Origin of the sequence: Streptomyces virginiae, from assembly GCF_000720455.1 — a bacterium.
In the GTDB taxonomy this organism is placed as follows: domain Bacteria; phylum Actinomycetota; class Actinomycetes; order Streptomycetales; family Streptomycetaceae; genus Streptomyces; species Streptomyces virginiae.
The window spans coordinates 111,068-168,738 of the sequence record NZ_JOAK01000007.1; the positions used below are offsets into that span (position 1 = coordinate 111,068).

General features: G+C 73.4%; 41 protein-coding genes (2 of these 41 running past the window's edge). 19 read left to right on the forward strand and 22 right to left on the reverse strand.

Going from position 1 to position 57,671, the window contains the following annotated elements; genetic code table 11:
* A protein-coding gene (locus tag IG86_RS0114690; protein ID WP_244305863.1) for an ATP-binding protein crosses the window boundary here: on the reverse strand, nt 1-1,455 show its 5' portion. 600 nt of this gene lie to the left of the window's left edge; the window shows 1,455 of its 2,055 coding nt (coding positions 1-1,455); it begins with the start codon at nt 1,453-1,455; its stop codon lies off the left edge, out of view.
* A 106-nt stretch (nt 1,456-1,561) separates the two neighbouring features.
* Nucleotides 1,562-2,527: a fibronectin type III domain-containing protein gene (locus IG86_RS0114695; protein ID WP_244305866.1), complete on the reverse strand. Its 966-nt coding sequence runs from the start codon at nt 2,525-2,527 to the stop codon at nt 1,562-1,564.
* 180 nt (nt 2,528-2,707) lie between these two features.
* Here IG86_RS0114695 and IG86_RS0114700 point away from each other — a divergent pair, with 180 nt between their 5' ends.
* The 12 genes from IG86_RS0114700 (at nt 2,708) to IG86_RS0114755 (ending at nt 19,257) form a co-directional block, all read left to right on the forward strand.
* Nucleotides 2,708-4,312 (forward strand): ABC transporter substrate-binding protein, encoded by a 1,605-nt coding sequence (locus IG86_RS0114700; RefSeq protein ID WP_030897123.1) that lies wholly within the window; start codon nt 2,708-2,710, stop codon nt 4,310-4,312.
* A gap of 46 nt (nt 4,313-4,358) precedes the next feature.
* A complete protein-coding gene (locus IG86_RS0114705) occupies nt 4,359-5,324 on the forward strand; it encodes an ABC transporter permease (RefSeq protein WP_030897125.1) in 966 nt (321 codons plus the stop codon).
* Entirely contained in the window at nt 5,317-6,183 is an 867-nt protein-coding gene (locus IG86_RS0114710) for an ABC transporter permease (RefSeq protein WP_030897127.1), read from the forward strand. Before IG86_RS0114705 ends, IG86_RS0114710 begins: the two co-directional genes overlap by 8 nt.
* A 59-nt stretch (nt 6,184-6,242) precedes the next feature.
* Nucleotides 6,243-7,133: an oligopeptide/dipeptide ABC transporter ATP-binding protein gene (locus IG86_RS0114715; protein ID WP_045937005.1), complete on the forward strand. Its 891-nt coding sequence runs from the start codon at nt 6,243-6,245 to the stop codon at nt 7,131-7,133.
* Nucleotides 7,126-7,785: an ABC transporter ATP-binding protein gene (locus IG86_RS0114720; RefSeq protein WP_030820626.1), complete on the forward strand. Its 660-nt coding sequence runs from the start codon at nt 7,126-7,128 to the stop codon at nt 7,783-7,785. Before IG86_RS0114715 ends, IG86_RS0114720 begins: the two co-directional genes overlap by 8 nt.
* Nucleotides 7,786-7,882: 97 nt before the next feature.
* Entirely contained in the window at nt 7,883-8,077 is a 195-nt protein-coding gene (locus tag IG86_RS0114725) for a hypothetical protein (RefSeq protein WP_030660483.1), read from the forward strand.
* A 129-nt stretch (nt 8,078-8,206) separates the two neighbouring features.
* The gene (locus IG86_RS0114730) at nt 8,207-9,772 is read left to right on the forward strand and encodes a hypothetical protein (RefSeq protein ID WP_030897129.1); all 1,566 of its coding nucleotides are present in this window, start codon (nt 8,207-8,209) and stop codon (nt 9,770-9,772) included.
* A 209-nt stretch (nt 9,773-9,981) separates the two neighbouring features.
* Nucleotides 9,982-10,557 carry a streptavidin gene (locus tag IG86_RS0114735; RefSeq protein WP_157854824.1) on the forward strand — a complete coding sequence of 192 codons (576 nt, stop codon included), beginning with the start codon at nt 9,982-9,984 and terminating at the stop codon, nt 10,555-10,557.
* 227 nt (nt 10,558-10,784) lie between these two features.
* A complete protein-coding gene (locus IG86_RS0114740) occupies nt 10,785-11,933 on the forward strand; it encodes an MFS transporter (RefSeq protein ID WP_216725683.1) in 1,149 nt (382 codons plus the stop codon).
* Nucleotides 11,934-11,985: 52 nt separating this feature from the next.
* On the forward strand, nt 11,986-12,807 hold the full coding sequence (locus tag IG86_RS0114745) for an SDR family NAD(P)-dependent oxidoreductase (RefSeq protein ID WP_157854825.1): 822 nt from the start codon (nt 11,986-11,988) through the stop codon (nt 12,805-12,807).
* Between the two features lie 25 nt (nt 12,808-12,832).
* A complete protein-coding gene (locus tag IG86_RS0114750; protein ID WP_051785176.1) occupies nt 12,833-17,551 on the forward strand; it encodes a non-ribosomal peptide synthetase in 4,719 nt (1,572 codons plus the stop codon).
* On the forward strand, nt 17,548-19,257 hold the full coding sequence (locus tag IG86_RS0114755; RefSeq protein WP_051785177.1) for an AMP-binding protein: 1,710 nt from the start codon (nt 17,548-17,550) through the stop codon (nt 19,255-19,257). Before IG86_RS0114750 ends, IG86_RS0114755 begins: the two co-directional genes overlap by 4 nt.
* A gap of 76 nt (nt 19,258-19,333) precedes the next feature.
* Here the strand turns inward: IG86_RS0114755 and IG86_RS0114760 are convergent, their stop codons facing one another.
* Nucleotides 19,334-20,689: a cytochrome P450 gene (locus IG86_RS0114760; RefSeq protein ID WP_045937002.1), complete on the reverse strand. Its 1,356-nt coding sequence runs from the start codon at nt 20,687-20,689 to the stop codon at nt 19,334-19,336.
* 131 nt (nt 20,690-20,820) lie between these two features.
* Between IG86_RS0114760 and IG86_RS0114765 the strand changes: the two genes are divergently transcribed.
* Complete coding sequence (locus tag IG86_RS0114765; protein WP_051785178.1) at nt 20,821-21,528, forward strand: 4'-phosphopantetheinyl transferase family protein; 708 nt, start codon at nt 20,821-20,823, stop codon at nt 21,526-21,528.
* Here IG86_RS0114765 and IG86_RS0114770 read toward each other — a convergent pair.
* The 18 genes from IG86_RS0114770 to pabB form a co-directional block, all read right to left on the reverse strand.
* Nucleotides 21,488-22,756: an MFS transporter gene (locus IG86_RS0114770; RefSeq protein WP_030897140.1), complete on the reverse strand. Its 1,269-nt coding sequence runs from the start codon at nt 22,754-22,756 to the stop codon at nt 21,488-21,490. The two genes, IG86_RS0114765 and IG86_RS0114770, sit on opposite strands and share 41 nt — an antisense overlap.
* Complete coding sequence (locus IG86_RS0114775) at nt 22,753-23,505, reverse strand: thioesterase II family protein (RefSeq protein ID WP_051785179.1); 753 nt, start codon at nt 23,503-23,505, stop codon at nt 22,753-22,755. The genes IG86_RS0114770 and IG86_RS0114775 overlap by 4 nt, the downstream gene beginning before the upstream one ends.
* On the reverse strand, nt 23,502-28,886 hold the full coding sequence (locus IG86_RS0114780; RefSeq protein WP_063761529.1) for a type I polyketide synthase: 5,385 nt from the start codon (nt 28,884-28,886) through the stop codon (nt 23,502-23,504). Before IG86_RS0114780 ends, IG86_RS0114775 begins: the two co-directional genes overlap by 4 nt.
* A gap of 20 nt (nt 28,887-28,906) precedes the next feature.
* On the reverse strand, nt 28,907-33,997 hold the full coding sequence (locus IG86_RS0114785; protein WP_030897145.1) for a non-ribosomal peptide synthetase: 5,091 nt from the start codon (nt 33,995-33,997) through the stop codon (nt 28,907-28,909).
* A 61-nt stretch (nt 33,998-34,058) separates the two neighbouring features.
* A complete protein-coding gene (locus IG86_RS0114790) occupies nt 34,059-35,276 on the reverse strand; it encodes a 3-deoxy-7-phosphoheptulonate synthase (protein ID WP_078905902.1) in 1,218 nt (405 codons plus the stop codon).
* A 55-nt stretch (nt 35,277-35,331) separates the two neighbouring features.
* Complete coding sequence (locus IG86_RS0114795) at nt 35,332-36,603, reverse strand: MFS transporter (protein ID WP_030897148.1); 1,272 nt, start codon at nt 36,601-36,603, stop codon at nt 35,332-35,334.
* Nucleotides 36,600-37,967: a hypothetical protein gene (locus IG86_RS0114800; protein WP_157854826.1), complete on the reverse strand. Its 1,368-nt coding sequence runs from the start codon at nt 37,965-37,967 to the stop codon at nt 36,600-36,602. The genes IG86_RS0114795 and IG86_RS0114800 overlap by 4 nt, the downstream gene beginning before the upstream one ends.
* Complete coding sequence (locus IG86_RS0114805) at nt 37,964-38,872, reverse strand: aminotransferase class IV (protein WP_030820656.1); 909 nt, start codon at nt 38,870-38,872, stop codon at nt 37,964-37,966. The genes IG86_RS0114800 and IG86_RS0114805 overlap by 4 nt, the downstream gene beginning before the upstream one ends.
* Nucleotides 38,873-38,877: 5 nt before the next feature.
* A complete protein-coding gene (locus IG86_RS0114810; protein ID WP_030897152.1) occupies nt 38,878-39,945 on the reverse strand; it encodes an isocitrate/isopropylmalate dehydrogenase family protein in 1,068 nt (355 codons plus the stop codon).
* A complete protein-coding gene (locus IG86_RS0114815) occupies nt 39,942-41,969 on the reverse strand; it encodes a LeuD/DmdB family oxidoreductase small subunit (RefSeq protein WP_051785181.1) in 2,028 nt (675 codons plus the stop codon). The genes IG86_RS0114810 and IG86_RS0114815 overlap by 4 nt, the downstream gene beginning before the upstream one ends.
* Nucleotides 41,966-43,213 carry a GNAT family N-acetyltransferase gene (locus IG86_RS0114820; RefSeq protein ID WP_030897153.1) on the reverse strand — a complete coding sequence of 416 codons (1,248 nt, stop codon included), beginning with the start codon at nt 43,211-43,213 and terminating at the stop codon, nt 41,966-41,968. The genes IG86_RS0114815 and IG86_RS0114820 overlap by 4 nt, the downstream gene beginning before the upstream one ends.
* Nucleotides 43,203-43,979, reverse strand: a complete 777-nt coding sequence (locus tag IG86_RS0114825) for a class I SAM-dependent methyltransferase (RefSeq protein WP_030820665.1) — start codon at nt 43,977-43,979, stop codon at nt 43,203-43,205. The genes IG86_RS0114820 and IG86_RS0114825 overlap by 11 nt, the downstream gene beginning before the upstream one ends.
* Nucleotides 43,976-45,136 (reverse strand): LeuA family protein, encoded by a 1,161-nt coding sequence (locus tag IG86_RS0114830; RefSeq protein ID WP_051785182.1) that lies wholly within the window; start codon nt 45,134-45,136, stop codon nt 43,976-43,978. Before IG86_RS0114830 ends, IG86_RS0114825 begins: the two co-directional genes overlap by 4 nt.
* Nucleotides 45,133-45,720 (reverse strand): hypothetical protein, encoded by a 588-nt coding sequence (locus IG86_RS0114835; protein ID WP_030897156.1) that lies wholly within the window; start codon nt 45,718-45,720, stop codon nt 45,133-45,135. The genes IG86_RS0114830 and IG86_RS0114835 overlap by 4 nt, the downstream gene beginning before the upstream one ends.
* The gene (locus IG86_RS0114840; RefSeq protein ID WP_051785183.1) at nt 45,717-46,037 is read right to left on the reverse strand and encodes a chorismate mutase; all 321 of its coding nucleotides are present in this window, start codon (nt 46,035-46,037) and stop codon (nt 45,717-45,719) included. The genes IG86_RS0114835 and IG86_RS0114840 overlap by 4 nt, the downstream gene beginning before the upstream one ends.
* Nucleotides 46,034-46,972 (reverse strand): arginase family protein, encoded by a 939-nt coding sequence (locus tag IG86_RS0114845; RefSeq protein WP_051785184.1) that lies wholly within the window; start codon nt 46,970-46,972, stop codon nt 46,034-46,036. Before IG86_RS0114845 ends, IG86_RS0114840 begins: the two co-directional genes overlap by 4 nt.
* The gene (locus IG86_RS39940) at nt 46,969-47,457 is read right to left on the reverse strand and encodes a GNAT family N-acetyltransferase (RefSeq protein ID WP_051785185.1); all 489 of its coding nucleotides are present in this window, start codon (nt 47,455-47,457) and stop codon (nt 46,969-46,971) included. Before IG86_RS39940 ends, IG86_RS0114845 begins: the two co-directional genes overlap by 4 nt.
* Complete coding sequence (pabB, locus tag IG86_RS0114855) at nt 47,454-49,463, reverse strand: aminodeoxychorismate synthase component I (RefSeq protein WP_051785186.1); 2,010 nt, start codon at nt 49,461-49,463, stop codon at nt 47,454-47,456. Before pabB ends, IG86_RS39940 begins: the two co-directional genes overlap by 4 nt.
* Nucleotides 49,464-50,334: 871 nt before the next feature.
* On the opposite strand from pabB, the gene IG86_RS0114860 reads away from it, so the two are divergent.
* The 6 genes from IG86_RS0114860 (at nt 50,335) to IG86_RS0114885 (ending at nt 57,056) form a co-directional block, all read left to right on the forward strand.
* The gene (locus IG86_RS0114860; protein WP_051785187.1) at nt 50,335-51,561 is read left to right on the forward strand and encodes an MFS transporter; all 1,227 of its coding nucleotides are present in this window, start codon (nt 50,335-50,337) and stop codon (nt 51,559-51,561) included.
* A gap of 102 nt (nt 51,562-51,663) precedes the next feature.
* Nucleotides 51,664-51,906, forward strand: a complete 243-nt coding sequence (acpP, locus tag IG86_RS0114865; RefSeq protein WP_030820677.1) for an acyl carrier protein — start codon at nt 51,664-51,666, stop codon at nt 51,904-51,906.
* Nucleotides 51,906-53,087 (forward strand): beta-ketoacyl-[acyl-carrier-protein] synthase family protein, encoded by a 1,182-nt coding sequence (locus IG86_RS0114870; RefSeq protein ID WP_030820679.1) that lies wholly within the window; start codon nt 51,906-51,908, stop codon nt 53,085-53,087. Before acpP ends, IG86_RS0114870 begins: the two co-directional genes overlap by 1 nt.
* Before the next feature lie 16 nt (nt 53,088-53,103).
* Nucleotides 53,104-54,267, forward strand: a complete 1,164-nt coding sequence (locus tag IG86_RS0114875; protein ID WP_030660571.1) for an 8-amino-7-oxononanoate synthase — start codon at nt 53,104-53,106, stop codon at nt 54,265-54,267.
* 51 nt (nt 54,268-54,318) lie between these two features.
* Nucleotides 54,319-55,860 (forward strand): AMP-binding protein, encoded by a 1,542-nt coding sequence (locus tag IG86_RS39945; protein WP_051785188.1) that lies wholly within the window; start codon nt 54,319-54,321, stop codon nt 55,858-55,860.
* Complete coding sequence (locus tag IG86_RS0114885; protein WP_030820685.1) at nt 55,857-57,056, forward strand: thiolase family protein; 1,200 nt, start codon at nt 55,857-55,859, stop codon at nt 57,054-57,056. Before IG86_RS39945 ends, IG86_RS0114885 begins: the two co-directional genes overlap by 4 nt.
* 39 nt (nt 57,057-57,095) lie before the next feature.
* Here the strand turns inward: IG86_RS0114885 and IG86_RS0114890 are convergent, their stop codons facing one another.
* Nucleotides 57,096-57,671: the 3' portion of a cytochrome P450 gene (locus tag IG86_RS0114890; protein WP_244305867.1), read on the reverse strand. It continues 669 nt past the right edge of the window; the window shows 576 of its 1,245 coding nt (coding positions 670-1,245); its start codon lies off the right edge, out of view — the gene reads right to left on this strand; it ends in the stop codon at nt 57,096-57,098.

Here is a 57,671-nt window from a genome sequence, read left to right on the forward strand (position 1 = left end):
CCGTTCGGGATCCGCCAGGTGGGCCGCGTCCCGCGCGCACTGCTCGCCGATGCGCCGGGCCTCGTCCATGTCGCCCTGGAGCAGCATCGTGAGTCCCAGTGACCACAGGGCCTGGTTGTACGCGACCTCCGTGCGCGGTGCGAACCGCAGGGCCCGCTCCAGGAAGGCCCGGCCCTCGTGCACGTGCCCGCACGCGAACCAGTAGAACCACAGGTTCCCCGCCATCTCCAGCGCCGCCGTCGGGTCGGCGGTGAGCAGGTGCTCCAGGGCGGTGCGCAGCTGGGCCTGCTCGGCGGTGATCCTGCGGTACCAGTCGACCTGTCCCGGGCCCATCCAGCCCCGGTCGGCGGCCTGTGACAGGGCCGCGTACCAGTGCGCGTGCCGGTCGGTGACCAGTTGGGTCTCGCCGAGCTCGCCCAGCCAGTCGTGCCCGTACTCGCGGATCGTGTCCAGCAGCCGGTAGCGGGCGCCGGCACCCCGTTCCTCGGAGCGCAGCACCACGGACTTGGCGGTGAGGCCGGCCAGTACGCGTTCCACCCGGGCGGCGGGCAGCGGGCCGCCCGCGCACACGGCGCGCGCCGCGGCGATGTCGAAGTCGCCGGTGAACACGGAGAGCCGGGCCCACAGCAGCCGTTCCAGCGGCTCGCACAGCTCGTGGCTCCAGCCGATCGTGGTCCGCATCGTCTGGTGCCGGGGCGGCCGGGGCACGCGGACGTCCGACAGCATCTCGAAGCGCTCGCCGATCCGCTCGGCCATCTGCTCGACCGTCCACAACCGCAGCCGGGCGCCCGCGAGTTCCAGGGCGAGGGGGATGCCGTCCAGGCGCCGGCAGACCTCGGCGGCGACCGCGGCCCGCTCCGGGTCGGCGAAGACGGCGGCGGCGCGCGGGGCCGCGGCCAGGGCGCGGGCGCGGAAGAGGGCCAGGGCGTCGCTGTCGGGTCCGTCGCAGGGCAGCGGCCGGACCTCGACGACTTCCTCGATGGCGCAGCGCAGCGGTTCCCGTGAGGTGATCAGAATGGTCAACCCGGGTGACGACTGGAGGAGTTCGCCGGCCAGGTGGCGGCAGTCGGAGACGAGGTGCTCGCAGGTGTCCAGGACGAGCAGGAGCTCCCTGTCGGCCATCCACGCGCACAGTTCCTCGTCGAGCGGGCGCGGGGAGTGGTCGGCGAGGCCGACGGCGTGGGCGACGGTCGCGGTCAGCAGGGTGGGGTCGCGCAGCGGCGACAGCTCGACCCACCAGACGCCGTCGGCCCGGGTATGGCGGGCGTCGGCGACGGCGCGCAGGGCGAGCCGGGACTTGCCGACGCCCCCCACCCCGGTCAGGGTGATCAGCCTCCGCTCACGCAAGAGCTGTCCGAGCAGGCGCAGTTCGGGCTCCCTGCCGATGAAGCTCGCCGGTTCCGGCGGCAGGTTTCCCGATGGTGTCCGGGCGCCCGGCTGGGGCACGCCGTCCACGGAATCTGGCTGATTGTCATTGACCGAGTACTCACCGAACACGGAAGTATTGTGCGTGATCTTCTTATCCCACCGTGCCGTTAGGGCGGGATCGGTGCCTCCCGGTTCAGGCGACGAGGGTGATCCGCCGTTCCGCGGAGAAGGCCCCCCAGTTGCCGTCGGGGAGTCTGGCCCGCAGTTTCACGGCCCATTCGGTGCCGGGCGGTTCGGTGACGGTGAGGTGGTGTTCCACCCGGCCGGAGGGCACGGCGCCGGCGCCGAACTGGATGACGGTGGTGGGCCGTCCGTTGACGTACAGCTCGTATTCGGCCGTGGGGCGGCCGGTGTCCGGGGCGCTCCAGGTGAGGGTGACGGCGCCCGGTGAGGCGGTGGCGGTGAGGTCGGCGGGGGCGGTGGGCGGACCGTCGCCGGAGGCGGGCGGCGTGGTGACGTCCACGGCCGGGCCGTCAGGGGAGGAGTTGTCCGCGCCGTCGCGGGCCCGCACCGTGAAGGTGTAGACGGTGTCCGGCCGGAGACCGGTCAGCGCGGTCTCCTTCTCGCCGGGTCCTGCCGTGTGGATGCGTACGCCGCCCTGGTAGACGTCGTACGCCGTGACGCCGGTGTCGTCCGTCGAGGGCGCCCACGACAACCGGGCCGACCGGGGGCCGGTCGCGGCGCCGGTGGTGGTGGCGGGGGCGGTGGGTGCCTGACGGTCCTCGGCCTTGGCCGCCGGGGTGGTCACGAGCGCGGCGGGTCCGGCTCCGGAGAGGTTCCCGGCCGCGTCCTCGGCCCGCACCGTGAAGGAGTAGCCGGTCTGCGGGGCGAGGCCGGTGATGTCCACCATGGTCTTCTCGGCCGGGAGTTCCCGTACCGGCCGCCCACCCTCGAAGACCTGATAGCGCGTCACCCCGGCCCGGTCCGCCGCCGCGTCCCACATGACGTGGACGGACGTGGCGCTGCCGGCCTGGGCGGTGAGCCCGGTGGGGGCGGGCGGCGGCTCGGTGTCGGGCGCGGTGCACGCGGTGAGGCCCGGGAGGCCGGCGAGCCCGGCGAGGGTCAGGAAGAGGGCGAGCGTGGGGGCGCTGCGTCGCACGGGGTGCCTTCCTCGGCTTCCGTAAAGGTCTAGACATATATGGCACGGAAGGCGGGAGGGCGACAAGACCTGTGCGTCGGCGACCGGCGATGTGACCTGATTCGTCGACTTCTGATCACTTCTGGCATTATTGCCAGCTCTTTGCAATAACAGATGAACGCGAACAGGGATGTGCAGAGCATGACGGCCCGGACAGTACGGGGAGCGGCCAGGGCGACGGTGGCCGCCGCACTCATCACGGGCGTGGCGGCCTGCTCCACCCCCGGAGCCGGAGCCGGGGCCGGCGCCGCCGCCGGCGCGGACTCGGTCGTGGTCGGCATCGCGACCGAGCCGGAGAGCCTCAGCCCGCTGCTGGGCTACGGCAAGGACGGCAACTCCAAGATCTTCGACGGTCTGCTCACGCACGACGCGGACATGAAGCTGAAACCCGCCCTGGCCGAGGCCCTCCCGGAGGTCTCCGCGGACGGGCGCACCTACTCCTTCAAGCTGCGCCCCGGCGTGAAGTTCAGCGACGGGGCGCCCTTCTCCGCCAAGGACGTCGTCTTCACCTACCGCACGATCCTCGACGCCCGGACGAACAACGCCTCCAAGACGGAACTGGACGCGATCGAGACCGTCGAGGCGAAGGGCGAGGACACCGTCGTCTTCACCCTCAAGTACCCCTACGCGCCCTTCGCCGAGCGGACGGTGCTGCCCATCGCCCCCGAGCACATCGCGGGCATGCAGGACGTCAACAGCGGCGACTTCACCACCCGGCCCGTCGGCACCGGCCCCTACGTGCTCGTCGGCTGGTCCAAGGGCGAGAAGCTCAGCTTCAAGGCCAACCCCGGCTACTGGGGCGGCGAGCCCGCCGTCCGGAAGTTCACCATGGCCGTGATCAAGGACGACGACGTACGCGCCACCCGGCTGCGCTCCGGCGAACTCGACGGCGCCGTCCTCCCGCCGAACCTGGCCGAGGGCTTCGCGAAGGACACCACGCGCCGCACCTACGCCGCCAAGACCTTCGACTACCGCAACGTGACCCTCCCGACGCACCACAAGGTCACCGGCGACCTCGCCGTCCGGCAGGCACTCGACATCGCCGTGGACCGTACGGCCATGGTCGACAAGCTGCTAGAGGGCGCGGGCAAACCCGCCTTCGGCCCGGTGCCGACCGACAGCCCGTGGTTCACCGCCGGCACCGAGCGCCGCCACGACCTCGACCGGGCGCGCAGGATCCTCGACGACGCCGGCTGGAAGACCGGCGAGGACGGCATCCGCGCCAAGGACGGGGTCCGCGCCTCCTTCCCGCTCTGGTACACCTCCGGCGACAAGATCCGCCAGGACCACGCCCTCGCCTTCGCCTCCGACGCCAAGAAGGCCGGCATCGAGGTCAAGGCCGAGGCCGGGACCTGGGAGGTCATCGAACCCCGGATGAAGACCGAGGCCGTCCTCGCGGGCGGCGGCTCACCGGCCGACCCGGACTTCGACCAGTACCTGCTGCTCACCTCCTCGCTCGGCGGCGACGGCTTCAACAACATGGCCCGGTACGACGATCCGGCCGTGGACGCGGCCCTCGCCGAAGGACGCCGCAGCGCCGACCCGGCGGTCCGCAAGGCCGCCTACGACACGGTGCAGCGCCGGCTCGCCGAGAACCCGGGCTACGTCTTCCTCACCCACATCGACCACCTCTACGTCGTGAACGACCGGTGGGACGGGCTCGGCACCCAGGTGGAGCCGCACGACCACGGCCTCGGCGCCGGCCCCTGGTGGAACGTCGAGAACTGGAAGCCCGAGCAGAAGTGAGCCGCGCGCAGTGACCACCCGCTCCGTCCGCCTCCCCTGGAGGCCGATGGCGCGCATGGCGGGGCGGCGGACCCTGTCCGCCGCCCCCGTCCTGCTCGCCGTCACCTTCGGCGTCTTCGCCCTCGCCGCGCTGTCCCCCTTCGACCCCGTCAAGGCCTACGCCGGCACCGCCGGACTCACCGCCTCGCAGGCCGAACTCGACCAGCTGCGGATCAACCTCGGCGCCGACCAGCCCCTGGTCGCCCGCTGGTGGGACTGGCTGACCTCGGCACTCACCGGCGACCTCGGCACCTCCGCCGTCATGCGCCAGCCCGTGACCGACGTCATCGCGGAGCGCCTCGGCTGGTCGACGCTCCTCGCCGCCTGCGCCTTCACGATCGCGGTACTCGCGGGCACCGCGCTCGGCGTACTGGCCGCGCGCCGGCCGGGCGGTCCGCCGGACCGTGCCGTGTCCGCGCTCGCCTACACCCTGGAGGCCGCCCCGGCCTTCTGGCTGGCACTGCTCGCCATCTGGTTCTTCTCGGTACGGCTCGGCGCACTGCCCTCGGGCGGCCTCACCGACGCCGGCAGCGACACGGTCACCGCCGCGCAGGTCGCCTCCCACCTGGTGCTCCCCGCGCTGGTGCTGGGCGTCTCCCAACTGCCCTGGTTCTACCTGTACGTCCGCCAGGGCGTGGCCGACGCACTGGGTGAGGACCCCGTACGAGGGGCCCGCGCGCGGGGTCTGGCCGAGCGCCGGGTCCTGCTCGGCCACGCCCTGCGCTCCGGCATGCTGCCGATGCTGACGCTGATCGGCTCCCGGGTACCCGAACTGATCACCGGCGCCCTGCTGGTGGAGACCGTCTTCAGCTGGCCGGGCATCGCCGCGGCGACCGTACAGGCGGCCACCGCGGTCGACTTCCCGCTGCTGGCCGCCCTGACGGTGCTGGCCACCGCGGCCGTACTCGCCGGGAACCTGCTCTCCGACCTGCTGTACGGGCTGGCCGACCCGAGGGTGGGCTTCGATGGCTGAGACGATCTGGCGCCCGCAGGGCCGCGCCCGGCGCTCCACCCGCGCCCTGCGGGTCCGCACCTCCGCCGCCGTCCTGGCGGTCGTCGTGTCGGCCGTACTGATCGTGCCGCCGCTGGCACAGCTGGACCAGCAGGCCGTCGACCTGGCGGCGAAGCTGCAACCCCCCTCGTGGGCGCACCCCTTCGGTACCGACGACGTCGGACGCGACCTGCTGCTGCGGTGCGTCTACGGACTGCGGGTCTCCCTGCTCGTCGGCCTGGTGGCCGCACTGGCCGCCACCGTGATCGGCACCGCGGTGGGCGCGGCCGCCGGCGCGCTCGGCGGCCGGACCGACCGGCTGGCGATGCGCGCGGTGGACACCCTCTCCTCCGTCCCCCACCTGCTCCTGGGCGTCTTCGTCGTCGCGGTGTTCCGGCCGGGAGTCTGGCCCGTCGTCGCCTCGGTGGCGGCCACCCACTGGCTCTCGACGGCCCGGATCGTCCGCGCGGAGGTCCTGTCCCTGCGCGGCCGGCCGTACATCGACGCTGCCGTCTCCGGCGGAGCCTCGCGGTGGCGGGTCGCCGTACGGCACCTGGTGCCCGGCATCCTCCCGCAGGCGGGCCTCGCCGCCGTGCTGATGATCCCGCACGCGATGTGGCACGAGTCCGCCCTGTCCTTCCTCGGCCTCGGACTGCCCGCCCACCAGGCGAGCCTGGGCGGCCTCGTCCAGGGCGGGCGCGGCTCGCTGCTCGCCGGGCACTGGTGGCCCACCCTCTTCCCCGGCCGGCTCCTGATCGTCCCGACCCTGGCCGTCGCCGGCCTCGCGGGCGCCTGGCGCGAACGCCGCAACCCGCGCCGCCGTTCGGAGCTGACCCTGTGACCCCGCCGGCGACCCCTCCGCCCGTGCTCAGCGTCGAGGAGCTCTCCGTCCGCTTCCGCATGCCCGCGGGACGGTACGTGGAGGCCGTCACCGGCGCCACCTTCGCCCTGGCCCCCGGCGAGAGCCTCGCCCTCGTCGGCGAGAGCGGCTGCGGCAAGTCCGTGCTCGCCTCCGCCCTCCTCGGCCTGCTCCCCGGCAATGCCGAGACCGCCGGCTCGGCCCGGCTCGCCGACGGCCTCGACCTGCTCGCCGCCGACGAGCGCACCCTCGCCCGGACCGTACGGGGCCGGCGCGTCGGCCTGGTCCCGCAGAGCCCCGCCGCGCACCTCACCCCGGTGCGCACCATCCGCTCCCAGCTGGAGGAGACGGTGCGGGAGCTGACCGGAACCCGGCCGCCCGCCCTGCGCGCGGCGGCGGAGGCGGCCGCCGAGCGCGCCGCCTTCCCCGCATCCCACCTCGACCGCCACCCCCACGAACTCTCCGGCGGCCTCGCCCAGCGCGCTGCCACCGCCCTCGCCCTCGTGGGCGACGCCCCCCTGCTCCTGGCCGACGAACCGACCACCGGTCTCGACCGCGACCTCGTCCTGCGCACCGTCGACGAGCTGCGCGCCCACACCCGCGCCGACGGCCGGGCGCTGCTGATGATCACGCACGACCTGGCCGCGGCCGAGCGGATCGCCGACACCGTCGCCGTCATGTACGCGGGACGGATCGTCGAAATCACCCCCGCCGCCGCCTTCTTCGGCAGCCCCGGGCCCCGCCATCCCTACGCCCGGGGCCTCCTCGACGCCCTCCCCGAACGCGCCTTCGCTCCCGTTCCCGGGGCGCCGCCCGAGCTCGGCGCACTGCCGCCCGGCTGCGCCTTCGCCGCCCGCTGCGCCGCCGCCGACCAGCTCTGCCGCACCCGGCGGCCCGCGCTCACCGGAGGGGTGGCCTGCCACCATGCTTGAGCTCAAGGACATCACCGCCGGCTACGACCGCCGCGCCCCGGTGGTCCGGGGCGCGCACCTCACCCTGCGCCCGGGGGAGTCCCTCGGCCTGCTCGGGCCGAGCGGCTGCGGCAAGTCCACCCTGGCCCGGGTCGTGGCCCTGCTGCACCGGCCCGAGCGCGGAACCGTGACCCTCGACGGCCACGCCGTGACCGGCTTCTCCCACCGGGCCCCGCGCTCCCTGCGCACCGCGGTCGGCGTCGTCTTCCAGCAGCCGAGGCTCGCCGCCGACCCCCGCCTGCGGCTGCGCGACCTCGTCGCGGAACCGCTCCGGGCGACCGGGCGGCGTACGGAAGCGGCTGCGCGGGTGGGCGAGTTGGCGGAGCGGGTGGGCCTCGGCGCGGACCTGCTCTCCCGCCGCCCCCACGAAGTCAGCGACGGCCAGCTGCAACGCGCGTGCCTGGCACGGGCCTTGGCGCTGAGGCCGCGCTGGCTGGTCTGCGACGAGATGACCGCCATGCTGGACGCCTCCACCACGGCCGCCCTGGTCGCGGTCGTCGAGGACTACCGCGACCGGACCGGCGCCGGGCTCCTCGCGGTGGGCCACGACCCGGTGCTGCTGGGGCGCTGGTGCGGGCGCACCACCCACTGGAACGAGATCGTCAAGGACTGACGCCCGTCACGGACGGTCAACACCCGTACGGCGGACACGTCGTTCGCCCGGAAGCACCCCGCTCTGCGCCACCATGACGGTGACTCAGGAGGTCTCGATGGTGCTTTCCCTCTCCGTGGTCGTCCTGCTCCTCATCCTCGCCTGGATCTTCCTGCGCAGCGGCGGGCTGAAGTTCTCGCACGCCCTCGTCTGCGTCCTGCTCGGCTTCTGCCTCGCGAGCAGCAGCATGGCCGCGACCATCCACGACGGCCTGACGGCCACCGCGAACGTGGTCTCCAGCCTCAATCCTTGATCGACTGTTGCGCCTTCGTGAATCATCCGGCGCATGCATGGACTCCTCCGGCACTGCGATCTAGCGTCTGGCGGCGGCGCGATGTCAGACGCAATGTCAACAGGCTGATGTGACACGGAGGAAGTCCGGATGTTCCGAAGAGCGCTGAACTGCGCCGTAGTGCCCGTCGTGGCCGCCTTCACGGTGCTCCACGGCGGCTCCCCGGCCCAGGCCGAGGAGATACCCAAGGCCCCCGGCCACCGGCTGATCACCCACTACGAGGGCGGCCCCGCGGCCGCCGCCCCGCTGCCGGGCGAGGCACCGCCGCAGCACCCGTACCTCGCGCCCAACGGCCGCAGCGGCATGCACTCCGACGCCGCCGGCAGCGCCACCTCCCCCTGGTCCGGACCGCTCGGCAGGGACCCCCAGGTGACCAGCGAGAAGATCGCGGCCCTCGGCGGGGAATGCGCCACCGCCACCTTCGACTCGGGCGGGCGGCTGGTCACGGTGTGCGGCACCTTCTCGGGCTTCAAGGTCAAGCTGCTCCAGCCGCGTACGCTCGCCACGCTCGCGGAGTACCAGCTCCCGCAGCGCTCCTCGACCGTCGAGGCGATCACCTCGCTCGACTTCGCGAAGATCTTCAAGGACACCTCCGGCGGCGCCTACTTCTACCTGGACGACCAGGACCGGGCCGTGCTCGCCGACTCCCGCCAGCACGTCCTGCGCCTGGCCCACTCCCAGAACCCTGACGGCAGCTGGAAGTTCACCGTCGAAAACGACTGGGACCTCACGGGCCGGGTCCCGCACGACTGCGTGACCTGGACCAACCTGCGGCCCAGCGGCACCTGTGACCCCGTCACCTCCGTGATGCCCGACTGGGACGGCCGGATCTGGTGGGTGACCCGCCAGGGCCGGGTCGGCACCGTGGACCCGGCCACCTCGCGGATCCGGTCCGTCCGGCTGGAGGGCGAGGAGATCCAGAACTCCTTCTCGGTCGCCGAGGACGGCGTCTCCATCGTCTCCGACCACGCCCTCTACAGCTTCCGGGCCGACGCCGACGGCACCCCCGAGGTGCAGTGGCGCCAGACCTACGACCGCGGCACCGGCACCAAGCCCGGATCGGTCAACCAGGGTTCGGGCACGACCCCGGACCTCTTCGGCGACGGCTACGTCGCCATCACCGACAACGCCGACGACCGGATGAACGTCCTCGTCTACCGGCGGGGCGCGGACGTCGCCGCGGACCGCAGGCTCGTCTGCAAGGTGCCCGTCTTCGGCTCCGGCGCGTCGACCACCGACAACTCGCTGATCACGTGGGGCAACAGCATCGTCGTCGAGAACAACTACGGCTACGAGAACCCCACCAGCCTCCTGCTGGGCAGGTCCGTCGTGGGCGGCGTGGCCCGCATCGACGTCCGCGCCGACGGCAGCGGCTGCGACACGGTGTGGCAGAGCGCCGTCCGCGCGCCGTCCGTGGTCCCGAAGCTCTCCACCGCGAACGGGCTGATCTACTTCTACGAGAAGGAGCCCAACGCCTGGGGGATCGACGGCTGGTACCTCACGGCCGTGGACTTCCGTACCGGTGAGCGACGCTGGCGGCAGCTGACCGGCACCGGCCCGCTCTACGACAACAACTGGGCGCCCATCACGCTCGGCCCCGACGGCACCGCGTACGTCGGCGTCTTCAACGGCATCGTCGCGGTCCGCGACCGCTGAGAACCGGCGGACCGCCGGCCTCCGGAATTCCCCCGGAGGCCGGCGGGCGAACACATCACGCCGAGTCTCCGCATGAACTCCGACAATTCGCGGGACGGACCCCGGCTTACCGCCGGTCACGACACTACGCTTTTCCCCGAAAGCGCCCGTGGCCTTCCACCATCACGGGCGACCGGCGGGCCCTTCGGCCCTCACAGGGGGAATCTTCCGTGACACGTGTACGCCAAGCCTTAGTCGCACTGTGCGCCCTGTCCCTGACCTTCGTCACCGTATCCGCGAGCGCTTCGGCGGACACCCGGGGGACCGTGTCCGCGGACGCCGCGGAGACCGGTTCCGCGACGGAGTCCCGCCCGGGCATCCTGGGCACCTGGTACAACCAGCTCGGCTCGGTCATGGTCGTGACGCGGGCCGCGGACGGCGGATTCGTCGGGACCTACGAGTCCGCGGTCGGCAACGCCGAGAAGCGCTACGTCATGACGGGCCGCTACGACAGCGAGCCCGCCGACGGCACCGGGACCGCCGTCGGATGGACCGTCGCCTACCGCAACGCCCACCGCAACGCCCACTCCGTCGCCACCTGGAGCGGCCAGTACGTCGGCGGCGGCCAGGAGCGGATCGTCACCCAGTGGCTGCTGAGCTACGGCACGACGCCCGCCGACCAGTGGAAGTCGACCTTCCTCGGCCACGACGAGTTCACCCGGGTCAAGCCCTCCGCCGCCGACATCGAGAAGGCGCGTCAGTTGGGCGTGACATCTGCGAATCCGCCGGCCTCCGACGGGGAGTGATCCGGCCGCACCGGCCGAGCGTGCGATCCGTCCGCAGCGGGGAGGTCCCCGCGGCGGGCGGGTCGGTCATGTCCGCGTCCGGTGATGTGATCATGGCGCAAAACCTCTGTTGGCCTGCAACTTCTGTTGTGGGAGTGTGGAACGGACTCCGGTTCGCGCGGCCTTCGAGACCCGTGCCATGATCACGTTCGGCACTGACCGGCCGGGGGCAGGGGGTTCATTTCGTGTTGCGCAAGATCTCTACGCTCGCGCTCGGAGCGTTCGCAGTGGGGACGAGCGGCTACGTCGTCACCGGTGTGCTGCCGCAGCTGAGCGAGGAGCTGTCCGTCTCACTGTCCACGGCGGGACTGCTGACCACCTCCTTCGCGGTGGCCTACGCCATCGGCTCCCCGCTGCTGGCCGTGGCCCTGGGCGGGTGGCGCCGCCGACCGCTGATCATCGCGGCCCTGCTGGTGGCCGCGGCGGGCAACGCGCTCGCCGCGCTGGCGCCGAACTTCGCCGTCCTGACGGCCGCCCGGATCGTCACGGCCGTGGGTGCCGCGGTGTTCACGCCGGCCGCCACCGCGGTCGCCGCCGAGCTGAGCGGCCCGGAGCGCCGGGCCCGCGCGGCGGCCTGGGTCTTCGGCGGGCTGGTGACCGCCACCATCGTCGGCGTGCCGGCCGGGACGCTGCTCGTCGGCCCGCTCGGATACCGGGGGGTCTTCTGGCTCGTCGCGGCGTTCTGCGCGCTCTCCGCGGTGGCCGTGGCGGTGGCCGTGCCCGAGGTCGCGGCGCCCGCCCGGGTGACCCTGCGCCAACGGGTCGCTGTCGCCTCGGACAGCCGGGTCGTCACCGTCCTCGGGATCACCCTCGCGGCCAGCCTCGGGGTGTTCACCGTGTACACGTACGCGGCTCCGGTGCTGGCCGAGACCGTCGGGGCGCACGGCACCGGACTGAGCCTGCTGCTCTTCGGCTACGGGCTCGGCGGCGCCATCGGCAACGTGCTCGGCGGGTTCGCGGCCGACCGGTACGGCTACCGGATGCCGCTGCTGGTGGCCGTGTCCGGCAGTGTCATCGCCCTGTCCGCGCTGTCCGCGGTGCACAGCACGGCGATCGCGGCGGTGCTGCTGTTCGTGTGGGGGGTGTCGAGCTGGGGCTTCAACCCGCCGGTCCAGCGCCGGCTGCTCGAACTCTCCCCGGACGCCGGCGGTCTGCTGCTCGCGCTCAACGCCTCCGCCCTCTACCTGGGCATCGGCCTGTCCGGGGTCGTCGGGGGCGCGGTGCTCGACCACGTCGGCATCGCCGCCGTGGCGCTGACCGGGGCGCTGCTGTGCTGCGTCGCGGTGCTGATCCAGGTGCTCTCCGGCAGGCGCGCTGCTCTGCAGCCGACCCGCTGAAATCTGTCCCTCTCGGCAAAGGACGACGTCCGTGCGCGAATTGAACAATGTTGTGGGAATCGTCACAGGGGCGTCGCGCGGTGTCGGCCCGCACATCGCCGCGGAATTGGCCCGGGCGGGTGTTCAATTGGCACTCGTCGCCAGGTCCGAGGAAGGGCTCCGGGCCACCGCGGAAAAGATCGGCCGTCTCGGTCCCGAGCCGCTCGTGGTGCCCGCGGACGTTTCCGACGAAGGCGCGCAGCGGCGGATCGTGGAAACGGTCCGCCGTGAACTGGGGCCGGCCGGGATCCTGGTCAACAATGCCGGGATCGAGCACATCACCCGGTTCCAGGACGCCTCGGTCGAGAGCATCCGGCAGGTCCTGCTGGTGAACCTGTTCGGCGCCGAGGCCATGACCCGGCTGGTGCTGCCGGACATGCTCCGGGCCGGACGAGGGCACGTGGTCAACATCGGGTCCGTGGGCGGGCGCACGGCCTATCCGTACGCCACGATCAACTCCTCGGCCAAGCACGGTCTGGTCGGCTTCACCTGGTCCCTGCGCGAGGAACTGCGGGGGACCGGGGTGGGGGTGTCGGCGGTGTACCCGACGCTGATCTCCGACGTCGGCATCTCCGCCGGCTGGCAGGCGGGACGGCGCCCGCCGCTGCTCGGCCGGGTCGGACCCGACGAGGTCGCGCGGGCGGTCCTGAAGTGCATCAGGGAGGACAAGGTGGAGATCACCGTGGCTCCCGTCATGGAGAAGGTCGCGGACGTGGTCAGCGCCCTGTCCCCGCGGCTCACCGCCTGGATCGCCCGAAACGGTGGTATCTACAAGTACCTGCGCGGGGTCGCCGACGCGCAGACACGTTCGCAACAACACTCTGAACCAGCCTGACCCGCTGGTCGATACGGGGGAACCGATGTCCGAACTCTCCGCTGTGCCCATTCCCGACCAGGACGAGGGCCTGACCCGGCTCCGCGACCTGCTGGCCGGGGTCAACAGTGACTACGACCGCCAGGTCGATCCGCAGGAGCCCTTGATCCTCGACTCGTTGGACGCCGTACGCTTCAAGTCCGCGATCGACACCGCCTGCACGACCGACCTCCCGCTGGAGATCTTCTTCGGCCACTGCACGCTCGAGACGCTCGCCTCGGCGCTGCTCAACCATGGTACGGACGGCGGGGCCGTCCCGCAGCTGGTTCCGTCACCCGGCCGCGACCACGAGCCCTTCGAACTCACCGACGTCCAGCAGGCCTACTGGCTGGGCAGCCGGGGCTTCGACCTCGGCGGGCGCTCCGCCCACTTCTACGTCGAAGTGGACCTTTTCGCCGCCGACCGCGCGCGCGTCGAGGAGGCCTTCAACACCCTCATCGGCCGCCACGGCATGCTGCGGGCGACGCTGCTGCCCGACGGCCGCCAGCAGGTGGCGCGGGAGGTCCCGTACTACCGCTTCCGCCACGGCGACCTGAGCGGGCTCCCCGAGGCCGACGGACGATGTCGCCTCGAAGAGACCCGCGAGGAGATGGCCGCCCAGGTCTTCGACCCGCACACCTGGCCCCTGTACGACATACGCACCCACCAGCTGGACCCCGGCCGGCTCCGCCTCCACATCAGCGTCGACCTCCTCTTCGTCGACGCGGGCAGCATCCAGGTCCTGCTGGCCGAGTGGATCCGCCTGATCCTCGACGCCGACTCCCTCGGTGCGGCCCCCGAAGCCACCTTCCGCGACTACCTCGACGGCGTCGCCGCCCACCGCACGCAGCCCGGCCACGAGCAGGCCCGCGCGTACTGGCTGGACCGCGTCGACACGCTGCCGCCGGCTCCCGAACTGCCCGTCCGGGCCGTCGCCCACGCCCAGGCCCCCGCCTTCGTACGCCGCGAGCGCAGGCTGCCCGGCCGGGTGTGGCGGCAGGTCCGCGACCGCGCGAACGCCCTGGGCGTCACGCCGTCGGTGCTGCTGTGCGCCGCGTACGCACAGGTGCTGCGCACCTGGAGCCGCTCGTCCCGGTTCACCCTCAACCTGACCCTCGCCGACCGGCCGCGCTGGCACGCCGACATCGACCGGCTGATCGGCGACTTCACCAGCACGATCCTGCTGGAGTGCGACCTCGGCGGCGCACCGGACCTGGCCACGGCCGCGACCCGGATCCAGGAACAGCTGCGCCGCGACCTCGCCCACGCCCGCTTCAGCGGTGTCGAGGTGCAGCGCGAGCTGGCCCGCCGAGGGGACGGCACCCAGGCGCGGATGCCCGTCGTCTTCACCAGCCTGCTGCGCGAGCAGGACAGCCTCGGCGCGCTCGAAGGCATGGTCTTCGAGACCGGATACGCCGTCTCCCAGACCCCGCAGGTCTACCTGGACAACCAGGTCGTGGCCCGCGGCAGCGACCTGCTGATCAGCTGGGACGCCGTCGAGGAGGTTTTCCCCGAGGGCGTGCTCGACGACATGTTCACCGCCTACGTCGACCTGGTCGGGCGCATCGCGGAGCAGGAGCGGCCCGCACCGGTCGGCCTGCCGGAGCGGCAGCTCGCCGTCCGCAGGTCCGTGAACGACACCACGGGTCCGCAGCCCGGCGAACTCCTGCACGCCGCGATCGGCCGGCAGGCCGCCGCACACCCCGACGCGCCGGCCGTGATCAGCGCCGACGCCACCCTCACCTACGGGGAACTCGACCGCCGCGCCGACGGGATCGCCCACCGGCTGCGCGAGCTGGGCGCGGCGCCGAACACCCTGGTCGCCGTCCTCATGCACAAGGGCTGGGAGCAGGTCCCCGCCGTCCTGGGCGTGCTCCGCGCCGGCGCGGCCTACCTGCCCGTGGACGCGGGCCTGCCGCGCGAGCGCGTCGACCAGCTGCTGGAGGCGGGCGGGGTGAGAGTGGCGGTCACCCAGCCCGGCGCCTACGTCCCGCAGGGCGTCACCGGCCTGACCGTGGAGCGGGAGCCGGGACGTGACGCGGCGGACGAACCGGTCCCGGTCCCGGCCGCGGCCACCGGCCCCGACGACCTCGCCTACGTCATCTTCACCTCGGGCTCGACCGGCCGCCCCAAGGGCGTGATGATCAGCCACCGCGCCGCGGTGAACACGGTCGACGACATCAGCACCCGCTTCGCCGTGGGCCGCGAGGACCGGGTCCTCGGGCTCTCCTCGCTGAGCTTCGACCTGTCCGTGTACGACGTCTTCGGCGTGCTCGGGGCGGGCGGGGCGCTGGTCCTGCCCGCGCCCGGCGAGTCCCGCGACCCCGGCCGCTGGGCGGCCCTCGCGGACGAGCACCGGGTGACGCTGTGGAACACCGTCCCGCCGCTGCTCGAACTGCTGGTGGAACACTGCGAGCAGCAGGGCGCGGCCTTCCCGCGATCGCTGCGGACGGCGCTGCTCAGCGGCGACTGGATCCCGCTGAGCCTGCCCGGGCGGGTCCGGGCCGTCTCCTCCGGAGCCCCCGAACTGATCAGCCTGGGCGGCGCGACCGAGGCCGCGATCTGGTCGATCTGGCACCCGATCGAGGGCATCGACCCCGAGTGGCGCAGCATCCCGTACGGCACCCCGCTGCGCAACCAGACCTTCCACGTCCTCGACGCGGACCTCACCGACAAGCCGGACCACGTCACCGGCGACCTCCACATCGGCGGCGTGGGCGTGGCCCGCGGATACTGGGGCGACCCCGAGCGCACCGCCGCGCAGTTCATCGTCCACCCGGCCACCGGGGAGCGGCTCTACCGGACCGGCGACCTCGGCCGCTACCTGGCCGACGGCACCCTCGAACTCCTCGGCCGGGACGACTTCCAGGTCAAGATCGGCGGTCACCGCATCGAGCTGGGCGAGATCGAGGCCGTACTCGGCGGACACCCCGGCGTCCGCACCGCGGTCGTGGTGGCCCAGGACGGCAAGCGGCTGATCGCCTACGCCGTGCCCGAGAGCGGAGCCGACTTCGCCCAGGACGAGCTGCGCGACCACCTCGCCGCCAAGCTGCCCTCGTACATGGTCCCCGCCGTCGTCATGACCCTGGACCGGCTGCCGACGGGCGCCAACGGAAAGCTCGACCGGCGGGCCCTGCCGGTACCGGAGGCCGTCGCGCCGGGCGACGAGCCGCCCGCCACCCCCGTCGAGGAGGCGCTGGCCCGCGCCTGGGCGTCCGTGCTCCCCGTGGAGCGGATCGGCCGCCACGACAACTTCTACGCGCTCGGCGGGGACTCCCTCCTCGGCGTGCGCGCCGTCGCCAAGGCTGCCGAACAGGGACTGCACCTCACGCTCGCCGACTTCTTCGCCCGTCCGACCATCGCCGAACAGGCCGGGTGCGCCACCGACCGGCCCACGGCCCTGGCCGACCAGTCGGAGATCACCGGGCGCGCCGGCCTGTCGCCCAGCCAGCTCTGGTTCTTCGAGCAGGACTTCGCCGCCGCCGACCACTGGAACGGCATGTGGCCCGTCTTCGAACTCGACCGGCGGCTGGAACCCGGCGCGCTGCTCCGGGCGCTGGCCACCGTGCTCGCCCACCACGACGGACTGCGCGCGCGCTTCCGCAGCGACGAGCGCGGCCCCTACGCCGAACTGCCCGCCATGCGCACGCCGGACGGCTCCCGGGTCACGGAGGTCGACCTCGGCCACGTCGCCGACGCCGACGTGGAGGCGGAGATCGCCCGGCACGTCGCGCTCCGCAACAGCGCCCTCGACCTGGCCGACGGCATGACCGTCCAGCTCACCCAGTTCGACCTGGGCCCGCACCGCAGGCCCAGGCTGCTGGTCAGCGCCCACTGGCTGGTCATGGACTACTACTCCTCACGCGTCTTCTACGAGGACCTGCGCACGGCCTACTTCGCCGTCGAGCGGGGTGACGAACCGCAACTGCCGCCCAAGACGGCCCCGCTGCCGCAGGCCGCCGAGCAGCTGCGCGCGCACGCCGCGAGCGAGCAGGTCGAGGCGGAACTGCCGTACTGGAGCCGGCTCGCCGACCTCTCGCCGCCCCCGCTGCCCGTCGACCACCGCCTCGGCCCCAACACGCAGGCCTCCGCGGTCCGCCACTTCACGGAGGTGACCGGCGAGACGGCAGCCGCCGTGGTGACCGGGCTGCCGCGGCGGCTCGGGGTGGAGATCCGCGAGGTGCTGCTCACCGCACTGGCCCGGGCCGTCACCGCATGGACCGGGCAGCCGGAACTGGTCGTCGAGATCGAGGGGCACGGCAGGCAGACCGCCTTCGGCCCGCTGGACATCTCCCGCACCGTCGCCCGCTTCTCCACGCTGTCCCCGCTGGTCCTGCGCCCCGGCGAGCTCGCCGACGTACGCGACCGGATCCGGGAGATGCCCCACCAGGGCGTCGGATACGGCCTCCTGCGCCACCTGCACCCCGATCCCGCCGTACGGGCCCGGATGGCCCAGGTCCCCGTCCCGGAGATCGGCTTCAACTACTGGGGCGACGTCAGCGAGTACTTCACCGGTGACGCCCGTCCCGTCGTGGACTCCTTCGGCCACCACCGCAGCGACCTCGGGCACCGCACCCGGACCCTCGACCTGATGGCGATGGCCTCGGACGGCACCCTGCGCCTGGTGTGGACCTACAGCACCAACCTGCACACGGAAGCGACCGTCCGGGCCCTGGCCGACCGCTTCATCGACGAACTGCACACGCTGGCGCGGAGCGCCGGATGAACGGGGAAGAGAAGACCATGGACCACCCGCGTCCCGAGGACATGTTCGGCGCGGTGACCGTGCCCGAGGTGCTGGAGCTCGCCGCCGCCACCCCGCGGGGCATCACCGTCGTGAACCGGCAGCTCGACCAGACCCCGCTGCCCTACGCGCTGCTCGCCGCCGGAGCGCGCCGGGTGGCCGGCGGGCTGGTCAGGGCGGGCGTGAACAGGGGCGACCGCGTCGCGATCGTCTCCTCGACCTCGCCCGGCTTCCTGCTCAGCCTGTTCGGCGCCTGGCGGGCGGGCGCCGTGCCCGTCATCCTGCCCCTGCCGCACCGGCTGTCGGACCTGCCGGAGTTCGTCGCCGAGGTCAACCGCCGGCTCGACCACGTGGACGCGCGCTGCGTCGTGGTGGCCGACGCCTTCGGCGACTTCGTGACCGGCCGGATCACCGGCGATCGTCCCGTGCTGACCTGCGGCGACCTGGCCGCGGAGCGCGAGGAGATCAGCGGGCCCGTCGAGACCCGGCCCGACGACCTCGCGTACCTGCAGTTCACCTCGGGCACCACCGGTCTGCCCCGCGCGGTCGCGCTCACCCACCGGCAGATGCTCACCAACGCCGCCGTGTGCTGCGAGCGGCTGGAGCTGGAGCGGGACCGCAGCGTGCACGTGAGCTGGCTGCCGCTCTACCACGACATGGGCCTGATCTCCGTCCTCTCCGGCATGGCCTACCGGATCAAGCTCGTCCTGCAGCCTCCGGAGGACTTCCTGGCCCGCCCCGACTCCTGGGTGGACGCGCTGTCCCGGTTCAAGGCCACCAGCACGGTCGCCCCGAACTTCGCCTACGGCCTGGCCGCCCAGGGCATGCGGCTGCGCCCGCGCGACCTCGACCTGTCCAGGCTGGAGGTGTGCGGGGACGGCGCCGAGCCGATCCGCGCCGGCACGCTGGAGCAGTTCGCCGAGGCCGGCGCGGTCTACGGGCTCAGGTCCCGGGCGATGACGCCGATGTACGGGATGGCCGAGGCGACGCTGGCCGTCGCCATGGGGGAGGCGACCCGGCCGCTGGTCTGGGACCACGTCTCCCGCGACGGCCTGCAGGCGGGCGGTGTCGCCCGTCCGGTGCCCGCCGACGCCCCGGACGCCCGCGCGCTGGCGGTCTGCGGGCCGCCGGTACCCGGCGTCCGCGTCGAGATCAGGGACGCGGACGGCAAGCCGCAGGGCGAGCGGCAGGTCGGCGAGATATGCGTGAACAGCCCCTCGCTGATGCAGGGTTACTGGCAGGACCCGGAGGCGACCGCTGCCGTCCTGCGCGACGGCTGGCTGCACACCGGTGACCTCGGCTACCGCACCGAGGACGGCGGCGTCGTCGTCTGCGGCCGGATCAAGGACATGATCATCGTCTCCGGCCGCAACCTGTACCCCGAGGACTACGAGCACGTGGCCGCCAAGGTCGAGGGCGTACGTCCCGTGTGCGCTGCCTTCGCCGTGCCGGACACCGAGCGCATGATCGTGGCCTTCGAGTCCGCGAAGGGCGTGGAGAACCACGAGGAGGTGGCCGCGCAGGTGATGAAGCGGCTGCGCGAACACCTCGGCCACGCCCCCGACAAGGTGGTGGCCCTGGAGAAGGGCACGATCCCGCGCACCTCCTCCGGCAAGGTCCAGCGCGGCCTGTGCCGGGAGCGCTACCTGACGGGCCGGCTGGAGGCCCTGGCGGAGGTCGCCCGCTGACGCCGGCCGTGGCCGCCCCGGTGCGGGGCGGCCACGGCGCGCGGGGCGGCCGGCCCGGCGCCGGCCCGGAGCCGGCTCAGCGGCGGCGGCTCACCACGAGGCGCGCACCCCGGGAGGGGATCAGCGTCACGTGGTGGGCCTTCTGCTGCTCCGGAGCGGCCCGGTCGGGCCGGATCTCGTACCGCTGGAGCACCTCGCGCAGCGCCACGGTCGCCTCCAGCAGCGCGAAGCCGGCGCCGATGCAGCGGCGGGCGCCACCGCCGAACGGGATCCAGGTGTTGGCCGGGGGCTGGCCGTCGAGGAAGCGCTCCGGACGGAACTGGTCGGGCTGGTCGTGGTAGGCCGGGTCCGACTGCACCATGCCGATGGCGGGCATCACCGTCGCGCCCGCGGGCAGCCGGTAGCCGCCGACCGTGAGCGGCTTCGTGAGTTGCCTGGCCACCTCGTACACCACCGGCTTGAGCCGCAGCGCCTCCTTGGCGACGGCCGTGAGGTACGCGTCGTCGCCCTCGTCCGCGGCGCGCTGTGCCCGGCGCAGCTGTTCCGGTTGGCGGACCAGCTCGTGCAGGGCCCAGGCCAGGCCCGTGGCCGTGGTCTCGTGCCCGGCGAGGAGGAGGGTGATCAGCTGGTCGCGCAGTTCCGCGTCGGTGAACCCGCCGCCCTCCTCGTTCTCCGCGGCCTGCAGCAGGCGCGACAGCACGTCGGTCCTGCTGTGCAGGTCCGCGGCCCGGCGCCGCTCGGTGATCTCCGCGTACAGCAGCTTGTCCAGCCCCCGCTGCAGCCCGATGTGGCGGCGCCACGGGCCGACGCGCTGCAGCAGCGGATAGGGCAGCCCGAGCAGGGTGACGGGACCGATGTCCGCGATGCCGCGCACGAGCGGGCGCATCCGCCTCAGCCGTGCCTCGTCGGTCACCCCGAACACCACCTGGAGGATCACCTCCAGGGTCAGCGCCTGCATCCGCTCGTGGGAGCTGAACACCGTCCCCTCGGGCCAGCTCTCCACCTCCGCCCGTGTCAGCTCGCCGACCATCTGCTGGTAGCCGGAGAGCGCCGCGCCCGTGAAGGCGGGCATCAGCAGACGGCGGGACCTGCGGTGCTCGGCCTCGTCGGTGAGGAGCACCGAGTGCTCTCCCAGCGCCGGCCCCATGATCGCGTTGCCCTCGCCCGCGTGCAGGACCTCCACCGGACCGCCGAAGACCGTCTTGATGTCCTCCTGCTTGGTGAGGATCACCAGATGGCGGGTCGGCGTCGTGAGCCGGAGCGTGAAGACGTCCCCGTGCCGTCGCTTCAGCAACGGGAACAGCCGGTGGCGGTACTGGGCGAACAACAGGGTCTGGACCACCGCGGGCAGCCGCAGACCGGGCGGACGTTTCGTCGAGCCGGTGACGGGCGCCGATATGGAGGTCGGCAGATCATCGATACCGCTGGTCATTGCGGAAATCCCCCTCGGTGAACGAACTTCTGTGTTTCGTTCGAATGCAATTGCCGGTCCCGACTCACGCTAGCAGCCGCAACGACCCGCAGAAATGGCGGAAGAACGGTTCCGGTCGCTAGGGTCCTGAAGTGCTCGAACTGATCCTTCCGACCGCCGTGGCATGCGCCGAGAGCTTTGCCGACGTACCCGAATCCACGCTTCTTCCCGAGGAATTGGAAGCACTCGGGACAGCGCGCCACGAAGGGCGCCGACGGGAGTTCACGACGGTCCGGCACTGCGCCCGGCGGGCCCTCGCGGACATCGGCGTACCGCCCGTCCCGGTACTGCCCGGCGAGCGGGGGGCGCCGGTGTGGCCGCACGGAGTGGTCGGCAGCATGACGCACAGCGCCGGGTACCGCGCGGCCGCCGTCGCGCTCAGCGACCAGGTACGGGCCGTGGGGATCGACGCCGAACCCCACGCGGCGCTGCCCGGGCGGACGCTGGGGGCGGTCACCCTCCCCGAGGAGCGGCAGCGGCTGGCCGCCCTCGCCGCGGACTTCCCCCAAGTGCACTGGGACCGCCTGCTGTTCTGCGCGAAGGAGGCCGTCTACAAGGCGTGGTTCCCGATGACGCGGCGCCGGCTCGGCTTCCGGGACGCCTCGGTCACGTTCGATCCGGCCGGCGGGACGTTCCGGGCCGCCGTCGTGGAAGGAACGGGGGCGGAGCCGCCCGCACCCCTCGTCTACGAGGGACGCTGGGCGGCCGCCCCGCACCTGCTCCTGGCCGCGGTCGTCGTGCCGGCCGGCCCCGCCGCCGTCAGGAATCGGCCGGATTGCGCCACCCCGCCGCCGAGTTGAGCGGCGAGAGCAGCGCCCCGAGGCCGACGAGCAGGCGCAGCCCGCCCGCGATCGCGATGATCAGGTACATGTTGTGCCACCGCTGCTCCAGCACACCGCCCAGCACCGAGGCGACCGGGATCGACATGAAGGCGATCATCCGGGTGGTCGCGACCACCCGGCCCAGCATCTGCGGGGGCACCGTGCGCTGGCGCAGGACGAACCAGCTCACCATGTTCACGGTGCCGATGCCGTAGATCAGCGCCCACAGCACGGAGATGCTCACGACGTCCCGCAGCGGGATCAGCAGGACGATCCCGGCGCCCGCCAGCACCGTCCCCGCGATGACGACCCGCCCGGGCGCGAAGCGGCGGCCCAGCCAGGGGCACACGGCGGCCCCCAGCACCGCGCCGGCGCCCTGCGCGGCGAACACCACCCCGATCAGTGCCGGCGACATCGACTGGTAGTCGCTCAGGTAGTAGACGAGGTTGGCCTGCACCAGCCAGGTGCCCAGATTGGCCAGGGCGAACAGGACCGCCCCGCTGAGCAGGGGACGGTTGTCCCGGGTGATGTGCACCAGGGAGTCCTTCACCTCCCGCAGCAGGTCGCGGCGTACCGGCTCCGTCCCCGCCCCCTGCGCGGCCGGCGGTTTCGACCTGGTCCTGATCGCGACCATGGCCAGGGCCGACACGGCGAACGTGCCCGCGTCGGCCCAGATCGCGCCCTCGTAGCCGACGGCCGCGATGAGCACGCCGGCCACGGCGGGGCCGGCGAGGCTCATCACGTTGTCGCCCATCTGCATCCAGGCGTTGGCGCGTTCCAGGTCCTTGTCGCGCACCAGGTCGGGCACCATCCCCTGGAACGCCGGGTAGTACAGCGGTTCCACGCACGCCAGCAGGAACGCCGCCAGGTAGACCAGCAGCACCGACGAGGACCCCGAGGTCACGACGAGCGCGAGGACACCCGCGAGCACCGTCGCCGCCAGGTCGCCCACGACCAGGATCCGCCTGCGCTCGAACCGGTCGGCGATGACGCCGCCGGACAGCGAGAGCAGCAGCAGCGGCGCGTACTCCAGGGCGTACACCACCGCCGTGTTCAGGGCCGAGCCGGTCAGCTCGAACACCATCAGCGGCAGTGCCAGGCGGTAGATCCAGTTGCCGAGCCCGGACACCACGAAGGCGAACAGCAGCAGCTCGTACGGTGCGCCGAGCCGCCGTTTCGCGAGCGCGGCGCGGACGTCCGTACTCATCCGGCCACCGCGCGCACCAGGCCGAGCACGGCGGTCCGCCGCGGCCGGAGGTAGAAGTGGTCGCCCGGGAACATCCGCAGCCCGAACGGGCCGGACAGGTGCTCCCGCCACGCCTCCAGCTGTTCCAGCGGGATCGAGTCGTCGGTACCGCCGAGCACGGTCGCCGGCACCGGGACGGGGCCGGCCGCGGCCGGCCGGTACGTCTCGATGACCTCGTAGTCGGCCCGGAAGTACGGCAGCACCATCCCGCGCAGTTCGGGATGCTCGCGCAGCTCCGCCGGGACTCCGCCGTGGCGGCTGTCCATGACGTCCAGGAACTCCTCCTCGGGCAGGTCGTGGATGCGGCCCCGGTACGTGACCAGGCCGGGCGCGGGCCGGGCGGAGAGGAAGACGTGCCGCGGCACGGGCCCGCCCGCCTCCGTCAGAGCCCGGGCCAGCTCGAAGGCGACCAGTGCGCCGAAGCTGTGCCCGAAGAACACCATGGGCAGGTCCGTCTCCAGCTGCCCGGCCAGTTCCTCCACCAGCGGGCGCATACGGGTGTGCGGGCGCTCCTTGACCCGCGCCCCGCGGCCGGGGAGCTGTACGGCGCACACGTCGACGTCCTCGGGCAGGTAGCGGTGCCACCGCGCGAACTCGGAGGCGGACCCGCCCGCGTGGTGGAAGCAGTACAGCCGCAGCCGCGCCCGCTCGCGCTGCTCCCCGCGCACGGACCAGCGCGGTTCCGTGTCGTCCCGTACGGGCGCGCTCACCGGGTCCCCTCCGTCCGGCCGCGCAGCTGGGCGGCCAGGGCCGAGATGGTGGGGAACTCGAAGAGCATGCCGATGCTCAGCTCGACGCCCAGCCGGTCCCGGACCTCCGCGATCAGACCGACGGCGCTGAGCGAGTCCCCGCCGAGGTCGAAGAAGTCCGCGCCGTGGTCGATCGAGCTCATGCCGAGGGCGGCCCGCCAGGTCTCCTCCAGCAACTCGGCGATGTCCGGAGCACCGGCCCCGCCGCCGCTGCCGGCGGCCGGTACGGCGACGGACCCGGGCTCGGGCCGCGCCGCCTCGGCCGGGGCGGGAACCCGCGCCGGGGCCGCAGCCGGAGCCGGCACCGGGGCCGGCTCCGCGGTGGCCGCCGCAAGCGGCGCCCGCGGCGTCTCGGGCGGCACCGGTACCCCGTCGCGGTAGGGACGTACGGTGACCTGGCGCGCCGGGCGGCCGCTCAGCACGTCGAACAGCAGGGCCACGCCTTCGCCGGGCGGGATGCCGTCCGAGGACGGCAGTCCGGCGGGCTCCGCCGGGGGACGCTCCCCGGCCGGCGGACCGGCCTCGAAGGGATTGCCCTCCACCTTGCGCATCGTGAAGCCGCGCACGGAGACCGCCACCACCCCGTCCCGGTCCACCAGGTCGATGTCCGACACGAGCACTCCGCCGCCGTCGCCGCCGCGTACGTGCCGTACGTGGCTGGTGAACTCGGCCGGCAGGTCGCGGTACACCGTGACCGCGGAGTACAGCAGCGGCAGGTGGTGCGCGTCCTCGCGGCGCCGGGTGAGCGCCGTCGCGCTGTCGAGCAGCGCGGGGTGCAGCGGCCGGCCGTCCGCCTCGGCGCGGAAGCGCTCGTCGAGAGCGAGCGAACCCAGCTGCTCGTCCGCACCGCGGCGCAACGCGGTGACGTTGAGCCAGTGCGGCCCCAGTTCGGCCAGGTCCCCGGCCCCGGACGCGTCGACGGTCTCCGTCATGCGCGCGGCCACCGCCGCCAGGTCCACCTCGGGCGCGGACGGCTCCGCCGCGACCCCGATGCGGCCGTCGCAGTGCACGGTGGAGCCGGTCCGGACCGAGAAGGCCCAGGTATCGGCGCCGCGCGGTTCGAGGACGACCCTGACCCGCTCCGTCCCGTCGACGAACAGGGGCCGGCGGAACACCACTTCCCGCAGGTCCACCGGTACGCCCGAGAGCCGCGGGCACACGTCCCGGGCAGCGCGCACCACCAGGTCGAGATGACCGGTGCCCGGCAGGACCGCCCGCCCGGCGAAGCGGTGCTCGTCGAGCACCCAGTCCTTCTCCGTCAACTCCTCCTCGTACACCAGCGCTTCCGGGGCCCGGCGCTGTTCCGCCGTCCACGCGGACAGCGGCTCACCGCTGCCCGGGTCCACGGTGGACCGGGCGGCCATCCCGACGCTCGCCCAGCTCGGCCAGTTCACACTGACGCAGCGCTGCCGGGAGACGGCGGCGTGGGCGTCGAGGAAGGCGTTGGCCGCCGCGTAGTCGGCGCTGCCGACCAGCCCCGAGATCGAGGCACGACTGGAGAAGGACGTGAAGAAGTCCAGACGGGGCCGGTCCGCGAACAGCCGCTCCAGCACGAGCGTGCCGAGCAGCTTGGGCCACAGCACCGCCCTGACCTGCTCGGGCGTACGGAAGGCGATCATGCCCTCGCCGGGCAGCCCGGCCGCGTGCAGGACGCCGTGGATCTGGCCGGCCGAGTCCTCGACGCGCCGCACCAGGGCCCGCATGGACTCCTCGTCGGTGACGTCGCCGCGTTCGGCCAGCACCGTCGCGCCGAGCCCTTCGAGACCGGCCACCTCCTCGGCGGCGGCGTCGGTGAGGCCGGAGCGGCCGACCAGGACGAGGGTGGGCGCGAGACCGGTCTCGGCCAGCCCGCGGGCGACGGCCAGCCCGAGGCCGCCGAACCCGCCGGTGATCAGATACGTGCCGTTCGGGCGGACCGGGGGCTCGGTGGCCGGCTCGTGCGGGACGGGCACCTCCACCGGCACCCAGCGCCGGTCGCCGCGCAGCGCGACCACCGCCGGCCACTGCGGCTCCTGCACCTGCTGGGTGATCAGGTCCGCGTCCGTGCCCGGCGAAACGTCGAGCAGCATGCACTGCGCGCCGGGCACTTCGAGCGGTACGGTCCGGGCCAGCCCGGCGAGCGCCGCCTTGGCCGGGTTGACGATCTCGCCGCCGGACACGTCGGCGGCCTGCGCGGCGAGCAGCAGGAACCGGGCGGGCAGCCGCAGCCGGGAGTGCCGGACCACGGTCTGGACGAGGGCGTACGCACTCTCCACGCCCGCGGCGGCCTGCGCCTCGACCGTGTCGGGGGTGGCCTGAGGCCAGGGCTGCGCCGCGAGGGCGTGCACGTAGACGGCGGGCTCCTCGCCCCGGGCCAGCAGCCCGTCCAGCACGGAACGCAGGCTGTCCGGCCGTGCGGGCACCACGCGGTGCCCCGCCCGGCCCAGTACGGCCGTCACGTGCCGGGCGGCGTCCGGGTCCTGCGGCAGCAGCGCCAGCGCGACGCTGCTGCGGTGGCGCGGCGGCCGTGTCCCGGTGGGCAGCTCCTCCCAGCGCATCACCGACAGCGGTGACGGCGCCGCTACGGGAGCGGCCTCCTGCACGGGCGCGGCCGCCGGGGCCGCGGACGGCTGATCGTGCGTGTCCGCAGTCCCGGGCCGTTCCGGTTCGGGCACGGTGGTCCCGGACTCCTGCGGCGCCGTCGGCGCGGGCGGGCTGATCCAGTGCCGCTCGCGCTGGTACGGATAGCCGGGCAGGGAGATCCGGCGGGCCGGACGGGCCGGGCCGACCGCTTCCCAGCGCAGGTCGTGGCCCTCGGTCCACAGCGCTCCGGCCGCCGCGAGGACGGCCTCCCGGTCGCTCCCTGCGGGGCCGAGGCCGGGTACGGCCAGGGCGTCCGCGCCGTGCCGGCGCGCCAGGGTGGACAGGGCGCCTCCGGGGCCGGCCTCCAGCGTGGTGAGCCGCTGTCCGTCCAGGAGCCGCGCCAGCGCGGGCCCGAACAGCACCGGGGTGGTCAACTGCCCCGCCCAGAAGGAGGGGTCGACGGCCTGCCCGTCGGTCATCGGCAGGCCCGTGGCGGCCGAGACCACCGGGATCCGCGGCGCGGACAGGGACACGCCGTCGAACGCCTCCAGGAAGCGTTCGGCGGCCGGGGCCATGGCCGGGCTGTGGAAGGCGTGCGAGGTCGCGAGCAGCTTGCACTGCACGCCGCCCGCGACCAGCCGGGCCTCGACCGCGGCGATCGCCTCGGCGGGGCCCGCGAGGACGCTCTGGCGGGGGCCGTTCACCGCCGCCAGCACCACCCCGTCGGCGGCCCCGCCCAGGAGTTCCCGGGCCTCCCGTTCACCCAGGGACACCGCGAGCATCGAACCGGCGGGCATGGCCTGCATGGCCTGCGCCCGCGCGGTCACCAGCCGCAGCCCGTCCTCAAGGCCCGTCACCCCCGCCACCACGGCCGCGACCAGCTCGCCCACGCTGTGGCCGAGCAGCGCGACGGGGGCCACGCCCCACGCCCGCCACATCGCGGCCAGCGAGACGCCGACCGACGCCAGCAACGGCTGCGCGTACTCGGTGCGCCCCAGCAGCTCGGCGGCGTGCGGCCCGCGCCACGCCGGTTCGAGATCGAGCCCGAGCCCGGCCACCGTGTCCAGGCACTGGCGCATCGTCTCGGTGAACGTCGCGTCGTACCCCATCAGTCCGGCGGCCATCTCCGGGCGCTGGGAGCCCTGCCCGGGGAAGAGCAGCGCGACCGGGCGGGCGGCCGCTCCCTCCGCCGGGCGGATCACGCCGCGGCCCTCCGCGTCGGAGAGCAGGGCCACCGCGTCCCGGGCCGATCCGGCGACGGCGGCCCGCCGCACCCGGTGCGCGGTCCGGCCGCCGCGCAGCGTCGAGACGGTGTCCACGAAGGCGTCCTCGCCCTGCCAGGTGAGGTGCCGGGCGAGCCGCGTGCGGACCTCCGCCTCGGCCGGCTCCGTACGCGCCGACCAGACCAGCAGTTCGGGCCCGTCGGCCGGGGTGCCCGGCCGGGCGGCCGGGCCCTGCTCCAGCAGGACGTGCGCGTTGGTGCCGCCCACGCCGAACGAGCTCACGGCGGCGGTCCGCGGCCGCTCGCCCCCGCCCGGCCAGGCGTCGCGCTGGCCCACGACCCGGAAGGGCGTCGCCCCCAGGTTCAGCTTCGGATTGGGCTCGGTGAAGTGCACCGTGGGCACCAGCTCGCCGTGCTCCAGGCACAGGACGGTCTTGATGAGACCCGCGACGCCGGCGGCCGGGCCGAGGTGGCCGATGTTCGACTTCACCGAGCCGAGGGCCACGCTCGACGGGGTCAGCCCGCCGCCCTCGGCCAGGAAGCGGTACGCCGAGGTGAGCGCCTCGATCTCGATGGAATCGCCGATGTCCGTGCCGGTGCCGTGCGCCTCGACGTAGTCGACGTCCCCGGGCCCGAGCCCGGCCACGGTCATCGCCTCCACGACGGCCCGCGTCTGCCCGTCCACGCCCGGCGCGCTGAAACTGACCCGGTCCGAACCGTCGTTGGTGACGGCCGAGCCGCGGATCACGGCCCGCACCGGGTCGCCGTCCGCCAGCGCGTCGGCGAGCAGCTTCAAGGCCACCACACCGCCGCCGTTGCCGAAGACCGTGCCGTTGGCCTTCGCGTCGAAGGGGCGGCAGACGCCGTCCTGTGAGTAGATGCTGCCCGGCGCCCAGCGGTAGCCGTGCCCGTACGGCAGCTCGATCTCCGTACCGCCCGCGAGGGCGACGTCGCACTCGCCCGAACGCAGCGCCTCGCACGCCAGGTGCACGGCCACCAGGGAGGTGGAGCAGGCGGTGGCCACCGACAGGGCGGGCCCGGTCAGGCCCAGCCGGTAGGAGGCGGTGCTGGCGACGTAGTCGTTGTTGTTGTAGATGTCCAGGGACAGGGCGCCCGCGCGGGCCGCGAGCTCCTTGTTCGCCCGGATGTTGAACTCGGCGTACCGGTTGGAGGCGGCGCCGCCGTACACGCCCACCGTGCCGGGCACGGCGAACGCGTCGTAGCCCGCGTCCTCCAGGGCCGAGTGCGCCAGCTCCAGGAAGAGCCGCTGCTGCGGATCGCGCATGGAGGCCTCGCGCGGGGTCATCCCGAAGAACGCGGCGTCGAACCGGTCGGCGTCCTCCAGCAGCGGGACCCGGCGCACGTAGTGCGGGTCCCCGAGGTGCCGTTCCTCGACGCCCGCGGCCCGCAGCTCCTCGTCGCCGAGGGTGCTGAAGCAGTCCTCGCCCTCCGAGAGGGCCAGCCAGAACTCCTCCAGGTTCCGCGCGCCGGGGAACCTGCCGGCCATACCGACGATCGCGACGGGTGCTGCGGTGTGTTCGTCGGTCGTCACGTTCATGTCCTGCTTCTCCGGCGGGTTCATCGCTGAGTGGTCCTCTTCTGGTCGTTCATGCGTCGGCGGACCGCACGCCGCGCGGCGGCCGTACCGGTCAGTGCGGCGCCGGCCGCCCGGGCCGGTGCGGCGTGCCGCACGGCGGCGGGCGGCGGCGCGATGCCCGGCGGGCCGGCGTCGCCGCCGCGCAGGTGCCGGGCGAGCAGCCGCGGGTTGGGGAAGCGGAACAGGTCCACGACCTCGACGGGGAGCCCCTGCGCCCGCAGCCGCTCGTGCATGCGCAGCAGCGACAGCGACGTCAGACCGGCGTCGAAGAAGTTCGTGGACGCGTCCAGCGGATCGGGCGAGCCGAGCCCCTCGTCGCGAACGGCGGACCCCTCGCCGAGCCGCTCACGCAGCGCGGCCACGATCACGTCCTCGGCGGCCGACGGCGCCGGCCCGGCGGCCGCCGCCGGCGGTGCCAGGGCGGCAGCGGCCCCGCGGACGTCGACCTTCCCGTTGCGGTCGAGCGGGAGTTCCTCCATGACGGCGATCCGGCCCGGCACCGCCCACGCCGGGAGCACGGCGCCCAGCTCGTGGCGCAGCTCCTCCCCGAGGACCGGATCCGCGCCCGGCGCCGCGACGAACGCGGTGATCTCCGTCCCGGAGACCACGACGGCGCACTGCGCCACCGCCGCGTGGGCGCGCAGCGCGGCCTCGATCTCGGCAGGTTCGAGCCGGTGGCCGCCGACCGACACCTGCCGGTCGCGCCGCCCCACGAACTCGATCAGTCCGTCGGGCGTGTACCGGCCGAGGTCGCCGGTGCGGTACGCCGTCACCCCGGGCTCGCCGTACGGATCGGGCCCGAACGGCGACGGCTCCTGCACCGGGCTGGTGCCGATCGCCAGCCCGCGCCCGCGCACGACGATCTCCCCGAGCTGTCCGACGCCCGCGCCCTCGACGAGCAGTTCGCGCCAGGGGCTGTGGGCCGCCAACGGCACACCCGCCCGGTCGCGGCGGCGTCGCACGGGATCGCCCGCCGGGTCGCGCCAGCGCAGCCAGGAGCTCAGCTGCGGGGTCTCGGTGGTCCCGTAGCCGTGGTGGATCTCCGCGGCGGGCGCGACGCGCCGCAGCTCCCGCGCCACCGGGTCGGTGAGCAGTGCCCCGGAGAGCACCACGTGCCTCAGCCGGTCGAGCCGCCTGCCCGTGCCGCGCGCCGCCGAGGCGAGCAGCTGGACCAGGCCCGGGGTGGCGTGCACGGCCGTGATCCGCTCCTCCGCCAGCAGCTCCACGAGCGCCCCGGGCTCGGTGCCCGCCGCCGGCAGGTGGAGGGCGGCGCCGCTGGTCAGGGGAACCAGCACGTCGCGCAGCACCGGGTCGTGGCCCGGCGCGGACAGCATCAGGAACCGGTCCTCGGGGCCGGTGCCGAAGGCCTCGCGGTACCAGTGCAGTGCCTCGGGCAGCGCCTCGCGCGGAGCGAACACCACACTGGGCTCCCCGGTGGTGCCCGACGTGCACAGGGCGTGCCCCCAGTCGAGGACGACCGGCTCGGTGGCCGGACGCGGCAGGTCCGGGCCGGTCAGCACCGGCACCGGCCAGTCGGCGCCGTCGCCGGTGAGCACCGCCTCGGCGCCGCAGCCGGCGAGCGCGGCCAGCAGCCGGCGGGCGGGCAGGGCCGCGTCCACCAGGGCCACCGAGCACCCGCAGTGCCAGGCCGCCAGGAGTTCGACGACGGACGCGGGCGACCGGTCGCCCGGCAGCAGCACGGCGCGCCCCGACCAGCCGGCCGCGCGCAGGGCCTCCGAGCGCGCCACGACCCGCTCGTGCAGCTCCCCGTACGTCATCCGGCCGCCGGGGTGGCTCAGCGCCACCCGGTCGGCGTGCAGCGCGGCCGTCCGGCCGAAGGCCTCGGCCACGCCGGTGAGGGCCGGACGCGGGACCGGGCCGGCGGGCGGCCGGTCGCCGCCCAGCGGCCACCCGGACGGCGCCCGGCCGGGGTCGGCGGGGGCCTCCCGCAGGAGCCGGACGACCTGGCCGAGCAGGTGCCGGGCGGTCTCCGCGTCGAAGACGTCGAGGGCGTGCACCAGTTGGAGCCGGTAGCCCGACTCGCCCTCCCGGTGCAGGTACAGGCCGAGGTCGAACAGGGAGCCGGTGGTGCCCGGCTCCACCGGCTCGGCCGGGACCCCGTCGAACGAGGGGGCGGGAGCGGCGTGCGTGAGGTCGTTGAACCAGATCTGGTAGAGCGGGTTGCGGCTGAGGTTGCGGGGGAGGCCCAGCGCCCGGACGATCTGCTCGAAGTCCGCGCCGGCGTGGCCGTGGGCGTCGATCATCGTGTCGGAGACCTGGCGGACCAGCGCGGAGAAGCTCTCCGCGGACCCCACGTCGACCCGCACCGGCAGGGTGTCGATGAGGAAGCCGATGACGTCCTCGCTGGGGCCTCCGTCGCGGGAGGACCACGGGACACCGACGACGACCTCCTCCTGCCCGCTCCACGAGGTGAGCACGGCGGCGAAGGCCGCGAGCACCACGGCGACGGGAGTGACCCCGGTGCGCCGCGCCACCTCCTCCAGGAGCCGTGCGTCCGCCCCGCCCACCGTGGACTCGACGGCGCCGCCCTCGAAGGTGGTGACGGCCGGGCGGCGCGCCTGGAAGGGCAGCCCGTGGGTGCGCGGGGCGTCGCCCAGCCGGTCCACCCAGTAGGCGAGGTGCGCCTCCTGCTCGGCGGCGTCCTCGCGGCCCGCCCGGTCCACCAGCAGGTCGCCGAAGTGCGGCGGCTCGTCCGCGGGCGGGAACCCGTCGTAGGCGGCGGCCAGTTCCGCCAGGAAGACGTCCACCGAGCGCTGGTCGGCGATCGCGTGGTGCAGCACGGCCACCAGGCAGCCGTCCCCGTCCCCGCCCTGTGCGTACAGCACCCGCAGCAGCGGCGCGCGGTCGACGGGCAGCGGCTCGGCCGCGGCCCCGGCCGCCAGTTCCCGGCAGCGCCGTGCGGTCAGGGCGCCGTCCACCACACGGATCTCCAGCGGCGGCTCCACCCGCTCGGCGACCGCCTGGTAGGGGCCGGACTCGTCGCTGACGACGGCGGTGCGCAGGGACTCGTGCCGCTGGACGACCAGGGCGAGCGCCTCGCGCAGCCGGGCCGTGTCGAGACCGCCCGGCACGCGCACCGCGGCGACGACGTTGTAGGCGCTCAGCCGCGGGTAGAGCTGCTCCATCAGCCACAGCCGGCGCTGCCCGCCGGAGACGGGCGCGCGGGCCGGGTCGGGCCGCCTGGGCAGCGCGCCGCCGGCGGGGCCGACCCCGGTGACCGCGGTCGCCGCGCGCCGGCGCAGACCGGCCAGGGAGATCCGTTCGCGCAGCAGTTCCGCGAGGGTGATCCGCAGTCCGTACGAGCGCAGCAGCTCGCCCCGCAGCCGGACGGCGGCGAGGCTGTGGCCGCCCAGCGCCAGGAAGTCGGCGTCCTCGTCGACGGAGTCGAGCCCGAGCACCTCCGCCCACAGCAGGGCCAGCGGGTCGCCGTCGACGGCCGCCGGCCCGCCGGCGCGGGGCGCGAGGAGTTCGGCGGCCCGCTGCCGCAGCAGCACCCGGTCCTGCTTGCCGCTGCGGGTCAGCGGCATCGTGTCCAGGGCGACGAAGTGGGTGGGGACGTAGGCGGAGGGCAGCCGCGCGGCGACGTGGGCGCGGTACTCCTCCTGCCGGTCCGCCCCGCCCGGATCGCCGGTCGGGTCGGCTCCGTGCGGGCGGACGAACGCCACCAGGCGGGGCGCCCGTTCACCGGCGACGACCACGGCGCACTCGTCGACCCCGGGGTGCTCGCGCAGGACGCTCTCGACCTCGCCGGGCTCCACGCGCACGCCCCGGATCTTGACCTGTTCGTCGATCCGGCCGTGGTAGCGGATCTGGCCGTCCACGACGCGGACGAGGTCGCCGGTCCGGTAGACGCGCTCCAGGCCGCTGCCCTCGGGGGCGGGGACGAACACCCGCTCCGTCAGGTCGGGACGGCCGAGGTAGCCGAGCGCCAACGGCACGCCGCCGATGCACAGTTCACCGGTCTCGCCCTCGGCGACCGGCATCCCCCGCCGGTCGAGCACCAACAGGGCGCAGTTGTCCACGGCCCGCCCGATGGGCACGTCGTCGATCAGCGAGGGGTCCTCGGGGCTGTCCCAGTAGGTGACCTCGATCGAGGCCTCCGTGGGGCCGTAGAGGTTGTGCAGCCGGGCGGGCAGCGTCTTGACGCACGTCCGCGCCAGCGTGGCGGGCAGCGCCTCGCCGCTGCAGAACACGTGCCGCAGGCCGGTGCAGTCGGCGGCGCCCGGCCAGCGCAGGAACTCGTCCAGCATCGACGGCACGAAATGGCAGACGGTTACCCGGTGTTCGGTCACGGTCTTCATGATCGCGGCCGGGTCGGCGTGCTCGCCGGGGGCGAGCAGGACGAGCCGGGCGCCGACGATCAGCGGCCAGTAGATCTCCCACCCGGACACGTCGAAGGTGTACGGGGTCTTCTGCAGGACGCGGTCCTCGGCCGTCAGCCCGTAGTGGCGCTGGCCCCACAGCAGCCGGTTGGTGACGCCCCCGCTGGGCACCACGACGCCTTTGGGCGTGCCCGTGGAACCCGAGGTGAAGATGATGTTGACCGGCTGGTCGGCGGCGACGGGCCGCAGCGGTCCGGGCACGTAGGCCGCGTCGGGGTCGGCGGACAGCGGCTCCACGTCCAGCAGGGCGACTCCGTCCGGCCCCTGCCAGCCGGCCAGTGCCCCGGTGGTCCCCACCACCAGGTCCGGCCGGGCGGTGTCCAGGATCAGCGCCAGCCGCTCGGCCGACTCGTCGGTGGCCAGCGGCAGGTAGGGCAGACCGGCCTTGAGCACGCCGAGCAGCGCGGCCACCATGTGCGGGCCGCGGTCCGCGAGCACCGCGACGGGCCGGTCCTCGGGCAGGGCGCGGCGCAGCAGTTCGGCGGCGAGGCGGTCGGAGACCTCCTCCAGGCGGCGGTAGGTCCAGGTCTCCCCGGCGCCGGTGCACGCCACCGCGTCGGGTGCGCGTTCGCCCGCGGAGCGGATGAGGCCCGGGATGCCGTACGGCGCGGGATGGTCGACGGACGGGCCGCGCAGAGCGCGGACCGTCTGGTCGGGATGTAGGTCCATCTCGGATGTTCCCCCGTTGCAGAAAAGAAAGAACCAGCTGGTGAGAGGTGGTTGGCGGCGCTCAGACGCGCCAGGCGGACACGGCCGTGGCGGCCTGCTCCATGTTCAGCCGGGGGTCGCACAGCGGTCTGGGCCGCCCGTCGAGCCCGGCGATGCCGTCGGCGTCGGCCACGCACTCCAGCACGTCGTCCGGCGTTGCCTCCAGGTGCAGGCCCCCGGCGGTCCCGCCGGCACATTCCACGGCCTGCCGGAAGCCCCGGACCTCGCGGACGACCTCCTCGACGAGGCGGGTCTTGCGGCCGGCCGGGGTGGTGACGGTGTTGCCGTGCATCGGGTCGCACATCCAGACCACGGGATGCCCGGCCCGGCGTACGCACTCCACGAGCGCGGGCAGGTTGCGCCGCACCGCGCCGGCCCCCTGGCGGGCGATGAGGGTGAGCCGCCCGGGCTGCCGCTTCGGGTCCAGCAGCCCGCACAGCTCCAGCAGCTCCGCCGGGGTCGTCGTCGGCCCGACCTTGCAGGCGACCGGGTTGTCCACCGTGGCGAGCAGTCGTACGTGGGCCCCGCGGGCGGAGCGGGTGCGTTCGCCGATCCAGGGCCAGTGCGTCGAGGAGAGGAAGGCCCGCCCCGATCCGTCCCCGCGGATCAGGGGCAGTTCGTAGTCCATGACGAGGGCCTCGTGGCTGGTCCAGGTCGTGGCGCAGGTCCACCCGGTGTCCGGTCGCAGCGCGGCGTGCACCGACAGGGCCGCCCGATAGCAGTCCGTCAGCCTTCGCGGGTCGTGGACGCGGGCGGCGGCGTCCGGCTCCGGACCGTTGACCATGTGTCCCCGGAAAACCGGGAGTTCACGGCCCCCGTGGTGCTCGGTGGGCCGGGAGCGCGGCTTGGCGTACTGGCCGGCCATGCGGCCCACCCGTACCGTCGGCCGACCGGTGACCTCGGAGAACGCGGTCGCGAGGGCGTCGAGCATGCCGACCTTGGCCCGCACGGCCTCGGGCGTGCTGTCCGCGGGATCCTCGGCGCAGTCCCCGGCCTGCAGGATGTTCACATTGCCCCGTGCGGCCTCGGCGACGAGCAGACCGAAGTCGTTCACGTCGCCGGGGCCGACGAGCCCCGGCGCGGAGCGCAGTTCCCCGACGGCCGCCGGGAGGTCCTCGTGAGCGGCCCAGTCGGGCTGCTGCAGGGCGGGCAGTGCGGCGATGTGGTCGAGGGCGTCGGCCGGATACGGTTCCCCTCCGTACCAGCCCGGTTTGTCGACTAGAGATATGGCGTGCGGCATGGTGGTCCCCCTGATCGTGGTGCTGTTCGTTGCGGTGGTGCCGCGGTGGCCGGGGTCATGCGGCCACCTCCCCGGCGGGCAGGTGCGGCGGCGCGGCCGGCTTCACGGTCAGGCGGCGCACGCTGGAGCTGCACAGGGCGAGGCCGGTGGCCGCGACGACGAGTACGGCGCCGGTCACGAGCGTGGTGTCGATGCCCGCGTGCAGCGCGACCGGGCCCGCGGCCACCTCCCCGATCGGGATGGCCACGAAGGAACCGAGCGCGTCGTAGGAGTAGACCCGGGCCAGCCGCTCCTGCGGAATGTTCTCCTGGAGGGACACGTCCCAGGCGACGGCCAGTTGTTCCAGCGCCACACCGTTGATGAACATCGCTGCCACCAGCAGGGCGACGTGCGAGGTCGTCCCGAGGGCGAGCAGCGGCACCGCCTCGAACGCCCCGACGGCCGCGCCGATCCGCAGGGCGTGGCGCGACCGGGTGCGGGCCGCGAGGAAGCCGCCCGCGAACGCGCCGGCCGTCTGCGCGGCGAGCAGCAGCCCCCAGGTCGTCCGTCCGAAGGACTGGTCGGCGATGGTCGGCCCGAGGACCTGGAGCCCGCCGGAGACCACCGCGTTGATGACCAGGAACTGGAGCACGACCACCCACACCCAGGTCCGGGAGGTGAACTCCTTCCAGCCCTCGCGCAGTTCGGCCAGCGGCCGGGCCGGCCCGGCCGGCGCCGCGGGCGTCCCCGCCGCCCGCAGCCCGGCGAAGCACAGCCCGGCCAGCAGGAACACCGCCGCGTTGACGGCGATGCCCCAGCCGGGGCCCGCCAGGCCCACGACGATGCCGCCGGTCGAGGCGCCGAGGACCATGCCCGCGTTGACGGCCATCCGGACGACCGCGTTGGCCGGCCGGATCATCTCGTGCGGGACGGTCTGCGGTACGAGGGCCGCCGCGGCCGGCAGGGACAGCGCGGACACCATGCCGTTGATCACGCTGATGACGACCAGCACCGGGATCGAGGCGAAGCCGAGCAGCACGCTCGCCGCGATCACCGCCTGGGCCAGTCCGGCCGCCACGCTCGACCCCTGGAGCACCAGCCTGCGCGGCAGCCGGTCGGCGATCACCCCGCCGAACAGCAGCAGTGCCACGTTGGCCACGGACCGGGCCCCGACCACGATCCCGAGGTCGATCAGCGACCCGGTCAGGTCGAGCACCGCGAAGGAGAGCACGATCGGTGCCATGGCGTTGGCGAAGTAGGTGGCCATGCGGCCCCCCGCGAGGCAGCGGAAGTTCCGCTGCCGCAACGGGTCCAGCAGGGTGGGGGCGCGGGTCCCTTCGGCGTTCATCGTCCGACCGTCGGACTCTCCACGATCAGCACGCTGTTGGAGGCAGCGCCCTGGTGCGTGTTGATGAGGTCGCCCCGCTTGGGACTGCCGTGCCGGACGTAGATCCCCGAGAGCCCGCGGCCGTACATCATCGGCCCGAGGACGCAGGGGACGGCGGCGCTGCGGATCTCCCCGGTGGTCTCGTGCGCGAACTCGAAGGTGACGAGGTCGGCCTCCACCACCCGCTGGACGATGTGGTCGCCCGAAACGGCGGCTCCCAGGATCCGCTCCCGCCACTCCTCCTGCTCCACCGAGCGGCCCAGGGTCACCCCGGTACCGCCGTAGCCGTCGCCGGGCTTGAGCACCAGCGAGGCCCGGTCCTCGCCCAGGGCCTCCGCCCCGGCGATCACGGTGTACGGCACGTGCCGGCGTACGAAGTCCCGGTCGTCCGGACCGAGCAGGTCGAGGTCCTCCCAGAGCCAGGCCAGCGCCCGCTTGTCGCTGACCGGGCTGGTCGCCTCGGGGGTGTACATCCGGGCCGTGCCCGCGCGCAGGGCCGCGCCCAGGGCGTCGAGCCCGGGACCGGCCTGCTCGACGGGCAGGAAGAGCCGGAACACCCCGTCCGCGACGTGCTCGCCGGCCCGCAGCCGCTGCCGGTCGTCGAGGGTCAGCCCGTCCAGCGGGTACCCCACCACCGTGATGCCGTGCGCCTTGCCCCGCTCGGCCATGGGGGCGAGGAAGGAGATGAAGTCGTCGAGGTCCGCCAGGTAGTCGAGGCCGTCCTCGCGGAAGACGGGCACGACGAGGCAGCCGCCCTCGGTCAGGCCGAGGAAGGAGACCAGCTCGGTGAAGAACGCGTCGACCGCGGACGGCGGGGTGCGCAGCCGGCTCCCCGACGGGTCCCCGGCGGGCGGCCCGCAGTAGACCTCCTGGAACTGCCCGGCGACGAGGTCGGCCTCGATGGCTCCGCCGATCGCCCCGTCGATGTTGAGCTCGACGACCTTGGGGACGCCCCGCTCGACCATCACGTCGGCGCGCACCGAGGTCAGCAGCCGCTCGGTGAGCGCCTCGGCCGGGTCGAGCAGCGGGAACTGGCTCCGCGGCATGGAGAGCGCCTCCAGCAGCTCCCCGGCCGTCGACACCCGGCGCAGGCACGCCTGGAGCACCAGGCCCGCCGTACGGTCGGCGACCGCGCCGACCAGTGCGTACGCGTCGGCGTCCAACAGCAGGGGGCGGGTGGGGCACCAGGAGTCGGCGAGGCGCGGCACGCCCGCGTGCCCCCGCCGCCAGTGCTCCCGGCCGAGCGCGTCGATCCGCTCGCGCGCCTCCTCGGGGAGGCGGTCGTACAGGTCGACGACGGGCGCGTCGCCGCGTGTGTCGCTCATGGACGGGCCGCCCACCGCTCGTGGCCGGGCAGCAGGCCCAGTTCGGCCTGCCGGTAGTCGCGGACGATCTCGGCGACCACGGCGTTGTCCGTGTCGAAGACGGTGTCGTCCAGGCACTGCACGGGGCGCACCCCGCCGGCGGTGCTGGCCACGCACAGCGCGTCGCAGGCCGCCAGGTCCGCCGCGGGCAGCGGGCTCCGGTCCACCTCGTACCCGAGGCCGCCCGCGATCTCGATCACGGAGGCCACGGTGATCCCGTCGAGCGCGGCGGGGGAGTCGGGCACCAGCAGCGTACGGCCGCGCACGCCGAAGACGTTCTGCACGGTGCACTCGGCGACGAAGCCCGTGTCGTCCAGCAGCAGTGCGTCGTCGTAGCCGCGCCGGCGGGCGTCCGTCCAGGCGGTCCGGGACCCCAGGTAGCCGGCGGACACCTTCGCCTTGGTCGGGAAGGCGTGCGGGCTGAGCCGGGCGACCGACGACAGGGTCAGCCGCGGCCGCTGCGCGCGGATCACCGAGTCGAAGGACGAGACGTCGAAGGCCAGCACCGCCACCTGGGCCTCGGCGCCGGGCGGGGCGAGGCCCAGCACCCCGTCGCCGAGGAAGGCGATGGGGCGCAGGTAGGCGCGTCGCAGGCCGTTGGCGGTCAGCGTCTCGTGGCAGGCGGCGGCCAGCTCGGCGGGGGACTGCGCGAGCGAGATCCCCACCAGGCGGCACGACTCGGCGAACCGGGTCATGTGTTCCTCGAGCCGGAAGACGTGGTGGCCGCCCTCCGCCGAGGGGAAGGCGGAGATGCCCTCGAAGACGCAGAGCCCGTAGTGGAGGCTGTGGTTGGCGAGCGTCAGGGCGGTGTCCCCGGAGGGGACCACGCTGCCCTGCCACCACATGAGCTTCGCTGGTTCGTTCATCCTTCTCAGTCCTTGTCGTGCCGGGCGACCGCCCGGCAAATCAGGTCGCCCACCTCACCGGTGCGCGCGGTGCCGCCCAGGTCGGGTGTCAACAGGTCTCCGCACAGCACCTCGTCGACGGCGCGCTCCACGGCGGCGTGCGCGGCGCGCAGTCCCAGCCGGTCCAGCATCAGCGAGTAACTCATCACGGACGCGAGCGGGTTGGCCCGCCCCGTACCCACGAGGTCGGGGGCGCTTCCGTGCACCGCCTCGAACACGCCGGCGAAGTCGGTGTCGTCCGGGTCGTAGCTCGCCGAGGGCGCGACCCCGAGCCCGCCGGCGAGCATGGAGGCCTCGTCGCTGAGGATGTCCCCGAAGAGGTTGCCGGCCACCACCACGTCGAAGCGGGCCGGGTCGCGGATCAGTTCCATGGCCGCGGCGTCGACGTACAGGTGGTCGCACTCCACGTCCGGGTAGGACGCGGCGATCGCGCGGAAGCGGCCCTGCCACAGCGGGCCCGCGCTCGGCATCGCGTTGCTCTTGTCCACCAGGGTGAGCCGGCGGCGGCGGGAGCGGGCCAGCTCGAAGGCCGCCGTGACCACCCGGTCCACCGCCCAGCGCGTGTGGACGCCGACCTCCATCGCGACGTGTCCGGGGCTGCCGCCGCGGACCGTGCCGCCGACGCCCACGTAGACGTCCTCGGTGTTCTCCCGCACGATGACGAGGTCCACGTCCTCGACGGCGCGCACGTGCTTGAGGGGGCAGTGCGCGAGCGCGCGCAGGCGCACCGGGCGCAGGTTCACGCCCAGTTCGAGCTGCTGGCGCAGCCCTCCGATGACGCGGATCGCGTGCCGGTTGTCGGGGATCCGGGCGTCGCCGAGCGCGCCGAGCAGCACCGCCCGGTGCTCGCGGCGGATGGCCCGGATGTCGATCTCGACGTCCCCGTGCTCCAGGAACCAGTCGGCGCTGTAGGGCAGCACCTCGGTCTTCAGGCCGGTGCCGAAGACGTCCTCGACCACCGCGTGCACCTTCAGCACCTCGGCCATGACCTCGGGTCCGATGCCGTCTCCCGGGATGACCGCGAGGCTGCTCATACGGCCGACGCCTCCGCCCGTACCTGCGCGCCCGCGTAGGCCACGAGGCCGCCCGCGGTGAGCAGCTCCCGCTCGAACGCGGACGGCGGGGTGATGGGGGCGGAGGTCCCCCGGGTCAGGTTGACCAGTTCGCCGCGCTCGTCGTCGACGACCAGCCGGTCGCCCTCCCGGATCTCGTAGGCGAAGTCCCCGACCTCCACCAGCCTGAGGCCGATGTTGAGGGCGTTGCGGAAGAAGATCCGCGCGAAGCTGTGCGCGACGACGAACGGCGCGCCGGACGCCTTGATGCCCATCGGGGCGTTCTCGCGGGAGGAGCCGCAGCCGAAGTTCATCCCGCCGACGATCACCGAACCGTGCAGGTCGTGCCCGGACGCCGCGTAGTGGTCGAGGAACGGCTGGTTGCCCGCGTGGGCCATGATGTGCTTCTTGTACTCGGCCGGGTCGGGGATCTGGCAGAAGACGCCCGGCAGGATCACGTCGGTGTTGACGTGGTCGCCGAACACCCAGGCCAGGCTTCCGCCGCCCGCCGACCCGCCCGCGCCCGGCGCCGCGGCGGGGAGCTCGTCCGTACCGCCCGTGAGGGGGGCCCGGCCCTCGCGCGCCGCGTGCAGCGCGAACAGCTCGTCGATGCCGCTGCGCATCGCGTCCTCGTCGGCGTAGTAGTCGCCGCGGTCGCCGATCGGGGCGAGCACACCGGTCAGCGCGGCCCGTGCGGCGATGGCGGGGCTGGCCAGGACGACACTGGCGTCGACGTCACCGCACCGGCCGCGGAAGTTCCGGTTGGAGGTGAAGATCGCGACCTCCCCCTTGCCGAGCACACCGGACTTGATGCCGATGCACGGTCCGCAGCTGGAGGACTCCACGTAGCAGCCGGCCTCGATCAGCACGTCGATCAGGCCCTCCTTCATCGCCGCCCGGTAGGCCTGCTGGGAGGCCGGGATGACGATGGTGCGCACCCCCTCGTGGACGCGCCGGCCCCGCAGGACGTCCGCGACGACCCGCAGGTCCTCCAGGTGACCGTTGGTGCAGGAACCGATGAAGACCTGGTCGACGGGTATCTCGCCGTTCTCGTTGGCCCTCCGGGCCAGCGGCGCCACGCCCGTCATCAGGTCCTCGCGGCCCTGGTACTCGTCCCAGTTGCGCAGCAGGTGCTGGAGCTGGTGGGTGCCCACGGCGTTGTCCGGGGAGAACGGCAGCGCGACCGTCGGCTCGATCAGGCCCAGGTCGATGTCGATCACGTCGACGTATTCGGCGTCGTCCTCGTCGATGGTGAAGGACGGGTACTCCACCCCCTCGCCGAGGTAGTCCGCGAGCACCGCGTCCGTGGGGAACAGGCCGTACTTGGCGCCCATCTCCACCGCCATGTTGCTCAGCGAGAGCCGGTCGGTGATCGCCAGGGAGGCCAGACCCGGGCCGCCGAACTCCAGGCTGCGGTAGACCGCCCCGTGCACGCCGATCAGGCCGCACAGGTACAGCGCCACGTCCTTGCCCTGTACGTGCGGACGCAGGCTCCCGCGGAAGCGGACCAGCGTCGCCTCGGGCACGCGCATCCAGCAGCTGCCCCGGACCAGCGCCATGGCCAGGTCCGTGGAGCCGATGCCGGTGGCGAGCGAGCCGATCGCGCCCGCGGTGCAGCTGTGCGAGTCCGCGCCGACCGCGACGTCGCCGGGGCGGATCAGCCCCTGCTCGATGAGGATCTTGTGCTGGATGCCGCCGTCGTAACCGACGTCGAACACCTTGATCCCGTGCTCGCGCGCGAAGCGGCGCAGCTCCACGAGGATCGAGGCCATCGAGGCGGTGTGGGTGGGGACGACGTGGTCGAAGACGAAGGCGGTCTTCTCCCGCTGCGCGGCGAGGCCCGCGGCGATGTACGCGTCGTCGAAGCCGGAGTCGCGCAGGATGTCAAGGGCCCACTTGACGGTCATCTCGCTGCCCCAGCACAGGTCGAACGGCAGGTCCACGACCTCGCCGGTGCTGACGGGACGGCCGAGTTTGTGCTCGAAGAGCTGCTTTACGAGAGTCATCGCTGAACGCGTCCATCCTGGTCGCCGAGAAGCTGTTTCTTGAGGCAGTCGAAGACGGCGACGTACGGCTCGATCCGCCGCTGCGCCGCCGGCGAGGAGAACCGGATCCATCCGCGCACCGGAGCCGGGCGGCAGCCGCGCAGCCGCTTCGCGTCCGCCGAGCCCATGCCGTACGAGATGCGGCGGGCGCCGCCCGCCACGGCCCGTTCGACCTGGTGGTAGAAGACGAGGTTGAAGTAGGCGTAGCCGGCCCCCACCGCGGTGGCGTCGAAGCCGAGGAACTTGGGGTGCAGGACGCCCCCGGCCTCCAGGCACAGCAGGAAGCCCGAGACGTCGGGACCCCGCGCGTCCCGCCGCCGCACCACGTACAGCGCGGGTCCCAGCGCCGGGGCGGCCAGCAGCGCGGTGAACAGCCGCTCCATCGCGCCGCGGTCGACGGGCAGCCCGTACTTCTTCTGCTGCCCCTCGGACAGTTCGGCGCAGCGCGCGATCAGCGCCGGGTCGGGGTCCGCGATCCGCTCCACGCACAGCCCGGCCTCGCCGAACTTGCGGATCTCGGCGCGGACGACCGTACGGCGCTTGCGCTCCAGGGTCCCCAGGTACTCCTCCAGCGAGGCGCAGGACCCGGTGTCGAGGTCGTACTCCAGGTCGGAGAGGAACTCCAGGTATCCGTGGCCGGCGAGCGCCCGGTGCAGGGCCGCGTCCCCGCCGGACTCCCACAGGAAGGACTGCGAGGGGATCTCCTCGGCCCTGCAGAACGCCTCCACGGCAGCGAGCAGTTCGCCGATCGCGCCCTCGCGGTCGGTCCCGGGCAGGGTGAGGACGTCGCTGGCGTACCCGTACGGGCTGGTCATCACGAGCGCCGGATAGCCCGCCGCACGCGTGTGTGCGGCCTCGGAGCGGACGACGGCGGCGAGCAGTGCGCCCGCCTCGGCCGACTCCTGCGGCGACCGGTCCCGCTCCAGCGCCTGCCGGAGGTGGTCCATCTCGTAGTCGCCGAACAGGGCGCCCGTCGGATCGTGGTACGGGAACGCGTCCGGATCCCGGACCAGCAGGCCCTGTACCCCGGCCACCGTGCTCCCGCCGTCCCGCAGCAGGAAGAGGACCAGCTCGAAACCGAAGCACTCCTCGACCGCGCGCAGCCAGTCGTACGAGAGGTACACCTGCGCCGGCGGGACGAGCGCGTCCCACTCCTCACGGCCGGCGGCGGACGCCGACCGCATGACGACGACCTCAGTTCCCACGGGCGTCCACGCCCTTCGTGGCGACCGCGATCAGGCGCTCGGCCCGGTGGTCGTACGGTCCGCCCTCGTAGTCCCCGTGGAAGCGGACCCCGGCGAAGCCGGCGCTGCGCAGCATGTCCCGCAGTTCGGCGGCGCTGTAGAGGTGCAGGGTCATCGACCCCGTGGCGGCGCGCGAGCCCTCGATGGAGTACCAGTCGCTGCGCAGCCGGCTCCAGTCGTCGAGCACGGTGTCGCGCTGGACCAGCACCTTCCCGTCCAGCTCGGACAGCGAGACGCGTTCGTCGCGGCGCGCGAGGATCTCCTTGCCGACGACGTCGACGAGCAGGGTCCCGCCCGGCGCGAGGCTGGTGTGCAGGTTGCGCAGCACCTGGACGTTGTCCTCGTGCCGGTCCAGGTACCCGAAGGAGGTGAACATGTTGACGGCGGCGTCGAAGGCCTCCGGCTCGGCGAAGGCGAGCATGTCCGCCTCGACGAACCGGACGTCGACGCCCGCGTCCCGGCTGCTCGTCCGGGCCCGTTCCAGCAGCGGCGCGCTCAGGTCCACTCCCGTGACCTCGTGGCCCGCCCGGGCCAGGGGCACGGTGAACAGGCCCGGCCCGCAGCACAGGTCGAGGACGCGGGCACCGGACGGGAAGCGGAACAGCGGGGACCGCTCCACGATCCGCACCGCCTGCGCGGCGCGCTCCGCCGAGAACAGGTGGGGGTAGAAGTCCCTCCAGAACGCCTGGTCCGCGAACCAGGCGCCGGTGTCGTGCTCCTCGCTCATACCGCCATGGCCGTTCGCTCGTGGTAGATCGCGATGACCTGGGCCTCGGTGACGCTCGACTTCGTCAGCACGGACGCCTCCTTGACCTCGCGCAGGACCGTGCCGAGGACCGCGTCGTCGTAGGCGAGACCGTGCTTGTCCAGCACGTGGGAGATGATCCCCTTGCCGGAGTGCTTGCCCATGACGATCCGGCGGGTGTGGCCGACCAGTTCGGGCCGCAGCGGCTCGTAGGCGGTGGAGTCCTTCATCACGGAGGACACGTGCAGGCCGGACTCGTGCGAGAAGGCGTTCCCGCCGACGATCGGCTTCATCGGGCTGACCTCGATGCCGGACAGGTCGGCGATCAGGCTCGACATGGGCTTGAGCCGGGACAGGTCGATGTTCGTCTCGAAGCCGTACAGCTGGGTGAGGGCCACCACGACCTCCTCCAGGGAGGCGTTGCCGGCCCGTTCGCCGAGGCCGTTGATCGTGCACTGGACCTCGTCGGCGCCGCCGAGGATCCCGGCGACCGTGTTGGCCGTGGCCAGACCGAAGTCGTTGTGGCAGTGCAGCGAGAGCGTCACGTGGATCTGCGAGCGCAGCCGCTGGATGAGCGCGCGGAAGGCGTCCGGAGTGGTCGAGCCGACGGTGTCCGCGACACCGACCAGGTCCGCGCCGCTCTCCTGGGCGAGTACGAGGACCTCTTCCAGGTAGTCGTACGGGGTCCGGGTGGCGTCCTCCGACCCGCAGCCGACGTACATGCCGAGGTCCTTGGCGTAGGCGACGCCGTCGGCCATCTCGCGCTTGAGGCGGTCGCGCACCGAGCTGTCCGTACCGCCGAACTTGACCCGCATGTGCACGTCGGAGGTGGGGAGGAAGGTGTAGATGGCGTTCGCGCCGCAGGCCCTGGCCAGGTCGATCTCGGTACGGGTCGGCCGGCAGAACGCCACCACGCGCGCGTTCAACCCCAGCTCTGCCATGCCGCGCACGGCGTCCTGGTCGGCCTGCGAGGAGGCCGGGAAACCGGCGTCGATGACGTCGACGCCCATCTCGTCCAGGAGCCGGGCGATCTTCACCTTCTCCTCGACCTGGAAGGCGACGCCGCAGGTCTGCTCGCCGTCGCGCAGCGTGGTGTCACAGACGCGGATCTTCCGCGCGGGGGTTGCGGTCTCGCTCATGCGTCCTCTCCCAGCAGGTATGCGCGGCACTTGGTGCCGATGACGTCACCGGAGAACCGGGGGCGGCGTCCGTAGACCACCCAGGTGGTGGTCACGGCGCCGATGTAGCGGTCCAGGCGCAGCGCCCCGTTCGACTTCTCCAGGTATTCCAGGTGGGTGAGCCCCGACTCGTACTTTCCGGCCAGCAGTTCGGCGCCGACCACGGGCTTGGAGGCCACGGGTACGACCTCCTCCCACTGCGACACGTCGACGTAGCCGGCGGTCGCCGGGACCAGCCCGAGCGACCGGGGCCGTTCCACGTCGGCGCGGCTGAGGAGCACCAGTTCCTTCGTGGGGTAGACGAAGGTGTCCACCACGTGGACCTCGCTGAAGTACCGCTCGGTGAGCAGGTGCACCTCGGGGTGCGCGCTGCACTGCACGAGGTAGTCGGACTCGCCGCGGCGCACCCGCTCCAGCCCCTCGTGCAGGTCGATGGTGAGGTCGATCTTGGCGTCGTCCTCGATGCCCTGGAACCCGAAGTAGTGCTGCAGGGCGTTCTCGTGGCAGCTGCCCTCGGGTCCGAGGGTGGTGAAGGTCAGGGTCATCGCAGTGCCTCCGCGCCGGCCGCCGCGGGAGCGTCGATGATCTCGTCCTCCAGGCGGCAGGCCTCGTCGATGAGCAGGGTTGCCAGGGAGCGCATGAAGTCGGGGGAGAGGTCCAGCCGTTCGCCCCGGGCCGCGTACGCCTCGCGGACCGCGGTGACCCGCTGCGGCTGCATCATCGGGATGCCGTTGGCCCGCTTGACCTCCGCCACCTCGCAGCAGACGGCCAGACGGGCCGCCACGAGTTCCGCGAGCTGCTGGTCCAGTGCCTCCAGCCGCTCGCGGAACGGCCGCAGGAGCTCTTCGGGGGTCGCGTTCATCGCGAGGCCTCCAATGCCAGGGCGCGGGCCGCGCCGCGCAGGGAGGGGAGTCCGTATCCGCCCTCCTGGACGAAGACGGTGGGCAGCCGCTGCTCCGTGACGAGCGCGGCGACGGGACCGAAGACCTCGGGTGCCAGGCTCCAGGAGCCGTGCGGGTCGCCCGCGAGGACGTCGTAGCCGACCGAGACCACCAGGGCTTCGACCTCCTGGCCGCGCAGGTGCGCCACGGCGTCCCCGACGAGCGCCAGGAACCCTTCCGGGCCGGGGTCGGACCCCGCCCCGAAGAGGCCGGGACCGGGCTCGAAGACGTACGGGAAGTCGTCGGGCCGGCTGGAGTGCACCGAGGCGAACGGCAGCGTGGGATCGCCCTGGACGCAGGCGAGCGTGCCGTTGCCCAGGTGGTAGTCGACGTCGAGGATGCCGACCCGGGACGCGCCCTCCTCCTGGAGGGTCCGGGCGGCGATGACGGCGTTGTTCAGGAAGCAGTACCCGCCGTACCACCCGGGACCCGCGTGGTGGCCCGGGGGCCGCACCAGCGCGTAGGCGGGCTCTCCCCGGCGGGCCGTCAGCAGGGCCGCGCGGACCGCGGCGGCCGCCGCGCCCAGTGCCGCGGGCCAGACCCCGCGCGTGACGGGCGTCTCCTGCTCCAGGCCGGGCGCCGCGAACGCGTCGTCGAGGACGGAGTCCGCGCCCTCGGGCACCCCGTGGCGCAGGTGCTCCAACAGCTCCTTGCCGTGCACGGCCCCGGCGAGGCGCTCGGCCCGGACCGTGTCGTCCGCGCCGGGCGGCGCGAGGACCGCCCCGCCGTCGAGCAGCCCGGCCAGGATCCGGTGGATCCGCTCGGGCACCTCCTTGCTGGCCACCTGGGCGCCGCCCGGCTCGACCGTGAAGGGCAGGGCTTCGGACTCCTCCGGTACCACCACATGCAGGGTCATGACAGGTCCTTGATCACGCGCGGGCCGATGACGCGGAAGCCGGAGCGCTCGTAGAAGGCAAGCGTCCGGGGATACGAGGGGAACTGCTCGGCCGGCAGGCAGACTTCGACCCGGCGCACGCCGTCGGCGGCGCACAGCGCGTCCAGCTCGGCCAGCAGCAGGGCGGCGACGCCCTTGGACCGCAGACCGGGCTCCACCCACAGTTCCTGCACGTGCCGGTACGGCGCGGCGAGCCGCAGCGCGGTCTGGGTGGTGTACCCCAGCACGCCGGCCACCCGTCCCTGCCCGTCCCGTGCGACCAGCACCCCGGCGCCGTCCCGGCCGGCGATGGCGTCCGCCACCGCCGCACCGAGCCCCGGGACGGTGTGCGAGGCGTCCCCGCGCAGCTCCCGCAGGAGCGCGGTGACGGCATCGGCCACCGCCTGCGCCTCCTCGGGCCTGGCCGGCCCCGTCTCGTAGCCCGTCTCGAATTCCACCGTGCTCATCCCTGGTACCTCGCAGCCGTTCCCGATGTGGCCCCGTCCAGCTCCTCGACGCCGAGGACCCGCAGCAGCGCGCGGGCCTTGAGCCGCGTCTCCTGGAACTCCTCCTCGCCGTCGGAGAGCACGATCAGTGCGCCGCCCACGCCGATGCGCACGCGGTTGCCCTCCCAGACGATGGTGCGGATCACGATGGACTGGTCCGCCGCCCCGTCGAACCCGAACCAGCCGAGGCTGCCGGAGTAGACCCCGCGCTCCTCCGGCTCCAGGTCGTCAAGGAGCTCCACCGTCCGCTTCTTCGGCGCGCCGGTCATCGACCCGCCGGGGAAGAGCGCCTGCACGCAGTCGACCGCGCCGCGGTCGGCGCGCAGCTTCCCGCGCACGGTGGTGACGAGCTGGTGCACGGTGGCGTAGGACTCCGCGGCCATCAGCTTGGGTACGTGGACCGTGCCGGCGTCGCAGACCTGCCCGAGGTCGTTGCGCAGCAGGTCCGCGATCATCAGGTTCTCGCTGCGGATCTTGCGGTCCGTCTCCAGCGCCTCGCGGGCGGCCTCGTCGGCCACCGGGTCGGCGTGGCGGGGGGCGGTGCCCTTGATCGGCTTCGCCTCCACCTCGCCGTTGCCCGTGACCGTGACGAACCGCTCCGGCGAGGAGCTGAGCAGCGAGCGCTCGCCGAGCCGGACGTAGGCGGCGTAGGGCGCCGGGTTCGTGGCCCGCAGCCGCAGGTAGGTCTCCAGCGGGTCGGCCTCGCTGGTGCCGCTGATCTGGTACGTGTAGCAGGCCTCGTACGATTCGCCGTCGTGCAGCCACTGCTGCACGGTGTCGAAGTGGCGCAGGTACGTCTCTCGGTCGACGCCCGGCTCCAGTACGGCCGGGGCGCTCTCGCGCCGGGGCCGGGGCACCAGCGGGCGGCGCGCCAGCGTGCGCACCTCCTCGCACCAGGCACGGTGCTCCTCGGCGGACAGGCCCACCGTGACCAGGTAGCGCCGGTCGGCCTCGTGGTCGTAGGCCACGTACCGGTCGACCCGAAGCAGCTCGGCGTCCGGCCGCTCGCCGCTGCCGGCCCGGCCGATGCCGACGCTCCCCTTCAGGCCGTAGCCGAGGTAGCCGAGGTAGCCGCCGGCGAACGGCACCGGTGACGCGCCGGCCGGTACGGGCGTGGTCGCGAGACCGGCCCGCAGGTGCTCGAAGACGGTGCCGGGCAGCCGCTCCATGGCCTCGTGGGTCTCGCGTTCCACGACCCCCGCCCCCGCGTACGCCCGCAGGACCTCCAGGCCGTCCCCGGCGCAGGAGCCGAGGTAGCTGTAGCGGCCCATCCCGTAGGCGGTGCGCGAACTGTCGAGCCAGAAGCTGTACGGGCTGTCGGCGAAGGCGCGCAGGAACAGGCCCTCGGCGTCGAGGTCCGCCTCCAGTTCGCTCCAGCGGAGCGCGGGCGTGATGCCCAGGAAGTTCGCGACGATCTCCTCGCCGTACTCGCTGTCCACCGACTCGGGGTGGAACTGCACGCCGTGCAGGGGACGTTCGCGGTGCCGCAGGCCCATCAGGACGCCGTCCTCGGACCAGGCGGTCGCGACGAGGTGCTCCGGAAGCGGCTCGGTGACGGTGAGGGAGTGGTAGCGCACCGCGCGGAAGCCCTGCGGGATGTCGGCGAAGACGCCGGTCCCGGTGTGGGTGATCCCGCTGGTCTGGCCGTGCACGGTCTCCGGCGCGTGGCGCACGTCGCCGCCGAAGGCGAGGGCCAGGCCCTGGTGGCCGAGACACACTCCGAGGACGGGCACCGTGGCCCGCTCCAGCAGGTCCCGGCACAGCCCGAAGTCCTCGTCCCTGGCCGCGGTGCCCGGGCCCGGGGAGATCACGACGTGGGTGAAGTCCTGGCCGAGCAGTTCGTCCGCCGTCGTCTCGTCGTTGCGCACGACGACGGGCGGCACACCCGCCACCTTCCAGATCAGCTGGAAGAGGTTCCACGTGTAGGAGTCATAGTTGTCTACGAGAAGGATCCGCAGGTCTATCACGATGTGGTCGAGCTCCTTGACGGCCGGCCCGGCCTTTTGGGCACGGTGAACCGGCTGACCGACTTTTCTATCGGTGGTGATTCATGGGTGAATCGTTTGCGCCGAATTGAGCGCACGACGGCACGCTCAGGCGGAAGCCGGGCATGGCGATGCGGATGAAAGTGACATGTTTCTAGCCCCCGTTGTGTCTGTCACTGCTCGGATCTTCACCGGACGTTCATAAATGGCCTTGGTCGATGGCCTGTGCTGCGGTCCGGGAAGGCCGTTCCAACGTTCGATGCTAGTCATTCCGGGCCGAATATGCATCCCTCTGTGACTCAACCCACTGCGACCTGCGGTAACTGCCGCGGCCGTGAGCTCACGTCAGTTCTCACACTTCCGATGCCCGCGCCGCAAGCCAATATTGACGGCCCATCAGCCCACCTCGGAGACCGCGGCGCAGCCGTACCCCCGCGCACGACGGCGCACGGGCCGCCGCCGTGTCCAGGTCGCGGCCGGGCGTCGAAGCGGAATGCACCTTGGTGGTTCGCTCATTGCAGGCACTTCGTCGGAATCGGGTATTGACAAGGCGATCCGACCATATCGACCGGCCGGTAGTTTCAGGCCACATGCAGTGCGTGCGGCGGGAGGTTGACCGGAAATCGTCTGTCCTTCCCGGTCAAGTCGTCGGCAAGGCGGACGATTTCGGCCAGCGACGAGCGTGATCGCCCTCACGCCCTCGCCGTTTTTGTCGGTACATGCTTGCTGGTACGTTGATCGGAACAACCCCGTTCGTAAAGCCGGTTCACGAGACCGGCTCGACTTGAAAGGGGGGCCGGGAAATTCGCGATCCTGACGTGCGTGATCCCGTGCAGGGTCCCCGGGAGGCGTCATGCCCCACAAGGTGATTCTGGCGCTTCTCGCAATCGGCTCCTTTGCCGTCGGCACGGACGGCTTTGTCATCAGCGGGATTCTTCCGCGCATCGCCGGTGAGCTGGACGTGTCCGAGCCGATGGCCGGGCAGCTCGTCACGGCCTTCGCGCTGAGCTACGCGATCAGCGCGCCGGTCCTGATGACCCTGACCGCCGGGCTGTCCCGGCGCGTCATGCTGCGCGGTTCGATGCTGGCCTTCCTGCTCGCCAACCTGCTGGGCGCGCTCGCCCCGACCTACGGGGTGCTGATGGCGGCCCGGATCCTGGCGGGGATCAGCGCCGCCCTCTACATGAACACCGCCGCGGCCACCGCGACGGCGCTCGCGGGGGAGCGGTACCGGGGACGGGCGGTCTCCATGATCATCGGCGGCCTGACGGTGGCGACGGCACTCGGCGTGCCCGGCGGCACGCTGGTCGGGCAACTCGGCAGCTGGCGCCTCACGCTGGCGCTGGTCGTGGTGCTGGCCCTGCCGGTCTTCATCGGCCTGTTCGTGGTCCTGCCCGCGGTGCCGCAGCCGCCCGCGATCAGCATGCGGGACCGGGTGCGGATCGGTGCGCAGCGCCCGGTGCTGCTGGCCGTCCTGGCCAATCTGTTCGCGGTCGCCGGCTGCTTCACCGTCTTCACCTACCTGGCGGCCTTCACCCGCGCCACCACGGGCATGGACGACGCCCGGGTGAGCATCGTCCTGCTGGTCTTCGGCGTCGCGGGGGCGGTCGGCAACGCGGTCGGCGGCCGGCTCAGCGACCGCGTCGGAGCGGAACGCACCTTCACCGCCTCGGTGTCGGGCGTCGCGGTGACCATGGCGCTGCTCGCGGTGCTGTCGAGCTTCTTCGCCTCCGGATCGGTGGCGGTGGTGGCCGTCTTCCTCGCCGTGACGGTCGCCTGGGGGACGGTCTACTGGGCCGAACCGCCCACCGCCATCCACCGCGTGCTGGACCTGGCGGCGACGGCCCCGAGCGTGGCCATCTCCGTCAACAGCTCCGCGTCGTACCTCGGCGTCGCCCTCGGTGGCGCGGTCGGCGGCGCGGTCCTCGACCGGCTCTCGCCGGCCGCCCTCGCCTGGACGGGCGCGGGGCTGGAGCTGATCGCCCTGGCCCTGGTCGTCCTGCCGAAGGTTCGCGCGGGCGGCAAGGGCCGGGCCGGCAAGCCCGCCGGTGCGGTGCGGGAGCCCGTGCCCGAAGTGTGACCTTGACGACTTCCGGACTTCCGTCGCTGACACAGCGGTGCGGAAGCTGGAAAAGTATGAAACCTAGACAATTCATCTGATTTTGGGGGAGGTTGGCCACCCGTGGCTAACGACGACGTTTTCGACCGGCTCACCACCTGCGCCGTCGACGTCCTGCAGGTCAAGGCCGAGTCCGTGACCCCGGACGCGAACCTGACCGACGACCTGGGCGCCAGCAGTCTGATCCAGGTCGAGCTGGTGATGGCCGTCGAGGAGGAGTTCGGCATCTCGGTGCCCGACGAGTCCGTCGAGGAGATCCAGACCGTCGGCGACCTGCACCGACTGATCCTGTCGCTGGTCGCCTGATGAAGAGCGAGGCAGAGTCCGCACGCCGCGTCGCGGTCACCGGTCTCGGTGTCGTGAGCGCCTGCGGCACGGGGGCGGAGGCCTTCTGGGAGGGCCTCTTCCGGACACCGCCCGACGGCCACCGGGAACTGACGGACTGGGACCCGTCACCCTGGCTGGACGTCCGGGAGGCCCGGCACACCGACCGGTTCACCCAGTTCGCCGTCGCGGCCGCCGACATGGCGTACCGCGACTCGGGCCTGACGGAGGTGGACGCCGAACGCAGCGGCGTCGTCGTCGCCACGGCCCTCGCCGGCGTCAGCACCTTCGAACGGCAGAGCGTCATCCACCACGAGCGCGGCGGCAGGCGGGTCTCCCCCTTCCTCGTGCCCATGATGATGGCCAACGCCGCCGCCGCGACCGTGGCCATGCGCCAGGGCTGGCGGGGTCCGTGCGAGAGCCTGGAGACCGCCTGCGCCGCCGCCACCCACGCCATCGGGCACGCGGCACGCATGATCGCCGACGGCACCTGCGACCGGGTCCTCGCCGGCGGCACCGAGGCGGCCATCACCCCGACCATCGTGGCGGGGTTCACCAACATGCGGGCCCTGTCCTCGTCCGGCCGCACCCGGCCCTTCGACGCGGAACGCGACGGCTTCGCCATCGCCGAGGGCGCCGCGGTGCTCGTCCTGGAGGAATGGGACACGGCGGTGGCGCGCGGCGCCACCATCTACGGCGAGGTGCTCGGCTCCGGCAGCACGGCCGACGCGCACGACATCACCATGCCCGCGCCCACCGGCGCCGACGCGGCCCGCTGCATCCGCCTGGCCCTCCAGGACGCCGGGGTGCGCCCGGAGGACGTACGGCAGATCAACGCCCACGGAACCGGCACCCTGCGCAACGACGAGGCGGAGACCAACGCCATCCTGTCGGTCTTCGCGGACTGCCCGCCGGTGACCTCCACCAAGGGGGCCACCGGGCACGCCTTCGGCGCGGGCGGGGCGTTCGAGGCGGTCGCGGTGCTCCTGTCCATGCGACACGGCGTGATACCCCCGACCGTCGGCCTGACCGCGCTCGACCCGGCGCTCGCCGTGGACGTGGTGACCGGCGAGGGCCGCAAGTGGGAGCCCGGGCCGTCCCTCACCCAGTCGTTCGGCTTCGGCGGCCACAACGGCGTCCTCGTCCTCGGCCCTGCCGGATAGCGTTCGGAGCGAAGCGATGGAAACAGAGCGACACAGCGATCCGCACGACGTCTTCGCGTGGATCGACGACAGCACCCGGCGCCGGGACCGGGCGGGCCTCACCCGCCGGGTCCAGGTCCGGGGCCCGCGGCCGAACGTGATCGACTTCGGCGGGAACGACTACCTCGGCCTCACCCGCCACCCCGACGTGGTCCACGCGGTGGCCGACGCCTCCCTGACCTGGGGCGCCGGGTCGACCGGCTCCCGGCTCGCCACCGGCACCACCGAGGTGCACGTCGAACTGGAGCGTGAACTGGCCGAGTTCACCGGGGCGGAGGCCGCACTGGTCTTCTCCTCCGGCTACCTGGCCAACCTGGGCGCGGTGACCGTACTGGCCCGCCCCGGCACCCTGATCGCCTCCGACGCGTTCAACCACGCCTCCCTGATCGACGGCTACCGCCTCTCCGGCGCCGACGTGATCGACACCGAGCACGCCGACCCGCAGGCGCTGGAACGGGTGCTCGCCGCGCGGGAACAGCAGCGCGCGGTGGCGGTGACCGAGTCGGTGTTCTCGGTCGACGGCGACCTCGTCGACCTCCGCGCCGTCCTCGACGTCTGCCGCCGGCAGGGCGCCGGACTGCTCGTCGACGACGCGCACGGCTTCGGCGTCATCGGCGAGCGCGGAGAGGGCGCGGTGACCGCCGCCGGCCTGGCCGGCAGCCCCGACGTGGTCACCACCATCACCCTGTCGAAGTCCCTGGGCGCCCAGGGCGGCGCGGTGATCGGCCCCCGCCGGGTCGTCGACCACGTCATGAACATGGCCCGCAGCTTCCTGTTCGACACCGGGCTCGCCCCGGCGTCCGCCGCCGGGGCCCTGGCGGCGCTCCGGGTCCTGCGCGCCGAGCCGGACCGTCCGGCACGTACCCGCGCGGTCGCGGTGGCCCTCGCCGAACGCCTCACGGCGGCCGGCCTGCCGGTGACCGAGGCACAGGCGGCCGTGGTCTCCGTCCGCGGACCCTCCGCGGCCCAGACCGCGCAGTGGGCGGAGAACTGCCTGGCCGACGGCGTCAAGGTGGCGTGCTTCCGCCCGCCGTCGGTGCCCGACCGGTTCTCCCGCATCCGGCTCACCTCACGGGCCGACCTGACCGAGGCGGAGATCGACCGCGCCATCGACGTGGTGGTCAAGCACAGTCCCTGGTAGGGCAGCCGACCCGGGGCGGACGACGGCCCGGACCGAGTGACGGAAGGCGTCATGACGATCGCCAGTGGGTTCCTCACGCACACCACCCGGTCACCCGACCGGGCCGCCCTCGCCGTCGGCGACGGGACCGGACGACGGTGGAGCTACGACGCGCTGCGGCGCGGCGTACTCGCCGTCGCCCGGGCCCTGCGCGCCGAGTTCGGCCCGGACCCGGACGCCGGCGTCCGGATCGCCGTACTCCTCGGCAACCGCGAGGAGTTCGCGCGGATATTCCTCGGCGGCGCACTCGCCGGCATCCCCGTCATGGTCCTCGACCCCGCATGGAGCGGCGCCGAACTGGGCGCCGTGCTGCGGGACGCGCCGCCCGCACGGCTGTTCTGCGACTCCCCCGGAGGGCCGGTCGCCCGGTACGCCGACCCCGCCACGCTCGTGGACGTCACCGGATCCGGCTTCGAGGCGTGGCTGCGCCGCCACGGGACGCCACAAGACCCTTCCCCGCACGCGCAGTTGCCGCCCGTACCGCACGACAGGCCCTTCTACGTGGGCTTCACCTCCGGGAGCACGGGCCGCCCCAAGGGGGTGGTCCGCTCGCACCGCTCCTGGCTGCGCACCTTCGACCGCTACACCGCCGAGTTCGGCATCGGCACGGCCGACACCGTCCTGCTGCCCGGCTCGCTGGCGCACTCGCACTTCCTCTTCGGCCTGATGCACGCCCTGAACGTCGGTGCGGCCGTCCGGCTGATGCCCGCCTTCGACGCGGGCCGCGCGCTCGAAGACGTCGAGCGGCACGGCGTCACCCGGCTCTACCTGGTGCCGACCATGTTCCAGGCACTGCTCGAACACGCCCGCCGGCACCCGGGCCGCAGCTTCCCCCAGGTGCGCTCGCTGCTCTCGGTGGGCGCCAAATGGTCCCCGGCCCGACGCGCCCTCGCGGGAGAGCTGTTCCCGAACGCCGACGCCGTGGAGTTCTACGGAGCCACCGAGCTCAGCCTCGTCTCGGTGCTGCACGGCGACGACGACGGGCCGAAGGAGTCCGTCGGCAGGCCGGTGGCCGGGGTGGAGCTGTCGCTGCGCTCGCCCACGGGCGAGGAGGTCGGCGCCGGCGAACCGGGCCGGGTGCACGTCCGCAGCGACATGCTCTTCACCCGCTACCTGTCCGCCGAGGACGGCGGAGCCCCCGACGAGGACGGCTGGTTCACCGTCGGGGACATCGGCCGGATCGACGAGCGCGGCTACCTGCACCTCGTCGGCAGGCAGAAGGGCATGCTGATCAGCGGCGGGCTCAACGTGCACCCCGAGGAGGTCGTCGCGGCCCTGCTCCGGCTGGAGGAGGTCGAGGAGGCCGCCGTCGTGGGACTGCCCGACGAACACTGGGGCGACCTGGTGTGCGCCGTCGTCCGATGGCGGCAGGGGACCCGCCTCGGCCTGGCGGAGGTACGCGACCGGGCCTCGGCCCACGTGTCGCGGCAGAAGTGCCCCCGGCGGCTCTTCGAGACGGAGGAGCTGCCCCACACACCGAGCGGAAAGATCGACCACGGGCGGGTGCGCAGCGCCCTCCTGGAGGGTCGGCACGACATGCGGGAGGTTCTGTGAACGGGCAGCTGCCCATCGTCGCGGCGGCGCGGCGTACCCCGATCGGCCGGATCGGCGGCGCCTTCGCCACCACCCCGATCCACGAGCTCCTCAGCCCCGTCCTCACGGCGCTGCTGGAAGACCTGGGCATCACCGGGGCCGACGTCGACGACGTGATCGTCGGGAACGCCGGCGGCTCCGGGGGCAACCCCGCCCGCTACGCCGCCCTCACCGCCGGCCTCGGCATCGAGGTGCCGGCGACGACCGTGGACCGGCAGTGCGGCAGCGGCCTGGAGGCCGTCAACCTCGCCGCCCGGCTCGTGGCGTCGGGGGCCGGGGACGTCATCCTCGCGGGCGGCGCGGAGAGCGCCAGCACCGCGCCCTGGCGGGTGGAGCGCCCCGCCGTCCCCCACGGGACGCCGCGCTTCTACGCCCGCCCGCACTTCGTGCCCGCCGAGTACGGGGACCCCGACATGGGGGTCGCCGGCGAGAACGTGGCACGGCGCGGCGGGATCAGCCGGGAGCGGCAGGACCGCTTCGCACTGGCCAGCCACCGCAAGGCGGTCGAGGCGGCCCGCTCGGGGCGCTACGACGCCGAACTGGTCCCGGTACGGGTCCGTGTGGGCAGGGCCGGCGCGGTGGCGGTGGCGGCGGACGAGTGCCCCCGCCCCGACACCAGCATGGAGAAGCTCGCCCGGCTGGGACCCGCGTTCGTCGAGGGCGGCACCGTGACCGCGGGCAACTCCTGCCCGGTCAACGACGGTGCGGCGATGGTCGCGGTCGTCTCCGAGCGCAAGTTCCGTGAGCTGGGGCTGTCCGCGGGACTGCGCGTGGTCGACTCCGCGGTGACGGGAGTCGACCCGGTGATCCTCGGCTGGGGGCCGGTGCCGGCGGTGCGGCGGCTGCTGAAGCGCAATCCCGGACTGGAGCTGGCCGACATCGAGGTGGTTGAGTTCACCGAGGCGTTCGCCGGGCAGGTGCTGGCCTGCCTGGACGAGCTGGGCATCCCCGAGGAGAGCGTCAACCGCGGCGGCGGCGCACTGGCGCTCGGCCATCCCTGGGGCGCCTCCGGGGCCGTACTGGTGACCCGGATGTTCTCGGACATGTTCGGGACCGCCGACCCGGTGGCGGGCCGGGCCCGTTACGGCCTGGCCACGCTCGGGGCGGCGGGCGGCCTCGGCATCGCCACCCTCTTCGAACGCCATCCGGCCGACTGACGCGGGCCGGCCGGACGGCGCGCTGCGGGAGCGGCGGGGTCAGCCCCGCCGCACCAGCACCTGGAGCGGGGCGCGGAAGGACAGCAGCGCCAGCATCTCCGGCGAGGACTCGGGGCAGAAGCGGAGGTCAGGAAACCGCTCGGCGGTCATCCGCATCACCACGTCGGCCTCCATCCGGGCCAGTTCGGCGCCGGAGCAGCGGTGGCGTCCGATGCCGAAGGACAGGTGCTTGCGCACGTTGGCCCGGTGCGGACAGATCTGCTCGGGGTTCTCGAAGACCTCGGTGTCCGAGCCGGTGGACGACAGCATCAGCAGCAGCGGAGCCCCTGCCGGGAGATCGACACCGGAGAGCGTCATCGGCCGGCCGGTGACCCGGCGCCAGGTGGTGATGGGCGGGTCCCGCCGCAGCACCTCCTCGGTCCACGGCTCCACGGTCGCCGGCTCGGCGGCGAACCGCTGCCAGAGGCCGGGTTCCCGCAGCGCCCTGCGGTACATGGTGCTCAGCATCTGGGTGGTCGTCATCTGACCGGCGATGATCATGAAGTAGACCACGGCCGCCTTCTGGGTCACCCCCAGCGGCTCCCCGTCCGGCAGCCGGTGCGCGGCGAGTGCGCC

What these genes read in the sequence shown, in the direction of transcription:
- IG86_RS0114700 (WP_030897123.1), top strand. Translation starts at nt 2,708, where the DNA reads ATGACGGCCCGGACAGTACGGGGAGCGGCCAGGGCGACGGTGGCCGCC.
- IG86_RS0114705 (WP_030897125.1), top strand. Translation starts at nt 4,359, where the DNA reads ATGGCGCGCATGGCGGGGCGGCGGACCCTGTCCGCCGCCCCCGTCCTG.
- IG86_RS0114710 (WP_030897127.1), top strand. Translation starts at nt 5,317, where the DNA reads ATGGCTGAGACGATCTGGCGCCCGCAGGGCCGCGCCCGGCGCTCCACC.
- IG86_RS0114715 (WP_045937005.1), top strand. Translation starts at nt 6,243, where the DNA reads ATGCCCGCGGGACGGTACGTGGAGGCCGTCACCGGCGCCACCTTCGCC.
- IG86_RS0114720 (WP_030820626.1), top strand. Translation starts at nt 7,126, where the DNA reads ATGCTTGAGCTCAAGGACATCACCGCCGGCTACGACCGCCGCGCCCCG.
- IG86_RS0114725 (WP_030660483.1), top strand. Translation starts at nt 7,883, where the DNA reads ATGGTGCTTTCCCTCTCCGTGGTCGTCCTGCTCCTCATCCTCGCCTGG.
- IG86_RS0114730 (WP_030897129.1), top strand. Translation starts at nt 8,207, where the DNA reads ATGTTCCGAAGAGCGCTGAACTGCGCCGTAGTGCCCGTCGTGGCCGCC.
- IG86_RS0114750 (WP_051785176.1), top strand. Translation starts at nt 12,833, where the DNA reads ATGTCCGAACTCTCCGCTGTGCCCATTCCCGACCAGGACGAGGGCCTG.
- IG86_RS0114755 (WP_051785177.1), top strand. Translation starts at nt 17,548, where the DNA reads ATGAACGGGGAAGAGAAGACCATGGACCACCCGCGTCCCGAGGACATG.
- IG86_RS0114760 (WP_045937002.1), bottom strand. Translation starts at nt 20,689, where the DNA reads ATGACCAGCGGTATCGATGATCTGCCGACCTCCATATCGGCGCCCGTC.
- IG86_RS0114770 (WP_030897140.1), bottom strand. Translation starts at nt 22,756, where the DNA reads ATGAGTACGGACGTCCGCGCCGCGCTCGCGAAACGGCGGCTCGGCGCA.
- IG86_RS0114780 (WP_063761529.1), bottom strand. Translation starts at nt 28,886, where the DNA reads ATGAACGTGACGACCGACGAACACACCGCAGCACCCGTCGCGATCGTC.
- IG86_RS0114785 (WP_030897145.1), bottom strand. Translation starts at nt 33,997, where the DNA reads ATGGACCTACATCCCGACCAGACGGTCCGCGCTCTGCGCGGCCCGTCC.
- IG86_RS0114790 (WP_078905902.1), bottom strand. Translation starts at nt 35,276, where the DNA reads ATGCCGCACGCCATATCTCTAGTCGACAAACCGGGCTGGTACGGAGGG.
- IG86_RS0114795 (WP_030897148.1), bottom strand. Translation starts at nt 36,603, where the DNA reads ATGAACGCCGAAGGGACCCGCGCCCCCACCCTGCTGGACCCGTTGCGG.
- IG86_RS0114800 (WP_157854826.1), bottom strand. Translation starts at nt 37,967, where the DNA reads ATGAGCGACACACGCGGCGACGCGCCCGTCGTCGACCTGTACGACCGC.
- IG86_RS0114805 (WP_030820656.1), bottom strand. Translation starts at nt 38,872, where the DNA reads ATGAACGAACCAGCGAAGCTCATGTGGTGGCAGGGCAGCGTGGTCCCC.
- IG86_RS0114810 (WP_030897152.1), bottom strand. Translation starts at nt 39,945, where the DNA reads ATGAGCAGCCTCGCGGTCATCCCGGGAGACGGCATCGGACCCGAGGTC.
- IG86_RS0114815 (WP_051785181.1), bottom strand. Translation starts at nt 41,969, where the DNA reads ATGACTCTCGTAAAGCAGCTCTTCGAGCACAAACTCGGCCGTCCCGTC.
- IG86_RS0114825 (WP_030820665.1), bottom strand. Translation starts at nt 43,979, where the DNA reads ATGAGCGAGGAGCACGACACCGGCGCCTGGTTCGCGGACCAGGCGTTC.
- IG86_RS0114830 (WP_051785182.1), bottom strand. Translation starts at nt 45,136, where the DNA reads ATGAGCGAGACCGCAACCCCCGCGCGGAAGATCCGCGTCTGTGACACC.
- IG86_RS0114835 (WP_030897156.1), bottom strand. Translation starts at nt 45,720, where the DNA reads ATGACCCTGACCTTCACCACCCTCGGACCCGAGGGCAGCTGCCACGAG.
- IG86_RS0114840 (WP_051785183.1), bottom strand. Translation starts at nt 46,037, where the DNA reads ATGAACGCGACCCCCGAAGAGCTCCTGCGGCCGTTCCGCGAGCGGCTG.
- IG86_RS0114845 (WP_051785184.1), bottom strand. Translation starts at nt 46,972, where the DNA reads ATGACCCTGCATGTGGTGGTACCGGAGGAGTCCGAAGCCCTGCCCTTC.
- IG86_RS39940 (WP_051785185.1), bottom strand. Translation starts at nt 47,457, where the DNA reads ATGAGCACGGTGGAATTCGAGACGGGCTACGAGACGGGGCCGGCCAGG.
- IG86_RS0114860 (WP_051785187.1), top strand. Translation starts at nt 50,335, where the DNA reads ATGCCCCACAAGGTGATTCTGGCGCTTCTCGCAATCGGCTCCTTTGCC.
- IG86_RS0114870 (WP_030820679.1), top strand. Translation starts at nt 51,906, where the DNA reads ATGAAGAGCGAGGCAGAGTCCGCACGCCGCGTCGCGGTCACCGGTCTC.
- IG86_RS0114875 (WP_030660571.1), top strand. Translation starts at nt 53,104, where the DNA reads ATGGAAACAGAGCGACACAGCGATCCGCACGACGTCTTCGCGTGGATC.
- IG86_RS39945 (WP_051785188.1), top strand. Translation starts at nt 54,319, where the DNA reads ATGACGATCGCCAGTGGGTTCCTCACGCACACCACCCGGTCACCCGAC.